This is a genomic window from Streptomyces javensis, assembly GCF_039525925.1.
Lineage (GTDB): Bacteria > Actinomycetota > Actinomycetes > Streptomycetales > Streptomycetaceae > Streptomyces > Streptomyces asiaticus.
In genome coordinates this window covers 55474-113144 of the sequence record NZ_BAAAIF010000014.1, presented here as the reverse complement: position 1 = coordinate 113144, position 57671 = coordinate 55474, and the positions used below count along the sequence as shown (strand labels likewise).

The window sequence follows — 57671 nt, the reverse complement described above, 5'->3', positions numbered from 1 at the left end:
CTCCGGCGAGGAACTGGGCGCGTCGCTGGTCCTCGACATCGACGGCGACGTCGCCATCGATCTGTGGGGCGGCTTCCGCGACCCGGCTCGCACCGTGGCGTGGGACGAACACACCATCACCAATGTGTGGTCGACGACGAAGACCGTCACCAGCCTGGCGGCGCTCATGCTCGTCGACCGCGGCCAACTCGACGTCCACGCACCGGTGGCCGAGTACTGGCCCGAATTCGCCGCCAACGGCAAACAGAACGTCGAAATCCGCCACCTTCTTTCGCATACCTCCGGGGTCGCCGGTCTCGACCAGCCTGCCGTGCTCGAGGACCTCTACGACTGGGAGGGGTCCACCGCGCGGATGGCCGCGCAGGCCCTGTGGTGGGAGCCGGGAACGGCCTCGGGCTATCACTTGACGAACTTCGGCCATCTGCTCGGCGAGGTCATCCGCCGCGTGTCCGGAAAGCCCCTGAAGCGGTTCGTCGCCGAGGAGATCGCCGGCCCGCTGGGCGCCGACTTCCAGATCGGTGCCGCCGAGGAGGACTGGGGCCGGATCGCGAACGTGATTCCGCCACCCCCCATCCGGATCGACACCGACGCCCTGGGGCCGGACCACCCGGGCGTCAGGGCCGCGACCGGACCCTACCTGGAGGCGACCGACGCCAACACACCGGACTGGCGCCGCGCGGACATGGGCGCGATCAACGGGCACGGCAACGCCCGCTCCGTCGCACGTATGCTGTCCGCGATCGCCCGCGGTGGTGAGGTCGACGGCGTCCGGCTGCTCGGCCCGGACACGATCGATCTCATCTTCAATGAACAGGCCAACGGTGTGGACCTGGTCCTCGGCATCCCGGTGCGGTGGGGTGTCGGCTATGCGTTGCCCAAGAAGGAGACCATCGCCTGGATCCCCGAGGGAAGGATCTGCTTCTGGGGAGGCTGGGGCGGGTCAATGATCATCATGGACCTCGACCGGCGCATGACGATCTCCTACATGATGAACAGGATGGCTCCCGGCATCATCGGTTCCGACCGAAGTGGCGCCTACGTCACGGCCATCTACGAGGCGCTTCGGAGCAACGCCTAGGTGTGTTGCCCCGGCATGTTGGTGACGGGACAACACACCCAGGGCGGTGTCAACCAACGATCGGCAGTTGCACGTAGCCCAGGCGGGACGGTCCTGTGTGCACTCTGTTGACGGCCCCGTCGTGGTAGGCGGGGTCGTAGGCGTGGTGCATGCCGTGCGCGACGCCGTCGTAGGGCTGCACGTCGACGCGGATGCGCTGGCCCTTTCTGAGCAGCCCGGTGCTGGGGACCAACTCGATTTCGACCTCGACCTCCTCGTCCGGGACGAGCTCCGCGTAGTCGGCTTTGCGATGGGTGTGTTTGACGGTGTAGTTCGTGCTGCGTTCTTCGTCGATTTTCCGGTGCGAGGCTTTCAGCCAGCCCTTCATGAGAGGAATGGGACGATCGCCGAAGCCGCTCGTGGCGAACCCGGTGAAATCGACTTCGTGGCCGGTCTCGTCGATGACCCGTACTGACACGTAGATGTCCATGTCGTGGCTGGTGGACGAGACCGTCAAGCCGACTTTTCCGTATCCGGCGAGAATCGCGTCGGCGGTCAGCGGGGCGCTGAGGAACGAGCAGCCGGTGGCGTGCGGATCGGACTGGGCCGATGCGGCATCGACACGCAAGGCCGCTCCGCGGGCAGGAGGAACCAGCGCGATCTCGGCCGGATATGCCGTCTGCGCCGAGGCGGTCGGCTCGGTCGTCTCCAGCCGGAGGAACTGTCGCTCTCCGGCCGGCTGGGCCGTCTGTGCGCGAGTGGCGTCGAGGTACCAGCGGCGGTACTCGGTGCGTGCGATGGGCCACTCGTTCTCGTGGAGGATGTGCGCGGCACCGTTGCCAGTCCGGATCTCCAGGCGCACGGGCGGGACGTCCATGATCCCGTTGTCGACTCCCTTGAGCCAGTGGTCGAAGAAGGCTTTGTGCGCGGCGACGGTCTCCTCGGCGTAGGACTTCTGGAACCAGTCGTCCCAGAGGTCGAGCTTCTTGTTCGCGGTCGGCGTGGCCAGATAGGCGTTGCTGCCGCCGAGCTGGTGGAAGTGAGCGGAGTGCGTCGTCGCGGCAACTGCCCAGAGGGGGACGGTGACGTCGGTCAGGTCGGGGCTCATGAAGACCTCAGCCCGTGGTCCGAATACGGCGTCGGGGTCGGTGTCGCGGAAGGGGCTGTCCTTCAGGGTTGGGATGAAGTCCGCGATGTCGGGCGTTCCCACGACTGCGGGGTCGATCCCGTTCGCCTTCCAGACGGGCCAGAACTGCTCGTTGAAGATTCCGCCGTTGTAGGCGACCTCCTCGTAGAGGTCCACGTCGGTGCCGATGGCGATCATCGCTTTGAGGTGCTTGGGCTGGAGGCTGGCGGCCTGGTGCTGGCTCATCGCGAGGTATGACATGCCCCAGGTGCCGACGTTGCCGTTCGACCATGGTTGAACCCCGGCCCAGTCAATGCAGTCGCGAAGGGCCTCGGCTCCGGCGATCCCCCAGGGGGCGAGCCGTCCGGGGTTGTTGCCGGCGCCGGGCATGTCCGTTCGTACGACCGCGTATCCGTCGGGAACCCAGGATGCGGTGTTGACCGTTTCGTGGTTCTCGAATGGCTGCCCGCCGGGATTGCCGCAGAAGTAGTCGTCCTCCATGAGCTCGTGCTCTTCGAGGTCGGCGACGGTCGCGATGGAGTGGTGGTGGAACGCCTTGCCGTAGGGCCCCGAGCTGATGACGACCGGGTAGGTGCCTGGCTGGGCGGGCCGGAACACGTCTGCGAGGACGTGCTCGCCGTTTCGCAGCGGGATCTTGACGTCGCGGAACCGCAGGATGCCCATCGCGTTGCGGCGCACTTCATTCCGGGCGTTCGCCGGCGTGCACAGAGTTCGCGGGCCGGTGTCCTCGAAGACTCCGGCTTCGTTCAGATGCCGCAGGATCTCGGCGATGACCGGGTCGTCGGTGAACGCCTGGACCTTGTCCGCGGCAGCGGTGCCCGTGAAGTCGGCGTCGTGCCGGAAATCGATGTGCCGGCGGCCGATGATGTCGTGGACCTCTGGGGCGATCTGTGTCCCGTGGTCCCGGACGTTCTTCCGGCCGAGGGTGAACACGAATCGGGCGATGTTCGTCAGTCCGGGGTCGCGCAGCTTGGCGACATCACCGTCCACACGGGCGACGATCTGCGCCAGGTTCACCCGGGGGCGGGCGGAGACGTTGCCGATGGGTGTCGCCCCGACGAGGAAAGCGACCCGTTCTCCCTCCTCGTACAGGAATTCCCCCTCTGGTCCCGTGAGCCCCTGGTGAGTGGGGGTTTCGTAGCTGAGACCGGTGATCGGGCCGGCCAGTAAACCTGTCTGCGTCATGGGCTCTTCCTTGGGCGTGCTGAACGGGCGCTGGAGGTAGGAGGCGTGGTCGCCGCGGGTGCACCGCGGCGGTCGCCGTCGGTGCACCGCGGCAACATATCAACAGGCGTTGATATCGCGTGCTCACCGTACACTGCCGGCATGGCTGAGCGACTCGACACACGGGAGCCGCCTGCGCGGCGCGGCCGAAGGCCCGGACGGAACGCGACCCGCCAGGCGGTGCTCGATGCCGCGCGTCGGCAGTTCGCCGCGGCCGGGTTCAAGGGCGCGACGATCCGCGCGATCGCCGCGGACGCCGGCGTCGACGCCGCACTCGTCATGCAGTTCTTCCGGTCGAAGGACGAGCTCTTCGGAGCGGTGATGTCGATCTCGCCCGAGGCGCTCTCCCGTATCGCGGGCGCGTTCAGCGGTCCTCCGGAATCGGTCGGTGAGCAGGCTGTCCGGGCGTATCTCGCCGTCTGGGAGGGCGATCAGCCCGACGCCGACGCGCTGCGGGCGATGCTGCGTGGAGCGGTCTCCAACGAACAGGCGGGCGCACAGCTGCGGGAGTTCATCGAATCGCGACTGTCCGAAGGCGTCCGGCGCTTCGGGTCGGACCCTCATGACGCCGAGCTCCGCGCCGCTCTCGCGTCCGCCATGCTGATCGGCATCACCGTCGGCCGGCAGATCGTGCGAGTCTCCGTGCTCGCCGAGGAAGACCGCGAGGCGATCGTCCGGCGCGTCGGTCCGGCTCTACAGGCGCTGCTCGTGCCTCCGCGGTCGCCGACGTGACGTGCGACGTACGGCCCGAGTTGCCGCGTCGGACCATCCGGAGTCCCGCGCCCCTGAACGGCCATGGTCCGGAGGCGGGCGCGCGGCCGAGGTGTGCCAAGCCCTCGACGCGCTGCCGGTGGCATTCTGACGCCTGTGGGTACGCGCGGCCGGTGACGATGTATGGGGTGGACACCTTCGTCGGCTGTCCGAACGGCTGACGTCACACCCGTTGACGCGCATACCGGAGTGGCCGAAGAATGTGCGACACGCTCTGACAACGTTGTCTAGCCCCCGAGGTGTCGTTCCCGTGTCGCACCCGCCCCTGCTCCTCGACCGCCGCCGCTTCCTGCACCTCGCCGGTCTCACGGGCGCGCTTGCCGCCCTGCCCCCGCTCGCCGGAGCCGCGGCGAGTGCCCATGCGGCACGGGGAGGCACCGACACGCCGCCCGACGCCGTCGCGGCCACCTATCTGCGGGTGCTCCTGGACCACACCCGGTGGTCCGAGACGCAGTGGAACGAGGCCCAGGGGCACTACACCGCCAAGGACTTCGGGTTCGCCGTGGTCCTCGGCAACGCGGTCCTGCTCACCCACGGCACCTACGACGCGGCGCGCGCGGGCACCGACCGGGAGACCCTCGAGCGGCGCACGCTCGCCACCATCCGTCACTTCGCCGCGTCGAACCGGCTCACCGGCGGCGACGAGTGGGGCCGCACGCTCTTCTTCGACACCACCTTCCAGTCGTACTTCGTCCTCGCCGCCCGGCTGCTGTGGCAGGACCTCGACACCGCGACGCGGCACAACGTCGAGACCATCGTCCGCGAACAGGCCGCCTATACCGTGTCGTTGGGCAGCGGCGACGACCCCGCCTCGGGCGACTGGACGCCGAACGGCCTGGACGGCGGACACGTCGGCGACACCAAGCTGGAGGAGATGGGCCTGTACGCGCAGACCCTCGCACCGGCGCTCGCATGGGCCCACGACGACCGCCGGGCCGCCGACTGGGCCAGGTGGTACGGCATCTGGTCGCGCAATGAGGCGGGGTTGCCGCCCGCCGACCTCGCCAACCCCGCCCGCGTGGACGGCGTCGCCGTCTCCGAGAACACCGCCCGCAATCTGTACGACACCTTCATCGTCGAGAACCACGGCTCCTTCGGCCCGCACTACCAGGAGGAGCTGTGGCGCACCTCCGGCCGCAACGCCGCGCACTTCCTGGCCGCCGGACGCCCCCTCCCGCAGGTCCTCGCGCGGCAGCCGAACGCCCAGCCGCTGTGGCGCACCCTGCTGGGCGTCATGAGCGACGCGGGCGAACCGCTGATGCCGATGGTGGGCGACCGCGAGCACCTCTACGGCAGGGACGTCGTCCCGCTCGCCTTCCTCTCCCAGGTGATGCGCGACCGGGCCGCGGCGCGCGCGGAGCGGGAGCTGGCGTCGCGGCTTGAGGCGTACCAGCAGTACCCGCCCGAGCACCGGATGGCGAAGTTCTCGGGGGAGCCGAAGTACGAGCCGGAGGCGCGCGCCGAGATCGCGATCAGCTATCTGCTGCACGTGTGGGCGGCGGCGTCCGGGCGGCCCGTGGAGGCGCTGTCGCGCGCGGAACTGTTCGAGCACGCCTCCGGTGTCACGGACTTCGGGACCGGCCCCGGCCTGGTGTCGCACCAGTCGCCGACCGCGTGGGCCGGCGCCGTGACGAAGCCCGGGTTCGTGAAGTTCGCCTGGCAGCCGGACCACGACGACTGGCTGTTCCGGCTCAGCGGAGCGACCCCCATGTTCCTGCCCGCCACCGCCGCGAAGGTCCAGAGCCGTACCGTGCGCGTGTACGAGTCCCCGCGCGACGGCTTCGACGGCAGCGCGACGCTGCTGCGCCTCGACGGCGGCTGGGCCGGGTTCGCGACGCTTCCTACGGGCTCGATCGTCTACGCGAGCGGCGGCATCGCCGACGCCGAGGGCCACCTCGAGGTGCACAACCTGACGATGCCCGGCATGCCGGGGCTCGACGGCGCGCGCACCTACCGCTTCGAGGAGGGCGAGGCGACCGTCCGCGCCCGCGACACCGCCACCGACCCACCCGCCGCCGGACGGGTCGACGACCTCGGCTTCGCCCCCGCGACGGTGCGCCACGTCCGCATGCTCGGCGTGCGGCCCGACCCGGCCTACGGGTACTCCCTGTACGCCTTCGAGGTGCGCGACGGCGCCCAGGGCACGGACCTCGCGCGCGGCGGGTCCGCCACCGCCTCGTCGGCCGACGCCGGGAAGGGCGCGCCGCTCGCGGTCGACGGCGACGCGGCCACCCGCTGGGCGGTGTCGAGGGCCGACCGTCCGCGCGCCGACAGCTGGCTGGCCGTCGACCTCGGCGCCGAGCGCAGGATCGACCGGGTCACCCTGGCCTGGGAATCGGCGGCCGGCCGCGCGTACCGCGTCCAGGGTTCCTCGGACGGCCGGGTCTGGCGGGACCTGGCGACCGGGCCGCGGCCGGCGGTGAACAGCCGCGGCGGCTGGCTCGATGTCGACGGCCGCGCCGGGCTCGTGGTGCGTGAGGGCCGGAACCCGATCGGCGTCTACGACGACAAGATCGTCCTTGCTGACGGCCCGGCGGCACCGCTCCTCGTCGAGGGCTTTCCCGGCACGTCGGCCGGGAAGCTGCGCGCGATCGCCCGGGGGGCCGCGCCCACGGCGGAGGCCACCGAGGTGCGCACGACGCTGACGGACGGACACCTGACCCTGTTCAACCTCTCCGGCGAGTCCGTCAGGACGCGGATCACGATCCCGCGCACCGGCACGGACACGGTGGTCTTCGAGGGCACGCAGACGCTGACCGCCGACGGCACGTCCTTCGAGGCCGCCCTGCCCGCCGCCACGGCGGTCGTGCTGCCGCCGCGCTTCACGCTCACCTCTCTCACCGGCCGGGGTCTGCCGTCGGGCCTGCGGGTCCAGGTCGTCGACGGCGCGACGGTGCGTCTGTCCGGAGCCTCCTGCACCCTGCGCGTCCGGGCCCAGGGGCACAGCGAGGTCGCCGTCGTCAGGGCGGACCGGACGATCACCGTCGTCCTTGCCGGCGCGGCCGCCCACCCGCACGACGACCTGGCCCTCGGCAGGACCGTCTTCCCCACGAGCCCGCTGCCCGAGGGCATGTCCGACCCCGCCGCGGCGGTGGACGGCGACGCCCACACGGCCTGGAAGCCGGGCCCGCGCGGCCGCATGGTCGTGGACCTCGGCGCGGCCCGCCCGGTCCGCCTGGTGGAGACCGAGTGGACGGCGGGCGCGGTGCCGGGCGCGAAGGTCGGCTTCAGCACGGACGGCATCACCTACCGGGACGCCGGGACCCTCACCGGCCGGGGCCGCGTACGCCGACTGACCGCCGCCGGGACGGCCCGTTACGTCAGCCTCGAGATCGACGGGCCGGCGCAAGCGGCGGCGCCCCGCCTGCGGCGCCTGACGGTGCGCTGACCGCCCCGCGCCCACCAGCTGGGGTAGCCGGGGACGGCGTTGTCCAACGGCCGGCGCCTCGTCGGTCGGGGTGCCGGGTGAGCACACGCCCTAGGTGACCGCGCCCGGCCGGTGTGGCGGCCAGTCGGGCGCGGGGTCCTCGGCGAACAGCGGGCGGAGGGCGCCGATGGCCGCGCCGATGCAGACGTCGCGCAGTTGGGTGCGGGTGCAGGTCTCGTGGGTGAGCCAGTCGACGCAGAGGGTCTGGACGAAGACCAGCCAGCTCTTCAGGGCGCCGGACACGGCCTCGCGTGCGCTCTCGTCCGCGAGTGGGAGTACGGTCAGCAGCCGCGCGCGGAGCGCGTCCAGTTCGTTCGTCATGATCGTCTGGATCACCGGGTCGCCCGCGAGCACCCGGTTCGCGGTGAGGACGGCGTTGCGGTTCGCCACGAAGTAGTCGAGATGGACGTCCATGCCCTGGGTGAGCTGCTCCACCAGGGAGTCGGTGGGGTCGAATCGCGTCTCGGCCAGCAGCCGGTCCGCCGCCTGCTGGTAGACGGCCGCGAAAAGGGCCTCCTTGCCGGCGAAGTGACGGTAGAGCAGGGCCCGGGAGACACCGGCCCGTTCGGCGACCTCCTCCATGCGCACATCGGCGTAGGGGTGGGCGGCGAAGAGCCGTGCGCCGACGGCGAGGAGCTGGGCGCGGCGGTCGGCGGGGGCGAGTCGCTGGCGAGGAGGCACGAACGGAGCTTAGTTGACATGCGTCTACCGGTGCGCCCACTCTAGTAGACGCGTGTCAACTAGGCTTCGCCAAGGCGGCTCGGAGGGACCATGGCCAGGGCTCTGCGCGTACTCACTCAGCTGATGGGCTGGTCCTGCGTGCTGATCGGGCTGTACCACGTGGCACTCGGCAACGCGGCGATCCCGGGCGCCGGTTCCGCCGGTACGACGGTCGACAGCTGGGGCCGGTTCATGGGCGCCGGCTTCACCGGCTACGGGCTGGCCTGGATCTGGGCCGCGCGGCAGCGTCCGATCCCGGCCCGGGTGGTGCGGTGGCTGGCCGGGGTCTTCCTGCTGGGCGGCGTGGGGCGGCTGATCTCGCTCGCCGTGCACGGCTGGCCGCAGTGGTTCCAGATCGCACTGGCGGTGATCGAGCTCGGCCTGCCGCCGGTCTTCCTCTGGCTGGCCGACGCGGAGGAGCGGACCCCGCGCGGCGACGCGGCGGCCGTGCCCGCCGGTCGGTGAGGGGCCGGAGGGCACGGCGGCCGGGTCAGCCGAGGTCGGGGTGGCGGTCCCGGACCGGGCTGACCTCCTCCAGGGCCGCACCGAGCCGCAGGATCGTCGCCTCGTCGTACCAGCGGGAGACGAGCTGGATGCCGATCGGCAGTTTCCCGCCGCTGGCTCCGAAGGGGAGGGAGAGCGCGGGCAGGCCGGTGAGGTTGAACGGGACCGTCGCGCGCATGATGCCGCGCGCCGGGACGGTGACGTCGCCGACCTCGAATGTCCGTTGGGCGTGCGGCGGCGCGGGGACGGGGCACACGGGGCACAGCAGGACGTCGTAGTGCTCGAAGTAACCGGAGAACATGGAACTCAGCGCCTCGACCCGTTGCTGGGCGGCGACATAGTCGGTCAGCGTCACGTCCGGCGCGGTCAGCGCGCGCCGGATGACGCCGTGCAGCTCGGACTCGCGTCCGGCGACGACCTGCCGGAAGTACGGCACGACCTCGGCGGTGAACAGCACCGCGCTCAGCGCGGTCGCGTCGAGGGCCTCCAACTCGGGGAGTGGGGCCGGTTCGACCACGCAGCCCAGGGTGCGCAGGGCGTCGGCCGCCGCGCTGACGGTGGTCGCCACCTCGCGGTCCACCGGGCCGAAGGCGGGCTCGGTCGCCCAGCCCACCCGCAGCCCGGCCACGTCCCCCGGCCCGGCCATGTCCCCCGGCCCGGGCAGCTCGGCAGGGTGCGGGTGGTGCTGCCGCACGTAACCGTCGACACCGTCGGGCCCCGCGAGGACCCTCAGCGCGGCCGCGATGTCCCGCACACTGCGGGCCATCGGACCGATGTGCCAGTAGCGCCGGGGGACCTCGGGCCAGTGGCCGGTGGTCGGGATGCGGCCCCGGGTGGCCTTCAGCGCGACGATGCCGGTGTCGTGGGCCGGCCCCCGTACCGAGATGGCGACATCGCTGCCCAGCCCGAGCGGGGACATCCCGGCGGCGATCGCGGCCGATTCCCCACCACTCGATCCGCCCGGAGTCCGCTCGTGGTCCCAGGGGTTGAGCGTCCTGCCGGTGATGGTGTTGTCGGTCTCGGTCCAGTAGGAGAACTCGGGCAGGTTCGTCTTGGCCAGCGGAATCCCGCCCGCCGCCCGGAGCCTGGCCACCGCGGTCGCGTCCGTGGCCGGGACACGGCCCCGGAACAGGGCCGAACCGCGTGCGGCGACCACCCCCGCCACGTCCAGCGAGTCCTTGACCGTGAACGGAACGCCGTGCAACGCGCCCAGAGCCGTGCCCGCCCGCACGGCCCGGTCGGCGGCGCGCGCCGCGTCGAGCGCCCGCTCGGCGGTCACCGTCACGGCGTTGATCTCCGGGTCGACCGCCGCGATACGGTCCAGGTGCGCCCGCACCACTTCCACGGCGGATATCTGACGTCCCGCGATGAGCGCCGCCAGTTCGGTCGCGTCCCGGTAGTACAGCTCACTCTCGCCCACGGGCAGGCCCTTCCGCCGTCAAGAAGATGCAGAACGCAGCTACGTCGGCAGCGTACGCCGAGGGCCCGTCGGGACGTCTCGGGCCCGTACGGACCGGGTGCCGGCGGCGGTCAGCGCCTCGGCGCGCCCGCGTTCGGTGTCCAGGATCCGTCGAGCGCCACGCCTGCCGCCTCGGCGACCCGGGCGCGGGACTCCAGCAGCCGGGTGCGCAGCGCCGGCAGGTCGACGCCGAGCAGCCGGCCGTTTCGCTTGACCGGCTTTCCGGCGATGAAGACGCTGTCCACCAGCCCGGGGTGACCGGCGGAGACGACCGTGCCGATGGGGTCCGTGACCGGGAAGACCGTGAGGTCCTCGGCGTCGAGGAGGATGAAGTCGGCGTCCTTGCCGACGCCGAGGCTGCCCGTCCGGACGTCGAGTCCACAGGTGCGGGCGCCGTCCACCGTGGCGAATTCGACGAAGTCCCGTGCCGTGAGGCCGCCGTTCAGACCGCGCTGGACGGAGAACGCCGTGCGCATGGTGGCGAACATGTCGCCACCGGCGGACGGGCAGTCGTCGACGGACAGCGACGGGCGGATTCCGGCGGCCAGCATGCGGCCGGTCTCGGGCCAGCCGAAGCCCATCTTCAGCTCGACGTCCGGGCTGATCGTCACCGAGCAGCCCGCGTCGGCCATCATCGCCACCTGGTCGTCCGAGACGCCGTTCGCGTGCACGAAGGTCGTGCGGTCATCCAGCAGTCCGCGGTCACGCATCTCCGCGATGGGGCGGTCCCCGCTGGGCCAGCCCGTGGCGGCGTGTACGTGGACGCTCACCCGCAGCCCGAGTTCCCGCGCCAGCGCGACATCGGCCGCGGTGGTGTCCATCGAGGTCAGCTGCGGACCGCGCAGCCCCAACGCCATTCCCTCGTCGGTCAGTTGGGATCGCACGCGCTTGACCTCGGCGGCGATCGAGTCGTCGGCGAAGCCCGCGCCGTAGCAGAACACCGAGTGGCCCGGCGCGTCCCGCAGCGCCTGGATCGCGGCGTCGGCGTTCTCCGGGCGGTCGGAGCAGTGGAACCAGTCGAGCATGGTCGTGACGCCCGAGCTCAGCGCCTCGATCCGGCCCAGCAGATTGCCCAGGTACACGTCCTCCGGCCGGTAGTGCGGCCGGAGCGTGCCGTGCATGGCGGCGCCGTACTCGCGGAACGTCCAGTTGGCGCCGATGCCACGGAAGGCGGTCTGCCAGGTGTGCCGGTGGGTGTCGATGAAACCGGGCATCACGATCTTGCCGCGGGCGTCGACGACCTCGGCGTCGGCCGTGTCCACGTCGGCGGCGATCGCCGCTATCCGGCCGTCCTCGATGAGCAGGTCGCCCTGCGGGAGATCGCCGACGGCCGGGTCCATGCTGACCACCATGCCGCCGCGCACCAATGTCCTCATCGGGTGAGCTCCTCTCACACAGGTGACGCAGGTTGACTCAGTTGACGCATCAACTCTAGGCGTCACTGAGTTGATGCGTCAACTGGGTGATCCCGGCGGGTAGGATTTCCGCCATGACGGAGACCCGCGATCTGGACCCCGAGGAGTGGGAGTTCTGGGGCGCCTGGACGCGTGCGCAGCGGCTGCTCGCCCAGGAGCTCGACCGTGCGCTCCAACGTGACTTCGGCATCTCGAAGGCCGAGTTCAGCGTGCTGATGACCTTGTGGCGCGCGGCCGGGCGCGAGCTGCGCGTCGGCGAGCTCTCCGAGTCGCTCGGCTGGGAGAAGAGCCGCGTCTCGCACCAGCTGACCCGCATGGAGAAGCGCGGTTTCGTGGCACGGACCGAGAGCGGCGCCCACGGCCGCCGTACCGGGACCCGGCTGACCGCCGAGGGGCGCGGCGCCGTGGAGAGTGCCATCACCGGGCACGCGGGCAACATCCGCCGCCACTTCTTCGACCCGCTCACTCCACAGCAGGCCGATGCCATCCGGGCGTGGAGCGAGCAGACGATCGAGCGCCTCGAAGCGCACGGCGACGTCTCCGCCTGACGACCGATGCCGCGTCGGCCCCGCAGGGCCTCATGCCTTCTTTCCGCGGCGTCTCGTCACGGCCAGGAGTTCCGCCGCGGGGCCGACGGGGACGCGTCCCGAGGCCCAGACGGCTCGCAAGGCGCGGCGTAGTTCGATGCCCTCGACCTCCACCGACACCAGGCGGCCATCGGCGAGATCGGCGGCCACCGCGAGCTCGCTGATCACCGCCGGGCCGGTTCCGGCGATCACGGCATTGCGGACGGCGGTCGCCGACCCCAGCTCCAGGAGGGGCAGCGGTTCGCCCAGTCCGGCCTTGCGCAGAGCCTGGTCCAGGGTCTCCCGGGTGCCCGATCCGCGTTCCCGCAGCACCAGTGGCGCGGCCACGAGCTCGGCGACGCTCAGCGGGCGACGGCGGCGCGTCCAGGGGTGCCCCGGGGCGACCACCACGAGCAGCCGGTCGCGGGCGACCTGCCGGGCGGACAGCCCCGCCGGGGCCCGCGGCGACTCGACGAACCCCAGGTCCACCGCCCCGCTGCGGAGCAGCTCCGGAACCTGTTCGCTGTTGGTCACCTGGAGGCCGACGTACAACTCCGGCCGGGTGCGGCGCAGCTCGCCGATCCAGCCCGGTGCCAGACACTCGGCCACCGTCATGCTGGCCGCCACCCTCAGCTCGGCGTCCCGCTTCGTACGCAGCGCCTCCGTGCCGGTCAGCAGCGCGTCCATCTCCTGAAGGACCCGCTGCGCCCAGCCCGCCACGGCCCGGCCCGCGTCGGTGAGCCGCGATCCCCGCCGCGTCCGCTCCACCAGCACCAGGCCCAGCCTGCGCTCCAGCGCGGACAGCCGCTTGCTCGCCGACGGCTGCGCAAGACCGAGCCGCGCCGCCGCACCGCTCAGGCTTCCCACGTCGCCGACCAGGACGAGCAGCCGCAGCGATTCCGGATCCGGCAACTGGCTCATAGCTCCAGGGTATGGGCCGGGCCCGGGCGGCAGTCATGCCTCTTGGCTATGACCTCCTCACGATCTCGGGGCTACAGCCACGGCCCGGGCCGCAGCAGAGTCGAGGCCATGAGCGAAGACCTGGACCGCACGGCCCCCGCACGGCCGGAGGCTGCTGCACGGCCGGAGGGCGAACCGGCACGGCCGGAGGGCGAACCGGCACGGCCGGAGGCCGAACCGGCGCGGGCGCCCCGGTCCGCCGTGGCCCCTCTCGTACCCGGCCTGGCCCTGGTCCTGGCTCTCGCGGTGGCGGGCACGGCGGTGGGGGAGCTGCTCCCGCTCGTCGGCGGCCCGGTGGCCGGGATCGTCCTCGGGGTGCTGCTGGCCGCCACGAAGAGGCCAGGAGCACGGTGGCGTCCCGGCATCGGTTTCGCGAGCAACCGGGTCCTCCAGACCTCGGTCGTCGTCCTGGGCGCGCAACTGTCGCCGGCCCAGATCGTCCAGGTGGGCGTCGGCTCGATTCCGGTGCTGATCGGCTCGTTGGTGGTCTGTCTGACCGCCGCGTACGGCATCGGCCGGTGGCTCGGCATCGTCGGGGACCTGCGCACGCTGATCGGCGTGGGCACGGGCGTCTGCGGCGCGTCGGCGATCGCGGCGACCGCCCCGGTCATCGGGGCGGCCGGGGTGGAGGTGGCCTACGCGGTCTCCACCATCTTCCTGTTCAACGTCGCCGCCGTGCTCACCTTCCCGCTGCTCGGCCACCTCCTGGGGATGAGCGGGCACAGCTTCGGCCTCTTCGCGGGGACGGCGGTCAACGACACGTCCTCGGTGGTCGCCGCGGCCACCAGCTACGGCGGGACCGCGGCGGACCACGCGGTCGTCGTCAAGCTCACCCGCAGCCTCATGATCATCCCCATCTGCGTGGGACTGGCCTGGCTGGTGCGACGCCGCGACCGCGCCGTGGCCGCGGCGGAGGCCACGGCCCGCCCCCGGCTTCGGGTGGTCAAGCTGGTGCCCGGGTTCCTGATCGGCTTCCTGCTGATGACCGCGGCGAACGGCATCGGTCTCATCCCGGCCGCCGCCCACCACGGACTCGGTGAGCTCTCGGTCTTCCTCATCACCGTCGCGCTCTCCGCGACGGGCCTGTCCACCGACCTCGCCGCACTGCGCCGCACCGGCGCCCGGCCGCTCGTTCTCGGTGCCTGTCTGTGGGTGGTGGTCTCGGTCACCAGCCTCGTTCTCCAACTCCTGACCGGTTCCCTGTGAGCGGGAGCCCGGCCGCGAAGTCGCCCGCATGGAGAAGGACCACGGATCGGGCTACTGGCCGGGGATGCCCAGTTGGCCGGCCACGGCGGAGAGGGCCGTTCCCAGTGGGAGCGCGACCCGGGTGACGGCGTGCCGGTCGCCCCGGGTCGGGTCGAGGTTGACGATCAGCACCGGCTTTCCGGCCTGGGCCGCCTGGCGGACGAACCGGAGCCCGGACATCACCGTCAGTGAGGAGCCCAGGACCAGCAACGAGGCCGCCCCACGGACCAGCTCGCGGCAGTGCTCGACCCGCTTCGGCGGTACGGCTTCACCGAAGAACACCACGTCCGGTTTGAGGATGCCGCCGCAGACCGTACAGGGCACCACGCGGAAGTCCCCGACCTGTTCGTCGGTGAGATCGGCGTCGCCGTCCGGGTTGATTCCGGCGGCCACCGGCGCGAAGCCCGCATTGGCCTCCTCCAGCCGCCGGGCGAGTTCGCGGCGTGGGCTGAAGGTGCCGCAGGAGAGGCAGACGACCCGGTCCAGGCTTCCGTGGAGTTCGACGACGCCCTCGCTGCCGGCCGCCTGGTGCAGGCCGTCGACGTTCTGGGTGATCACGCCCGAGAGCAGGCCGTGCCGCGCGAACGCGGCCACGGCCCGGTGTCCGGCGTTGGGGCGGGCGCGGCCGAAGGTGCGCCACCCGAGGTGGCTGCGGGCCCAGTACCGGCGCCGGGCCGGGGCGCCGGCGGTGAAGTCCTGGTAGGTCATCGGGGTGTGCCGGCTCAGGCTTCCGTCCGCGCCCCGGTAGTCGGGGATGCCCGACTCCGTGGAGATGCCCGCCCCGCTGAGCACCAGTACGCCGCCGGTGCTCAGCGCGTCGGCGACCGGCGCCAGATCGGTACTGCCCGGCGGCAGGTCCTCGGCTGGGGTCCAGCTCAAAGTTGGGCGCATGCGCATGCCGCCAGAGTACGGAACGCGGCGCGGATGACACCTGGCGTATACGATTCGGGCATATGGTCCATTATGTCCGCAATTGGGGAGTGGTGTCGTGGAGGGGATTGCCGATATGGGCGGTACCCCGGGATGGGGTCCCGTTCATCCGCCGAGGCGTGCTGAGCCGGTCTTCGAGGAGACCTGGCAGGGCCGGGCGTTCGCGCTGGCGACTCTCTCCGGCCGCATCGCGTACGGCGGGGTCAACCTGGACGCCTTCCGGCACGCGCTCGAGCGTCTGGACCGGGCCGCCTATCTGGACGACGGCTACTTCGGGCGGTGGCTCAACGGCGCGGAGCTGATGCTCACCGACAGCGCCATCCTGGCGCCGGGTGCCCTCGACGCCCGCGCCCGCAACCTGCGGGGCGAACACGTGGCGGAGCCGCCGGTCCCCGAGCCCGCGGTACCCGACTACGCGCCGACCGCCGAGGGCTCGCTGCGTTCCGTGGCCACCGCCCCCGCCTTCGCCGTCGGCGAGCGGGTACGGGCCAAGGCCCTGCCGGTGCCCGGGCACACCCGGCTGCCGGGCTATGTACGGGGACACACCGGGACGGTCGAGATCGTCCAGCCCGCCTTCGTGCTGCCGGACACCAACGCCCACTTCCAGGGCGAGCATCCGTGCCACGTCTACTCGGTGCGATTCGCCTCCCGCGAGCTGTGGGGCGCCGACGCCGAACCCTTCGCGCTCACCGTCGACCTGTTCGAGAGCTATCTGGAGAACACCTCATGACCGCCACCGACGACGGGCCGGGCGAGCCCCTTCCCGCGGCCCTGCGCACCGAGGCGCTCGAGCAACTGCTCACCGAGCGGGGCCTGATCGACCCGAAGGTGATGGACGGGTTGATCACCACCTATGAGACCAACGTGGGCCCGCTCAACGGCGCCAAGGTCGTCGCCAGGGCCTGGACCGACCCGGAGTACCGGCGGCGGCTGCTCGACGATGGCACGGCGGCCATCGCCGAGCTCGGCTTCTCGGGGGCGCAGGGCGAGCACATCGTCGTCGTGGAGAACACCGCGACCACCCACAACGTGGTGGTGTGCACCCTGTGCTCGTGCTACCCGTGGCCGGTGCTCGGTCTGCCGCCGAGCTGGTACAAGGACCCCGCCTACCGCGCACGCGTGGTGAAGGAGCCCCGCACGGTGCTGTCCGAGATGGGACTCGAACTCGACGACGACGTGCGGATCACCGTCCACGACTCCACCAGTGAGGTGCGCTGGTTCGTACTGCCCGAGCGTCCGCCCGGCACCGAGCACCTCTCCGAGGAGGAACTCGTGCCGCTGGTGACCCGGGACGCGATGGTCGGCGTGGCCAAGGTGGCGGCGCCATGACCGCGCCGCTGGACATCGAGGGTCCGGCCGCGCCACCGCGCTCCAACGGCGAGTTGGTGTTCGCCGAACCCTGGGAGGGCCGCGCCTTCGCCATGGCCGTCGGCCTGTACGAGGCGGGCGCGTTCAGCTGGCCGCGGTTCCAGGCCGCGCTGATCGCCCGGATCGCGGCCTGGGAGAGCGCTCCGGCACAGGACGAGCCATATCGCTACTACCGGCTCTGGCTGGCCGCCCTGGAGGACGTGCTCGTCGGCCTGCGCGTCGTCTCCACGGACGACGTGGACGCACGCGCCCACGCCCTGGCGCGACGTTCCCCGGGCCACGACCACCGGGACGGCCACTCGCACGGTCAAGGAGCGTGAGCCTCGCCCCGCGCCGCGCGGTCACCCCCGGCAGGCGCAGGGCCGCTCGTCGAAACCGGCGAACCGGTAGGCGATCTCCATCATCCGGTTGCGGTCGGTGGGGCGGAAGTCGGCCAGCAGATGGACACCGGCCCGCCCGGCCTGGTCGTCCAGCCAGTTCGGGATCATCGTCCCGGCGCCGAACGCCACCACCCGGCACGAGGTGGCGAGCAGCATGAGATGCCGTGCCTCCCGGTGCAGGCCGGTGATCACATCCCGGATCGCCTCGGACAGGACGACGTCAGGTCACCCTCGGCCCAGCGCGTGGTCGGCCAGAATCAGCTGGCACACCTCGTTGCTGCCCTCGATGATTTCCATGAGCTTGGCGTCGCGGTACGCCCGCGCGACGACATGACCGTCCTGCGCCCCGGCCGACGCGAGCACTTGGACCGCGGCGGCCGCCCCCTTGGCCGCGTGCCCGGCACTGACGTACTTCGCCAGCACGATGGCGGGGACCAGACCGGCGTCGTTGTCGTCCCAGCAGCGGCTGGCGTGCTCGCAGGCCCGGGTGGCGACCTGCTCGGCGGTCCACAGGTCGGCCAGGTGCCGGGCGACGAGCTGGTGCCGCCCCAGCGGCCGGCCGAACTGGTGCCGGGATCCGGCGTGTTCGACGGCCGCCGCCACACTGGCCCGCAGGATTCCGACACAGCCCCAGGCGACGGACATCCGGCCGTACGCCAGGGCCGTCGTCACCAGCAGGGACAGCGGCTGCCGACCGCCGCCCAGCAGCCTGCCGAGCGGCAACCGCACATCGTCCAGCCGGACTTCCGCGTGCCCGGCCGCCCGGCAGCCCAGCGGATCGGCCACCCGCCGCACCCGCACCCCGGGGGCGGTCCGGTCCACGACCACCACGGCACCTCCCTCGTCCATCCGGGCGACGACCAGGATGAGATCGGCGTAGTCGGCGGCGGTCACCCACTTCTTGTGGCCGTTGAGCAGCAGGGTGTCCCCGTCGACCGTGACGGTGGTCTCGATGGCCGACAGGTCGCTGCCCGCCTGGGGTTCGCTGAAGGCCACGGCCGCCGTCCCGCCCGAGGCGAGCCGCGGCAGCAGCTCCGCCGCCTGCGCCGGGTCACCGAGCCGTTCCACGGTCCACGCGGCCATGCCCTGCGAGGTCATGACGCTCCGCAGCGAGCCGCACAGACTGCCGACATGGGCGGTGAACTCGCCGTTGTCCGCGCTGCTCCAGCCCGGTCCGCCGTACTCCGCCGGGATCTGGGCGGCGAGCTGCCCGGCGGCGGCCAGCTTCCGCACCAGGTCCTCGGGCAGCCGGCCCGCCCGGTCCCAGCCGGACGCCCGGTCGCCGACCAGTTCGGTGACCGCCGAGGCCGCCGAGGCGACGGGCTCACGCACCGGGGCCGCCGGGGGCGGGCTGCCGGAGCCGTTCGACCAGCGCGGCCATCCGCCGCACCGTGCGGAAGTTCTCCATCCGCAGATCGGCGCCGCGGATGGCGATGCCGTACGACGTCTCCAGGTGCACCACCAGCTCCATGGCGAAGAGCGAGGACAGTCCGCCGGAGCCGAAGACGTCCTTGTCGGTTGCCCAGGTGGTCCCCGTACGCTTCGTCAGGTACCCCAGCATTTCCGTCTGGACGGCGCTGGAGTCCGGCACCGGTCGATCGGATGACGTGGTCATGCCTGTTCTCCCTCGTACTCGTAGAAGCCGCGCCCGCTCTTGCGGCCGAGGTGGCCGGCCCGCACCATCTCCAGCAGCACATCGCAGGGGCGGCACCCTTCGTCACCGGTCCGGCTGTGCAGCACCCACAGCGAGTCGACCAGGTTGTCAAGACCGATGAGGTCGGCGGTGCGCAGCGGGCCCGTCGGATGACCCAGGCACCCCCGCATGAGCCGGTCGACCGACTCGGCGCTCGCGGTACCGGCCGCCACCACCCGCACCGCATCGTTGATCATGGGGTGCGGAATGCGGCTGGTGACGAAGCCCGGCGCGTCGTCGACCACGATCGGCTCCCGGCGCAGCGCGGCGAGCAGCGCCCGCAGCGCGTCCAGGGTGGCCTCCCCGGTGCGGGTGCCCCGGATGACCTCGACCGTGCCCGGGAGCGGATCGCGTGCTCCCGGGCCGCCGTCGCCGGTGGTCACTCCTCCGAGCGGCTGGCGCCGGCCCGGGGAGGTCGCGGTGGCATGAGATCGTCCGTGGGGTCGGTGTAGAACTGCTGCGCCCACTGCCGGTACCGGCCGATCGGACCGTCGCCCTTGGCGAGCTTCGGGTGCTCGACATGCTCCTGGTAGTGCCACATCAGCAGGTCCGCGCCGGTGTCCACGCTCGCCACCCGCTGGAGGACGGCGCTGAGCAGCCGGGCGACGGGCATCGCCGCCGCGCGCCCCACCGCCCCGGGCACACCGGGGATGCCGTTCAGCTCCAGCTTCGTACCGAACCGGAGCTGGATGCGCCCCGGGCTGGTGGGGGTCGCGTGGAGCATCACATAGAGGGTGCCCGCGTCCCCTGGCAGGACCGTGCGCGCCGCGATGGTGCCCAGTCCGATCACCGTGAGCGTGTAGGACTGGCGGAACCCGCGCATCATGGTGCCGCGGGCGGTCGCCGTGACGGTGCTGGTCGGTTCCCCGGCCACCGGAGTGCCCTCGATGTCGAGACCTTTGAGGCCGTGCAACGCCGGCAGATGACCCCAGTCGAAGGCGTTCTCGATGACGTCCTGCGGGTGACCGGCGATGTCGAAGGTGTCGTGGCTGTACGGTTGCCGGTCGTCCATGGGGAAGACCGGGACCTCCCACCGCGGAGGCATGCCGAGGGCATGCCACCACACGTAGATCGAGCCGTTGGCCTCGCACACCGGGTACTGCGCCAGCGACGCCTTCGGCGGTGGTCTGTCGTAACCCGTGCGCACACAGGTACCGGCCGGGTCGAACGCGAACCGGTGGAAGGGGCAGACGATGTCCTCGCCCTCGACCGAACCGCCGACCCCGAGATGCGCCCCCAGATGCGGGCACCGGGGCGGGACGGCCCGCAGCACGCCCTTGGCCGTGCGGTAGAGGACGACCTCCGTGCCCGCGAGCGGACGGGTGGTGACGGAGCCGGGTCGCACCTCGTCGGTGAAGGCCAGGCAGAACCACCCGTTCGGACAGGGGAGGGAAGGAGTGCGCAGACTGTCGGCCGGGGCCGCGCTGGGCAGGCGGACCCTCCGGGCGTTGAGAAGCTGCTTCACCAGGGGCTTCAGGTGAGGCTTCACGGCATCACTCCTAGTGCTTCACCGGGCAGCCGCCGGCGCCCGGTGGCGTGGACGGGTGGGCGGGTGTGGACCGCGGCGTGGCCGAGTGCGGTTCGGCGTCGCCGGTGCCGCTCGTCCGCCGCTCACTGATCCGCAGGCGCAGCCCGCGCGAACTCAGGCTGGTCTCCACCTTGGGCTGGAACGGCTGGTCGCCGACGGGGGTCAGCTCCCAGCGGGCGACGATGGCGGTGAGGGCCAGGATGGCCTCGGTGAGGGCGAACTGGTCCCCGATGCACTTGCGCGCCCCGGCGCCGAACGGGATGTAGGCGGCCCGGTCGGGCTGGCCGCCGAGCCAGCGGTCCGGGTCGAACCGGTCGGGCTCGGGGTAGAGGTCCGGCCTGCGGTGCAGCAGGTACGGGCTGAGCACGATGGTGCTGCCGCCCTTGAGCTGTACCCCGCCGAGCTCGGTGTCCTGCCGGACCGCGCGGGTCATCATCCAGGCGGGCGGATACAGCCGCAGTGTCTCGGTCACCACCCGGGCGGCCAGGTCGAGCGAGGGCAGCCGCGCGGGATCGACCTTCCCACCGGCCAGGACCTGATGGGTCTCGGCCTGGAGCCGGCGCTGGACGTCCGGGCTCGTGGCGAGCAGATGCATCGCCCAGGCCAGGGTGATGGCCGTGGTCTCCATCCCGCCGAGGAAGAACGTGAGGGCCTCGTCCGCCAGTTCGGTGTCGCTCAGTTGCTTCTGGCCGTCCCGGCTCTCCTCGTCGACCGCCGCGACCAGCGTGGAGAGCAGGTCGGCATGGTCGGTCGGATCGGCACGCCGCTCGGCGATGATCTCCGCGATGGTGGCCGACAGCCGGTCGCGGGCCTGGTCGTACCGCCGCTTCCGCGGAGTCGGCACCCGGCGCAGCAGGGCCGGTGTCATCATCCGGCGGAAGAACGCGGTCACGATGGTGGAGGTGTCGGCGAGGGCCCGCCGCATGGTCTCCGCCGGGAGCGAGCCGCTGAACATCGTCTCCATGGTGGCGCGCGTCGTCAGCGTCATCATTTCCTGGGTGATGTCGAGGACGTCGCCATCGCGCCAGGATCCCGCCTTCGCCTCGGCCGCCCGGGCGAACACCGCCCCGTACCCGGCGAGCCGGGTGGGGTGGAACGACGGCTGGCACAGCCGCCGCTGCCGACGGTGCAGGGGGTACGGGCAGGTGGACAGGCCGTCGCCGATGACCTCGCGGATCCGGTCGTAGATCGGGCCGCCCTTGTCGAAGACCCGGTCGTTCAGGAACACCTGCCGGGTCAGGTCCGGATCGCAGATCATCATGGCGGTGCTCGGGCCCAGCCGGACGCGGACCATCTCGCGGTAGCCGGACAGGGACATGATGAACGCCAGCGGATCGCGGAGCAGCGGCAGCGCATGGCCCAGCAGCGGCAGGGCCCGCGGAGCCAGCGGCACCGACGCGGCGGTCGCCGTACTCGTGTCCGTCATGACCAACCTCCTTCTGTGTGTGAGCGACCGGCCGGTGCCATGGCGACGGGATCGCGGGTGATCTCGAGCAGCGCGGTGGTCCAGCGGAAGCCGACCCCGAAACTCACGACCAGGACGCGCTCCCCGGCCCGCAGCGTGCCGGAGCGGAACGCCCGGTCGAGGGCGAGCAGGACGTCGGACGGGCCGGCGTGGCCGAGGTGCCGGCCGTAGGTCCAGCTGGTGTCGTCGGCACGGAGGCCGAGCGGTGAGCCGGAGAGCAGCATGTCGAGCACGACCGACCCGATCGCGATGGGCACCACGTGCGCGATGTCCGCCGGTTTCACGGCGGCCTCGTCGAGGACGGTCTGGACGCAGCGGTGGGTGGCCCGTCGCAGCACGTCGATATGGGGCATGAACCCGGTCTCCTCGACGGGGGACCGCCGGGCGACACCGGTGTGGCCCGCCCTGGTCCGGGTCTGCCCCTCCAGCCGCGACTCCGTGACATGGGCGGTCGCCACCAGGCGGGCGAAGCCCGTGCCCCGGGTGAGGACGGCGGCGGCGCCGGCGTCACCGGCCACATAACCCAACTCCCGGGAATAGCCCCACCGTTCGTCCGGGAACCGGGCACCGGTCGTGACCAGCGCGGCCTTCGCGTCCGGCCGGGCGGCGAGGTGGTCGGCCGCGGCGACGAGCGCGGCGGCCCCGCCGTCACTGGCGGCGCCGACCTCGATCCCGGCGGTGTCCTTTCCGCCCAGCACCCGCATCAGATAGGCCGAGGGCGTGTAGTGGTCCGGGTCCTGGAAACCGGCGTGCACGAGCAGGCTCAAGGAGGCACTGGCGACGTCCGCGTGGCGCAGTGCCTTGAGCGCGGCCCGGGCCGCCATCTGGGTGGCCGTGTCGTCCTTCGAGACGGCGGCCGAGGTGAATCCGTTGAGCGCCATGATGGAGGGCTGCCCGGCGCCCGGCCCGCCCGTCGGCTGGTGCTCGGGCCTGATGGGGGGTATCCACGCCCCGGTCCCGGCGATCGTGATGTCCTGCCACAACACTGCTGTCTCCTCCGCTGTCACGAAAGGGGCGACTGGGGAACGCGGGCGCGGGGCCGGACCAGCTCTCCGCTGTGGTCGAGGGCGTGTGCGGTGACCCCGGTGATACGGGCCAGCACCTTGCCGTGACCGGTCACGGCGGTCAGGTCCCCGGTGGCGAAGTCGCAGTGCAGCCGGATGGCCGGGTGCTCCGCGCTGAGTTGGCAGTCGTTGCCCGGCCCGCCGAGCTCGACCTCGTCGAGGCCGGCCATCGGACCGACCAGCGGCGGGTGGTCACCGCGCGGTGGGAGCAGCAACAGGTGCACCATCGCGTCCAGCAGGATCGCCGGTACGGTCATCCCCGCCAGGGCCGGGGCCCAGGCGGCGTGGTCCAGACCGAACCTGGCGCTGTTCCCGTCCGGCCCGCGGGCGTAATCGCTGGTCCCGGCGAACGGGCCGGTGAGCGAGATCGGCGGGTCGGGGGAGTAGACCGGCATCGCGAAATCGGGTTCGGGGTCGTGGGACGAGAAGTCGGGCGGTCCGTCGAGCACGGGATGGCGATCCGCCAGCACGACCGTCGTCTCGCACAGCAGGTCGTTGAAGCGCAGCACCTTGCCGTTCTTGCCGATCCGGTGTGCCGTCATGCGAACGGCCACCTCGACGCCGTCGCGCCTCCGGCTGGTGACCCGGGCCTCCACCGCGACGGTGCGCGGCGGCCCGGCGAGCCTGATCGTGATCGACGTCCGGCAGACGAGACCGCGGAACCCGGTGACCACGAGGTCGGGGCAGAGGGTCGCGGCCGCGGCGGCCGCGGCTTCGAGGGTGAACGTACCGGCCAGTGTGTACTCACCGTTGACGCGGTGGTGGCGCATCCACCGCCCGTCCCGCTCCGCCAGGGTGTGCGGATCCCAGGTCTTGGTGAAGACGGCCCAGCTCTTGCCGCGGTGCAGGACACCGTCGAGCAGCGGACTGGTCAGCGACGGATCCGGCGGGGCGGGCGGCGGCGCGTCCGGGGCGGGGATCCGCGGCTCGCCGGAGGGGCCGTAGGCGCTGGTCCCACCCGAGCCGTAGGTGCCGATCCCGCGCCGGGCCAGCAGGACGCGTTCGTCGTCCCGGATGAAGAACGCCACCCCGGTGGCCGGTGGCCGGGTCACGGCGGAGAGGAACTGGGCGCAGCCCTGCTCGGTGCTGATGTAGGCGTCCATCTGGTTGCGCTTGAGGGTCTCCCGCATGGTGACGCTGCTGGCGACGCCGACCTCCCGCCAGCCGCTCCAGAGGATCGCCAACTCCTGGTGGCCGTCGGGCCCGTGCCGCTGGGCCCAGGCGCTCGCGTACGCGAGGTACTCGTTGACGGCGCAGTAGTCGATGTCACCGGGCGCGGGAGCGAGCGTCGCCAGGGTGCTGAAGTTGCACCAGATCCGGGGCGGACGCCCGGCCAGGGCCCGTTTCAGGTTGCGGTAACCGGTCGCCTTGGTGGCCCGTACCGCCCGGAAATCGGACAGGGTCTTGGCGTGCAGCGCACGCGACCGCAGGTCGAGGACGGTGTTGATGAGCAGGTCGATCCGTCCGTGCCGGTCGACGACCTCGTCGAGGACGGCGCTGGTGGCCTCGGCGTCGAGGATGTCGCACACACGGTGGTGGACCCGGTCCTGGCCGCACAGTTCGGTCAGCCGCCGCACGGTGCGGCGTACCTCCAGGCGCGCCTGGGCCTTCTCGTACGCGGCGCGCAGCTCACCCACCGACGCGCCGGGGCGGCCGCGGTGTTCGGCGGCGATGAACTCGGCCTGCGGCGGCAGCGCGTCGTCGCCTTCCGGCAGCGGGGTGCGGCCGATGACGTACACCTGCGGCCGGTCGCTGGTGCGGGCGATCGCGTGGAGGAGCTCGGGGGTGATGCCCCGGGCGCCGCCGAAGGCGACCACGACCGCGCCGGGCGGCAGCGAGGCGGCTCCCGCCGGGGGCGGTGGAGCGTGGTCGTCGGCGACGGCCAGGGTGAACCAGTCGCCCCCGCGGCAGGCCAGTGTGTGGGTCGGCACCCGGGCGGTGCCCGCCCGCGCCAGCTGGTCCAGGGCGGTCACGGCGTCCGGCGCGTCGCTGAGCAGGGTCACTCCTCCGCACTGCGGGACCTCGGCCCGGACGGAGCGGATGAGGCCGGTGAACAGCCCGCTCAGTGGGGGTGGCAGCTCGTCCGGCACCGCGCCGAGCAGGAGCGCGCCGAGCGAACCGCCGGTGCGCAGCGCGGGCAGCGCCGCCTGGAGGGTGGTGAACGTGAGGTCCTGGAGGTCCTCCAGCCGGGTGGCCTCGGTGTCGTCGCTCCCTTCGCCGCTCCCGTCGTGCTGGACCGGCAGCCGGGACAGGACCCGGATATGGCGTGGGATGAACGGCAGCTCGGCCAGGGCGCCGGGCGCCCCCTCGGGCGGGACGTGGGTGGCGGCTGCGAGGCCCGGTCGCGGTGACCAGACGGCGGTGTCCGGGCCGGTGGCGGCCGCGGCGAGATCCGGGGCGTCGGTGATGACGATGGTGCCCGGCGGGATCGACCGGGTGGCCGAGCCGTTCAGCGGCGGGGTCATCGGGACGAACCGGAGGGTCTGGCGGCGGCCGGTGAAGTCCTCGGCGTGGTCCGGGCCGGCCGGGTCTGGCGCGGTGGGTTCCGGCTCGGTGTGTGCCGTACGGTCCGGCTCGGTGTGTGCGGCCCGGTCCGGTTCGGGTCGTGCCGTACCCCCCGGCGGGGTGAACCGGATCAGTGGTGATCCGGGGGCGGCGGGCGTCACGACGGTGTCCGCACCGGTGGAGACCGCCTTGAGGACCGCCAGCAGCGCGTCCAGCGACAGATAGGTGTGTCCGGCGTCGGCCAGTACGGGAAGGGCGTGCCCGGGCGTGTCCGGGCGCCGCGGATCGGTGGCCTCGACCGCGGTGGAGAGCGAACCCAGGACGGGCAGGTCGTGCTCCAGCGCGGTGGACAGCCGGGTGACCGCGAGGACGGCGGCACCTTCCGCGATGGACCGGCCCTCCGGTACCAGCTCGTCGAGGTGGCGGTCCCAGCCGCTGATGGGCCGCTGGCACACCGCGCCGACGAGGGCGAGGTCGCAGGCGCGGTGCCGGAGTTGGCGCAGCGCCAGGTCGAGAGCGGTGTGCGCGGAGTCCCGGTGGGCGTAGACGCTGGTGCCCATACCCCGGAAGTCGTAGTAGTTGGCGGCCCGGCCCGACAGGATGCAGGAGACCGCCCCGGTGAAGTCGTCCTCGTTCAGATCGCCGGGGATCACCCCCTTGGCCTCCGCCATCCCCTTCGCCAGGTACTCCTTGAGCGTCTGCGCCCGCACCGGGTCGGGCAGGATGTCGAAGGTGGTGGCGCACTCGCCGGCGTGCACCCGCAGCGCGGCCCGGGTGTTGTGCGTGGTCGGCAGCGTCGCTCCCACGACCACCGCCGTGGTGGGCCGCAGGCTGACGCCCGGCTCGCCGAGCCGGTCCAGCAGCGGGCCGAGGGCCTGGAGCATCATCAGGTGCGCGGGGTCCATATGCCGCATCGTCAGCGGCGGGATGCGCACCTCACGCGGGGACGGCAGGGGGTACGGCATACCGAAACCGGCCTCCGGCAGCGGGCCGTCACCACTCAGCCAGGCGGGCACCTGGGCGGTGTCCAGGCCGGGCAGATGGGTGTTCCAGCCCACGACGACCAGTCGCTCCGTGTCCGCGGGAGCCGCACCGCCCCGCCGCCGCGCGGGCGCGGCCCGCGGCACGCGGTCGGACAGGACCACATGCGCGTCCGCCCCTCCGAGGCCGAACGACGAGACCCCGACCACGCGCGGCCGTGCGTCCTCCGACGGCCAGGGCGCGTCCCTGACCGGTACGGTCAGCCGTGTGCCGTCCTCCAGCAGCGGGTGCGGATCGGTGACCACGGGCTGACCGGGGACCGCCCCGCGTTCGAGGGCCACCAGCGCGTGCGCGACCGAGACCAGCCCCGCCAGCACGCCGGTGTGCCCGAAGACCTGCTTGTTCGAGGTCAGCAGGCACGCCCGCTTCCGCGGCCCCAACCGGGAGAGCAGCGAGCGCAGTTCGATCTCGTCGCCCACCGGTGTGCCGGTGCCGTGCGCCACCACCCAGTCCACGTCGTCGGCCTCGATGCCCGCGTCGGCCCAGGCCCGGGCGATCGCCAGCTCCTGCCCGCGGGTGGCCGGAGCGTGAATGCCCTTGCCCCGGCCGTCGGCGGCGAGACCGGTGCCCCGGATGACACCGAGCACCCGGTCCCCGTCCGCCACGGCCCGCGCGTACGACTTCAGGGTGAGCATGATGGAGCCCTCACCGATGAGGGTTCCGTCGGCCGCCTTGTCGAAGGGGCGTATCCTGCCGCTCATCGAGATGCCCTGGGCCCGGCAGAAGAGGGTGAACCCGATCGGCTCGATCACCGAGGTGCCACCGGCCAGCGCCACATCGCAGGACCCCTCGCGCAGCGCCTTGACCGCCGCGTCCAGCGCGAACAGTCCGCTGGCACAGGCCGCGTCGAGGGTCAGGTGCTGGGAGTCGTCGGGGATCAGTCCGCGCAGCGCGTCGCGGGAGACGGACGCGGGCAGGTAGGCCTTCGGGTCCCCGCCGTCGCCGCCGTAGTACGCGCTGATCGCGTGGTCGGCCAGCTCGGCCAGCCAGTCGCCGTCCTGGTCGGCGGGGATCGCCTCGCGCACCATGCGCCGGTACTCGTCCCCCAGCACGACGCCCTGGGGGCCGAGCCCCGTCTGGTCGTGGATGCCGGTGGTCGTGGCGAGCCACCGGTCGGTCGGGCGCCGGTGCACCCCTGCCAGGGCCTGAACGGCGCAGTGCCGCAGCCAGCGAGTGGTACGCGGCCATCCGGGGCGGCCGACGTTCCCGTCCGGTTCGGCGATCGAGGCGGGGTCGGGGACGAAGCCCTGGACGTACGCGGCCTCCCGAACGTAGAAGGCGTCGGTCTCCTCCCGGGTGGGCGCCCAGAAGTGCTCCAGGTCGAAGGCGGACGGCTCGCTGGAGATCAGGGCGCCCTCCCGTAACCGGTCCCAGAACTCCGCCGCGTTGTTCGCGCCGGGCAGGACCAGACCGAGGCCGACCACGGCGACGGCTTCGGGGTCTGTCTGGGGTGGTTGGTCGGGTGCCGGTGCTTGCACCGGAGCCGGGGTGGCCACCGGTGCGGGGGTCGGAGCCGGTGCGGGTGCCGGGTGGGCGGCCGCCGGTTGTTCGGGGGCGGGTGCGGGTCGGCTCGTCTCGGCCGGCGCCCTCGTCACCGCCGCCGTCGTCACTGCCGCCGCCGACACCGGTTGGCGCCTGGCGGGCCTGCTCACCTGGTCCGCCAGCCTGCTGTGCAGCCGCAGGCCCTGCATCCCGCCGATGCTGATGCCGCCGTCCGCGACGATGGTCTGCCCGGTGATGAAGCCGGCGTCCTCGTGCAGGAGGTGGACGATCAACTTGGCCGCCTCCGGCGTCGAGACGGTACGGCTCATCAGCTCGCTGGCCTCGGCCGGACCACCGGGCGTCGCCGCCGGGCCGTCCAGGTTGACGACGATCTCGCTGGCGACGGAGCCCAGCAGCACCGTGTTGACCCGGATGCCCTGGCCGACCAGCTCGAGCGCCAGATAGCGGACCAGCGACTCCAGGGCCGCCTTGGTGACACCGCCGGGGCCGTAACCCTGAACCGGCTGGTGCGCCCCGACGCTGGAGAGACAGAGGATGCTCGCCCCGTCTCGTCCCGCCATCAGCTCGGCCGCCCGGCGCGAACAGTGGTAGGCCGCCATCACGTTGGTGGACCACGCCCGCTGCCAGTACGTGTCATCGATGTCGAACAGCGGCAGGAAGGCCCCGCCCGCGGCGTTGTTGATCAGAATGTCCAGGCCGCCGTGCCGCTCCTGGATCAGGTCGAACATCCGGTCGATCTCGCTGGTCTTGGCCACTGAGGCGCGGATGAACTCGCAGCTGTGCCCGGCCTGCTCCAGCTCCGCCCGCAGCCGCTCCGCCTGTTCGACCGAGTGGAAGTAGTTGACGATCACGTGGGCACCGCTCCCCGCCAAGCGGCGAACGATGTCCGCGCCGAGGCTCTTCGCGGCCCCCGTCACCAGGGCGATCCGACCCCGCAGATTCTCTGTGGAGGTCATCGTGCGGCAGCCCCCGATCGAGCCTGTACGACGGCCTCCGCGATCCGGCGCAGCGTGCCGACGGTCAGCAGCGAGGAATTCGCCCGCAGATCGGGCAGGTCGTACCGGTCGGACACCATCCCGAGCAGGGCGACCTGCTTGAGCGACTCCACACCCAGCTCGGCCTCCAGACCGTCGTCCTCACCGAGCAGATCGGGCGGGTAGCCCAGGAAGTCGCCGTAGAGAGTCCGCAACTCCGCCAGCACCGTTTCGTAGTCCAATCCGGCAGAGGACGGCGAGGTGACAGGGGCGACGACGGCCGGGGCGACCGCGGCCGGTGCGACCGCGACCGGGGCGACCGGGGGAGCCGGAGCCGCCGGAGCCGGAGCCGGGGCCGGGACCGGAGCCGGGGCCGGGGCCGGGGCCGCAGGAGCAGACACGGCCACGGGGGCCGGGGCCGGAACGGGGGCCACATAGGACACAGGGGCGGGGAGCGTCGCAACCGATCCGGCCGGAGTGGGTTCACTCACCCGTACGACGGGACCATGTCCGTTGCCCGACGGTGCCGACAGGCGCGAGCGGAACGGGCCACCGCCGGTGGAGTCGGCGACCAGCGCCCGGACGGCCTCGACCGGGTCGCTCTCGCTCAGCGGAACGAGACACCGCACCCCAGGGATCGACGCCTCCACGAACTTGGTGACGACGGGCCACTCCCCGCACTCGACGAAGGCGTCGGCGCCGGCCGCGTGCAGCTCACGGATGGTGTGCAGCATCCGGACCCGGGAGGTGAGCGCGCCGGCGACCAGTTCGACCGGGTCGTCGTCGCCGACGTCCCGCCCCAGCCACGGGGAACACACCCGCCAGCGCCCGGCACCGTACGGAACCCGTGGCGCGGACTCCCGCAGGTCTCGCGCGGCCTGTGCCATCGCCGGAGTGTGGGTCGGATGCGGGACGTCGAGTTGGAGACTTGGCCAGCCGAGCGCGTCGGCCACCCGCTCCACATGCTCGATCAACGCTTCGGGGCCGCTGATGACGCTCTGCCGAGGGGCGTTCTCGCAGGCCAGGACCAGGTGCGGATGGTTGATCAGCTCGGCGAGCGACTCCGCCCGGCGGCCGTCCACTCCGACCGCGAGCATCTTGCCGCCCCAGCTCTGCCGGGTCAGTACCTGGGACCGGGCCACGGCCAGCCGCGCGGCGTCCTCCACGGACAGATGCCCCGCCGCGGCCAGAGCCCACAGCTCTCCGATGCTCTGCCCGACGATCGCGATGGGCTTGGCGCCCTCGGCGATCAGCATATGGTGCGTCGCGATGCTGACCGCGAAGATCTCCAGATATTGCACTTCGGGGCCGCGCCGGTCGCTCATCTCGTTCGGTTCGACAAGCCGGGCACTGATGTTGGGCAGCCCCATTTCCTGGGCGGCCTTGTCGATTCGGGACAGCGTTTCACGTACGGCCTCGTAACGGTTGTGCAAGTCGCGCAGAATCCCTCCGCGCGGAGCGGCAACCGTTCCCGGCATGACAAAGACAGAATCCACCACGTGCATCACCCTCATCTCCCGTCCCGACTGCCGGCGATGTTGCATTGGCTCAGCCGGGGCCCTGAAACGCCACGACGGCGCGATGAAATCGACGACATACGTCCGCTTGCTGCGGTATATCGGAGCGGCGAGTCCAGCGAAATTCGACCCTGGCCACCCATTGTTGATGGCCATTCCCGCAAATGCGCGACCCTGAGGAGGGTTTTCCTTGCTGATCGGGTTCGCTAATTAAGGTAACTGCGCTCCTTTCCGGGGGTCAACGATCTTAGGGTTTCAGTTTCGGCCTAAACCGATTGTGTTCATGACTAGTGAATTACGTGATGCCAGGGGGCGATTGCGGTCTTGTCGCTCGACAAGGCCTCGTGTTAGCCACGCCTGGCCAGCTATGGCACTGATGTCCGCAATGTCGGTTCTGATTTAACATGATGGAGGTGTTTGAACGTGATACGTACGGGATTTCGACCATCTTTCGGAGAATCAATGTGGCCGAGACCGAGTGCTTGCGTACGCCAATCAGTTCTTTAGCTGTTAGTGCTCCAGCTGGATTTCTTCATTTGCGCTGGTCAGCGGCTCGGGTGCGGTAGGAGCGGCTCGTGAGGAGCCCCAGGGCCGACTGCGGGCGAAAATGATGTCGCCGGAGGACCCTGGCCGGTCGAGGATGGGCTGGTCCGCTGCCTCAGGCTGGCCCGACACCAGGATGGAGAACTCCCTGTGACCCTCACCGATCTCTACCCCGCCGACCGCCTGGAGCGCGCCCGGGCGGCCGCCGCCGACGCGGGGCTGGGCGCGCTGCTGCTCAGTCCCGGTGCCGATCTGCGCTATCTGACGGGTTATCACGCGCTTCCCCTGGAGCGGCTCACCTGTCTTGTGCTCCCCGTGGACGGCGAGCCCTTTCTTCTGGTGCCCGAGTTGGAGCGGCCCGCCGCGCTCGCGTCCCCGGCCGGGAACCTCGGCATCGAGATCACCGGATGGGCCGAGACCGAGGATCCGTATGCCCTCGTCGCGGCCAGGCTGCCCGCCGGTGTGGCGCGGGTCGGGGTCGACAACCACATGTGGGCCGAGAAGGTCGTCGCCTTCCGCGCCGCGCTGCCCGACACCGACCAGGCACTCGCCGGAGAGGTGCTCGGCGGGCTGCGGATCCGCAAGAGTGAGGCCGAGGCCGAGGCGCTGCGCCGGGCGGGGGCGGCCATTGACCGGGTGCACGCCCGCATGGGCGAGTGGCTGCGCGTGGGGCGCACCGAACGGGAGGTCGGCCGGGACATCGCGGAGGCCATCGTGACCGAGGGCCATGTGCGGGTGGACTTCGTCATCGTCGGCTCCGGACCCCACAGCGCCAGTCCCCACCATGAGCTGTCGGACCGGGTGATCCAGCCCGGTGACCCCGTGGTGGTCGACATCGGGGGGACCACCGAAGACGGCTACTGCTCCGACTCCACCCGCGATTACGTCGTCGGCGAGCCGCCGGCGGAGTACCGACGGCTGTACGAGGTGCTGTTGACCGCCCAGCGTGCCCAGACCGATGCGGTGCGGCCCGGTATCACCGCCGAGCAGCTGGACGCGATCGGCCGTGATGTCATCGCGGACGCGGGCTTCGGGCCGCACTTCATCCACCGCACCGGTCATGGCATCGGGCTGGAGACGCATGAGGAGCCCTACATCGTGGCGGGCTCGGCCCTGCCGCTGGAGCCCGGCATGGCCTTCTCCGTCGAGCCGGGCATCTACCTTCCCGACCGGTTCGGAGCCCGCATCGAGGACATCGTCATCTGCACCGACGACGGCGGTGAGCGGCTCAACCGCACCAGCCGTGAACTGGTCGTACTGCCCTGACCGTGTGCCAGGTCGTTGACAAAGTCGATGAGCGGTAGAAATCTGTCAAAGCAACGCTGCAAAAGATAGACGAAATCACTCAACTCTTGCACTGCGGCTGGCTCGGCACCACCGCGGCATCGTCTGGGCCCGCTGAACACCGTCATCGTCCACCAGGCGATCGAGAGGGCCTCATGAGAAGAAGACACCGCGGTCGACGGTTATGCACCGGGCTTGTGACGGCAGGTCTGCTCACGGTCGGGCTGCTGCCGGTGACAGCCCATGCCGCGGAGGGAGCCCATGCCGCGGAGGGAGCCCGGGCCGCGCAGGGAGCGAACCTGGCGCTGGGCAGGCCGGTGACGGCCAGTGGGGCGCACGGCTCCTACCCGGCGAGCAATGTCACCGACGGCAGCCAGGCCTCCTACTGGGAGGGCCCCGCCGGCTCGTTCCCCCAGTGGGTGCAGGTCGACCTCGGGACCACGGCGGACATCGACGCGGTGGCACTGAAGCTCCCCGCGTCGTGGGAGCCCCGCACCGAGGCGGTGAAGGTCCTGGCCAGCACTGACGGCCAGGACTTCACCACCGTGGTTCCGGATGTGCGCAAGGACTTCTCGCCGTCGTCCGGCAACACCGTGGCGCTCGACGTCACGGCCGAGGCGCGGTATGTGCGCGTACAGGTGACCGGCAACACCGGCTGGAACGCCGCCCAGCTCTCCGAGGTGGAGGTGCGCGGGGAGGCCGGCGGGGAGGACCCGGGGGACCCGCCCGCGGGCACCAACCTGGCCCTGCGCAAGCCGATCGAGGCGTCCTCGACCACCCAGGACTACATCGCGAGCAACGCCAACGACGGCAGCACCTCCACCTACTGGGAGGCGAGCGGCCAGTCCTCGACGCTGACCGCGAAGCTCGGCGCCGACGCCGATCTGACCGGCGTCGTCGTCAAGCTGAACCCCGATCCCGTCTGGTCCACCCGGTCGCAGAGCATCCAGGTGCTGGGGCGGGCGGCCGGAGAGTCCGGTTTCACCTCGCTGAAGGCCCGGGCCGACTACGCCTTCAGCCCGTCGCAGAACAAGAACACGGTGACCATCCCGGTCACGGGACGGTACGCGGACGTACGCCTGGCCTTCTCCGGCAACACCGGCGCCGGTGGAGGGCAGGTCGCCGAGTTCGAGGTCGTCGGCACGGCCGCGCCCGCCCCCGACCTGACCGTCACCGAACTCGCCTGGTCGCCCGAGTCGCCCTCCGAGGCGGACGCGGTCACCGTCGAGGCGACGGTCCGCAACGCCGGGACGGCCGCCGCGCCCGCGACCACGGTGAACGTCAGCCTCGAGGGCACGGTCGCCGGCAGCGGAGCCGTCGGGGCGCTCGCGCCGGGCGCGTCGCTGAAGGTGCCGGTCAAGGTCGGTAAGCGGCCCATGGGCAGCTACACCGTCTCCGCCGTCGTCGACCCGGCCGACACGGTCCCTGAGCTCGACAACACCAACAACAGCCGCAACGCCGCCTCGAAGCTGGTCATCGGCCAGGCCCCCGGACCGGACCTGGAGGTCACCGGCATCACCACCAACCCCGCCAGCCCGGCCGCCGGTGCCAAGGTCACCTTCACCGTCGCGGTGCACAACAGGGGCACGAGCGCGGTGCCCGCCGGATCGGTCACCCGGCTCACCGTCGGCGGGACCACACTGAACGGCACGGCGGGCGCCATCCCGGCCGGTGGCGCGGCCACCGTGGCCATCGGCGGCGACTGGACCGCCACCAGCGGGGGAGCGACGCTCACCGCGACGGCCGACGCCACCGACACCGTCGCCGAGACCAACGAGGACAACAACACCTTCGCCCGCTCCCTCGTCGTCGGACGCGGCGCCGCCGTGCCGTACACCGAGTACGAGGCGGAGGACGGGCGGTACGACGGCACCCTGCTGAAGACGGACGCCAAGCGCACCTTCGGGCACACCAACTTCGCCACCGAGTCCTCCGGGCGCGCATCGGTCCGGCTCGACACCAGCGGTCAGTACGTGGAGTTCACCTCCACCACGCCGTCCAACTCGATCGTCGTCCGCAACTCGATCCCGGACGCGGCGGGCGGCGGCGGCAGGGAGGCGACCATCAGCCTCTACGCGGACGGCACGTTCGTCCGCAAACTCACCCTGTCCTCCAAGCACAGCTGGCTCTACGGCACGACCGACGACCCGGAGGGCCTGACCAACCGGCCCGGCGGCGACGCCCGGCGGCTGTTCGACGAGTCCCACGCCCTGCTCACCGACACCTACCCGCCGGGTACGACGTTCCGGCTCCAGCGGGATTCCGGTGATGACGCCGCCTTCTACATCATCGACCTGGTCGATCTGGAGCAGGTCGCGGCACCGGCCGCCAAGCCCGCCGAGTGCGTCTCCATCACCGACTACGGGGCCGTGCCCAACGACGGCATCGACGACGCGGACGCCATCCAGCGCGCCGTCACCGCGGACCAGGAGGGCGCGATCCCCTGCGTGTGGATCCCCGCGGGCCAGTGGCGCCAGGAGAAGAAGATCCTGACCGACGACCCGCAGAACCAGGGCCAGTACAACCAGATGGGTATCCGGGACGTCACCATCCGCGGTGCCGGGATGTGGCACTCCCAGCTCTACTCGCTGATCCCGCCCCAGGAAGCGGGCGGGATCAACCACCCCCACGAGGGCAACTTCGGCTTCGACATCGACGACAACACCAAGATCTCCGACATCGCCATCTTCGGCTCCGGCACCATCCGCGGCGGCGACGGCGGTGCCGAGGGCGGGGTCGGGCTCAATGGCCGCTTCGGCAAGAACACCAAAATCACCAATGTGTGGATCGAGCACGCCAACGTCGGCGCCTGGGTCGGCCGCGACTACTCCAACATCCCCGCGCTGTGGGGGCCCGGTGACGGCCTCGAATTCAGCGGCGTACGGATCCGCGACACGTATGCCGACGGCGTCAACTTCACCAACGGCACCCGCAATTCGACCGTGTACAACTCCTCCTTCCGCAACACCGGTGACGACTCACTCGCCGTCTGGGCCAACAAGTATGTGAAGGACACCTCGACGGACATCGGCCACGACAACCACTTCCGCAACAACACCGTCCAACTGCCCTGGCGGGCCAACGGCATCGCGGTCTACGGCGGCTACGGCAACACGATCGAGAACAACCTGATCTCCGACACCATGAACTACCCGGGGATCATGCTGGCCACGGATCACGACCCGCTGCCCTTCTCGGGCGGGACGCTCATCGCCGACAACGGCCTGTACCGCACGGGTGGCGCGTTCTGGGGCGAGGCGCAGGAGTTCGGCGCGATCACCCTGTTCGCCCAGGGGCAGGACATCCCGGGGGTCACGATCCGCGACACCGATATCCATGACTCCACCTACGACGGCATCCAGTTCAAGACGGGCGGCGGCGCGATGCCCGGCGTCCGGATCGATAACGTCACCATCGACAAGTCCAACAACGGATCGGGGATCCTCGCGATGGGCGGGGCGCGCGGCGACGCCACGCTGACGAATGTGCGGATCACCAATTCGGCCCAGGGCGATGTGGTGAAGGAGCCCGGCTCGCAGTTCGTGATCAACGGCGCCGCGAACCGGTCCTCCGCGTCGCGCGACTGAGCGCGGCGCCCGGCACGTCCGGCCGCTGCCCCGGAAGGCGCGACGCCTTCCGGGGCAGCCTGGGGCAGCGGGTGGCTCTACACCGCGCCGTCGACGAACGCGGCGCGGATGCCGTCGACGTCGGAGCCGAGCAGGCCCAGCGTCCGGGCCGTGCGGCCGCCGGCCACGAAGTCCTGTCCGCACAGGGCCGTGCCCAGGGCGACGAACGAGTCGGTCAGCGGCAGCGGGAGTCCGATCTGCGCGGCCAGCGAACTCCAGGTGACCAGCCCGAAGGGGATGTCCTCGGTGAAGTACCGGTGCTTGACCGAGTCGGGTTCGGGGAATCCCTGCCGCCCGTAGCCCTGCACGATGCGTTCGACGAAGCTGCCCTCGGTCACCTCGTACGCGGTGCTGAGGAAGTCCCAGAAGCTGGCCGCCTTCACTCCGAGGGCGTCCGCCAGGGCGAGCCGTTCGCGGTCCAGGGCGTCGATGACCTCGGCGATGCGCGGTGTCACCAGGCTGTGCAGCGGATGGCAGTCGGCGTCTTCGACCGTCTTGAAGTTCAGGACCGCCGGCGGAACGTGGTAGATGGGGTTGCAGTTGTTGAGCCCGACGGTCAGCGTGTCCTCGCCCGGCACATACCGGTCGCCGAAGTACGTCCGCAGGATGTCAAGAGCCCGGGGCGTGTCCGCACTCGGTACGGCGGCCAGCGGGACCGCGTGCTTGATCGCCCCGATGTAGACGTGCGCGGGGCGGCGCAGCCGGCAGGTGTACAGGCTGGTCGGCGTCTCCGCGATGAGGCAGGGCCGCCGGCCGGCGAGCGCGAACATGCGCGCCAGCTCGACGCCGCTGCCGAGCACGCCCGGCTGGAACAGGACGAGCTGGTCCGGCTCGAGGACGGGGGCGAGTTCCTGGGACAGATAGGCGTGCGCGAACGCGGGCGCGGCGACGATGACCACCTCGGCGCCGCCGACGGCTTGTCCGAGGTCGGAGGTCAGCACCGAGGGTGTGCCGTGGCCCTCGACGTCTCCGGTCATGTCGATGCCGTCGTTGGCCCGGATCGGTTCGAGGTCGCGGCCCCACCTGTCGAAGATCCGTACGTCGTGTCCCTTGAAGGACATGTGGCCGGCGATGGCCTGGCCGACGTTGCCCGCGCCGATGATGGCGATGCTGCCCATGGTGAGTGACTCTTCCGTGTCGATGTGGTGGGGAGTGGCCTCGGCTTCGCCGAGCCGTGTGAGGTGGTGAAGTGGCGGTGGTGGCGTCATCTGACGGGCACCCCCGGTCCGAGCGGGATTCCCAGGGCGTACCAGAGGGCGAAGAAGGACGACCACGAGACGAGTACGGCGAGGGCCACGGGAACCGTGAAGGACAGCATGGTCCCGATGCCCGCGCCCTTCCGGAACTGCTGGAGGAATCCCAGGGCCAGCACGAAGTAGGCGTTCATGGGCGTGGTGTTGGTGACCGAGTCCCCGATCATGAAGGAGACCATCGCCGCCTGCGGGGAGAGCCCGATGTACATCGCCAGGGGGACCACGACGGGGGCGAGGATGGACCACATCGCCGAACCGCTGCTGATGATGATGTTCAGTCCGCTGATGGCCAGGATGATCACGAGCAGGATGATGAGGTGGGGCGCGTCCAGGGACTTCAGAAGCCGGGCGCCCTCGACGGTGATCACATTGCTGATGCCGGTCCAGGTGAAGTATGCGAGGAACTGCGCGACCACGAAGAACAGCACGATCACCGGGACGAAGGACCTCACCCCGTCGGCCATGGCGGACGGGACGGCCGACAGCGAGGGGATCGTGCCCACCTGCCTGCCGTAGACGATGCCGAGGATCGCGAACAGCAGCGAGATGAACACGGCGATGTTCACCACGACCACGGACTGGACGACACTGCCGCCCTCGCCGCGGAACGGGGATCCCGGCAGCAGCAGCGCGGACACCGCCAGGACGTAGAGCAGGAGCACCGCGCCGGTCAGCCTCATGGCGCGCTTCTCGACGGCGCTCAATGTGAATGAGGAGGGGCCCTCGGCGGCCGGCCCGCCGTGCTGCGGTACCTCGCCGTGGGCGGTGGTGTTGAAGAGCCTGTCGGCCGCCTCGTCGTCCTCGGGCGTCGGTTCGAACTCGGGCCGTCGGGCCAGGACACGGTCGACCGTGAGGGCGATGACGGCGGCGAGGAACACCGATGAGACCGCGGTGAAGAAGTAGGTGGCCACCGGAGTGATGACATAGCCCGGGTCGACGGTGTGCGCGGCCTCGGCCGCCAGGGACGATCTGACCGCGTCGGCCGGTGTCACCAGCGGGCTGGCGTTGAAGCCGATGGCCGTCGACGCGTAGGCGACCATCAGACCGAGCACCGGGCTGCGGCCCACGGTTCGGAAGGCCAGCGCTCCCAGCGGGATCATCACGATGTAGGCCGAGTCGCTCATGACGTGCGCGATCATGGAGCCGAACGCGATGGAGAAGGTCAGCCACCGAACGGGCAGCCGGCCGATGGTGACGCGAAGAAGCGCGGTGAGCAGGCCGCTCTTCTCGGTGACGCTGACGCCGAGAAGCACGACGACCACGACCGACAGCGGCGCGAACCCGGCGAAGTTGTCCAGTGCGGACTCCGCCGCGAACTTGGCTCCCTGAAGCGAGAGCAGGCTCTTGACCGCGACGGAGTCACCCGTCGACGGCAGTGTGACGGACACGCCCACCCCGGCCAGCACGGCGCTGAGCACACCGAGCAGCGCCACGAAGATCCAGAAGAGCCAGAACGGATGGGGGAGCCTGTTTCCCGCCCGTTCCAAGGCGCTGAGCGCCCGGAACAACCGGTTCATGGAGCCATCCACGGTCGGACTGCTGCTTCGAAGTTGCGTCATCTGGGGCCTTATCGGGTCGGCGGTGAACGCGGCTCTGGGGGCTCGCGGGGAGGGTTCCGCTTCCGTTCAGCACGAGTCGGTCCTGCCGAGCGTCGTGCAATCCCTGTGATATTTCACAGGGATGATACGCTGCGAAAGGCGGATGTCAACAGGTCTTCGCGCAGGTGGTCGCCGATTGGCGAGGGCCGCCACACAGTGCTTGAAGAGGAGCCGTGCCGTGAGTTCGGGATCGTCGATGGCGCAGCAGGCGTACGCGTCCCTCAAACGCGACATCATCCGATGCCGCCTCCGCCCCGGCGACGTCATCATCGAGGCGTGGCTCGCCGAGCGCTACGGCATGAGCAAGACCCCGGTGCGCGAGGCCATCAACGCGCTGCGCAGGGAAGGTCTCGTCGTCGTCGTCCCGCGGCGCGGCACCTTCGTCAAGCCGACGGACCTCGGCGACCTCCAGGACACCTACCGCCTGCGACGGCTCCTCGAACCGGAAGCGGCCGTGCTCGCCTCACAGCGAGCCGGCGACGAGGACCTGGACCGCCTGGACGCGCTGAGCGCGGCGACCGTGGCGCCGAACGCCTCACGCCCCGACTTGAACGAGGCGAACCGGCTGCTGCATGTGGCGATCGCCGAAGTCGCGCGCGTGGCGCTGATGATCCCGATGATCAACACCCTGCACGAGGAGATCGAACGCTTCCTCAACCTCCGGGGCGAACTCGGCCGCCCCCCTTACACAAGCGTCAACCACGGACGTCTGGTCGAGACGATCAGGAGGGGTTCGGAGGACGAGATCAGGAAGGTCGTCCTCGAGGGCATCGAACGCTCGCGCCAGTACATGCTGGACACCCTGCTGTCCGGAGGGAACGAGGCGAACGGCGCGGGGAAGCCGGTGTAGTCGGGCGTTCCGGGCGGGGGCGTCTTCGGGCGCCCGGCCTCGGAACGGCCGCTCAGGGGGAGGGCGGTCAGCCGATGGGGTTGACGAAGGTGGCCGGGTGGGTGGCGCCGCTCTGGTCGACGAGCGGGCCCCAGGGCCACTTCAGGGTCAGTGAGCGGGTCTCGTTCGGCGGGGTGACGGTCACGGAGGCGGGCATCCAGGTACCCTCCTCGTTCTCGTTGGCCATGGCGAGGTTGATCGTGAAGTCGGTGCTGTCGCCGGGGCCCAGGGTGATCGAGCCGTACTTGGCCGCCGAGCGGGCCGGCGACCAGACCTGACCGCCGTTCCCGGGCCTGAGGCCCACGCCCGGGAAGCCGCCGATCTCGCAGGTGCGGCCGCCGGTGTTGGTCAGCACGACGCTGGTGGTGGTCGAACCGCTCGCGTACGGGTCCGGGGCCGCGTCGTCGCCGGTGGCGAACGCCGCCTTCAGGCCGGAGGTGTGACAGCGCTCGACACCAGAGCCCGCTCGGTCGCCCCGGGCGGGCCGCGAGCCGTCGGCCCGCTTGCCCGCGGCTCCCGCCTGGGCGCCGGAGTCGGCCTGCGGCTCGGAGCCCCGCACCTCGGTGGACGGGCCCGTGCCCTCGGGGTCCGTGGCCTCGGGGCTCTCGGCGGTCACAACCGAATCCGCTCTGCCCGAGACCTTCGTACCGGAGGCGTCCGAGCCGGAGCAGGCGGTCAGGGTCAGACCGGCGGCCGCGGTGAGAGCCGCGGCGGCGATGCGCAGGGTGCGGCGACGGACGGTGTGGCGACGGACGGTGCGGATGGTGCGGATGGTGTGCGAGCTCATTTCGGGTTCCCCCGGGGCGATCGGCGTCGTTGTCTCCTCGGTACGTCGCTCACCCTGCCGAGGGGCTCTGGCGGGAGGCTGCCGCTCCGCTAACGCCCGATAACACCCGGCTAACGCCCTCGGCGACCGGCAGGGGACATCGCGACACCGCACCACCGCGACACCGTGAAGTCGCGCACTATCGCATTCAATCGGAAACGCGTACTATCGCGTTCTGGTCGGTCGTGGCCGCCCAACTCCCCCCGCACGCCCCCGATTTCTCCGAGGAGCACCCTCCCATGCCTGCGCTGCTGGACCCGGTCCTGGATCTGCTGATGCTCCGCGGCACCGTCACCGAGGCCGAACCGATCGCCGCCCGTATGCGCCGGCTGCGCGTCGAGGGCGACGCCCTCGCCGGGCTCGACGTCCGCCCCGGACAGCAGGTGCGCGTCCTGGTCGGCTCCGGGCTGACCCGCCGTACCTACTCCGTGTGGCGCTACGACCCATCCGGGGCCGTCGAGTTGTGCGTGCTGGACCACGCCGGAGCGGGGCCGGGGGCGCGCTGGGGCAGTGGCGTCGAGGTCGGTGAGCGGGTGCGGCTGGGCAAACCCGAGGGGTCGTTCACGCTCCGGCCCGAGGCCGCCCATCATGTCTTCGTCGGGGAGGAGACGGCGTCCGTCGCCTTCGGCGCGATGCTGGCCGCACTGCCGCCCGGGGCGCGCGTCTCCGGCTGCGTGGAGACGGAGACGGCCGCGGACCGGCTGCCGCTGGCCCACTCGGACCGCCTCGACTGGCTGCTCAGGGGCGGCACTTCACTCCCGGACGCGGTGCGGCGCCTCGCCCCCGAGCCGGGCGGGATCGCCTACGTCGCCGGGGAGGCCCGGACCGTGCAGCGGGTGCGGCAGGTGCTCGTCCGGGAGGCGGGCTGGGACCGGCGCGCGGTGCTCACCAAGCCGTTCTGGGCGCCGGGGAAGCGGGGGCTGGAGTAGGGGTCGACTCTGGGTGGTTCGCCATGGCCGCGCCTCTCGTCTCCTAGCTTGCTAGGATGCTAGCATCGCACTCGTGGGTGACAGGGAAGTCAAGCAGTTCAACGTGTACCTGCCGATCGAGCTGATCAAGCAGGTCAAGTACCACGCCATCGAGTCGGGCATGTCCTTGTCGGCGCTGGTCGCCGACGCGCTGCGCGCCTACCTCGACGACGCCCATGGGGACGAACAGCGATCGATCGAGAAGGAGAGCTGACATGGCGACCGAAGGAATCGAGGCCGTGTTCCTGACGACCCACAACTGGGGCACGTCGGCGAGGTTCTTCCAGGCGCTCGGGTACGAGCTGGAGTTCGCGACCGACCACAACTCCGGTCAGCTCCGCAACGGTGACGGGCCGTACGTCTTCATCTCCGAGGTCCCCGAGGACCAAGAGCCCCAGACACGGATCGTGCTGAAGGTGGCGGACGCGGACGGGTTCCGCCCCGACCCCGCCGTCGAGGTGGTCACGCCGTTCGCGGACACCCATTACGGGACCAGGGAGATGACCGTCCGCGACCCGGACGGACGCCTGTGGAGCCTCCAGGCTCCCGCCAAGAGCTGACCGCGGCGAAAGACGAAAGGGGAAACACCGTCATGGACGAGCGGACCGGGGCGCCGGACAGTACCGCGGTGCGGACCGCCCTCTGGCGGGCGATGCATGTCCAGGTCGACCCACCACCGCATGTGTTCGAGGACGAGATCGGCCTGCGGCTGGCGGCCCCCGGGCCCGACTGGCGCCGCCGCCCCGACATGGACCCGGACATCACCAGGGGGTTCCGGGCGGCCGTGGTGGCCCGCGCTCGTTTCATCGAGGACCTGATCGACGATCGGGCCGACCAAGGCGTCACCCAGTACGTCATCCTGGGAGCCGGTCTGGACACCTTCGCCCAGCGCAGGCCGGAGGCCGCCTCCCGGATACGGGTCTTCGAGGTGGACCAGCCCGGCCCACAGGCATGGAAACGCCATCGCCTGAACGAACTCGGCTATGGCGTCCCCGACTGGCCGCACCTGGTGCCGGTCGACTTCGAGGCGAGCGAGGACTGGCTGAAGCAGCTGGCCGCCGCCGGTTTCGACACCGGCAGTCCCGCGGTCATCGTCTCCACCGGCGTCAGCATGTACCTCACCCAAGACGCCATCGCGGCCACCCTGCGCCAGATCACCGGGCTCGCACCCGGCTCGACGCTCGCCATGACCTTCCTGCTGCCGGTCGAACTCCTCGACGCCGCCGACCGCCCCGGCTTCCGGGCGAGCATGGAAGGCGCGCGGGCGTCCGGAACGCCGTTCATCAGCCTCTACGAACCGTCCGAGATGCTGGAACTGGCCCGCGAAGCCGGTTTCACGGACGTCCGGCACGTGTCGGGGGCTTCGCTCGCCGAGCGCTACTTCGCCGATCGCACCGACGGCCTCCGCCCCTCGAGCGGAGAAGACCTGCTGCTGGCCACCATCTGACGCGCACGACCGGATAGCGTCCCCCCACGGCGATCGCAACGGCTGGCGCGACGGCGAGGACTCCGAGGCCACGGCCGAGGGCCTCACGGCCCGGTACGAGCGGGTGGCCGGGATGCTCCGCGCACGCCTCGGCGATCCACTGCCCGAGGGCGCGTACCGGCACCCCGAGAACGAGGGAACCGGTGTACCGGTGCCTGGCCTGGGAGCGGGGGCACTCCTGGGTGCTGCTGATCGTCACCGACGACCCGATGACCTACGGCGCCTACGACCGGGCAGGCATCCAGGTGCGCCCGAGGGCCTGACCGTGTGGTGTCGCGAGCGGTTCCGGAGTGATCCGGGCTTCAGGGGGCACGCCTTCAGGGGACGCGCCTTGAGGGGACGCGCCTTCAGGGGACGCGCAAGGCCCGGCGCCAGTGGTCGGTGACGGTGTGGCGCAGCCGCGCGGTGTCGACGGCGCGGGGGTCGAGGAGGTGTTGCAGTCCGATCCCGCGCAGCTGTCCGAGGACCGCGATGGCGACGTCGTCGGGGTCGGTGTCGGTGCGCACGTCGCCGTCGGCGATCCCGGCGGCGACATCGGTGCGCAGATCGGAGCGGAATGCCTCGTCGCGCTCGCGGAAGATCGGGGCCAGTTCGGACGCGGTGGCCGCTTCGGCCCACAGCAGCAGGAAGGCCCGGTTCATCGTTCCGGCGCTTCCGGAGGCGCCGATGTAGCCGTCGACGAGTCGCAGGAACCGGTCCAGCCCGGGTGGGAGGTCCGCGAGCCCGGGGACGAAGCCGGCCTGGGTCGCGCGGGCCAGCCGCTCGATCAGGACCTGCTTGGACCCGAAGTGATGGGTGACGATCCCGCGGCTGTAGCCCGCCCGTTCGCCGACCCGCGCCAGCGTCAGCGAGCGCACACCGTGCTCGACGACCAGTTCGGCGGCTGCGTTGAGCAGCGCGGCCTCGGCCTGGGCGCGGCGCTCCTGCTGGGTACGGCGAGTGGTGACCATGGGGATACTCTAACAACTAACTTGTGTGTCGGCCGACAAGTATGCGAGGATCGCGGGCCGCTCCATGGGCGGCGTGAGCGATGAGTTCGGGCGGCGGATCGGGTCTGCCCTGACATGACGCGAATCATCGCTGACATCTCGGTCTCCCTCGACGGCTTCGTCACCGGCCCCGACCCCGGCCCGGACAGCGGTCTGGGCGCGGGTGGCGAGGCCCTGCACACCTGGGCGTTCTCCGACGACCCCGACGACCGCCGGGTCCTGCGCGAGGGGACCGTCCGCTCGGGGGCGGTCGTCCTCGGCCGCCGGCTCTTCGACGTGGTCGACGGGCCGGGCGGCTGGGACGACATGATCGGCTACGGCGCCGGCGAGGTCGGCAAGCCCGCGTTCGTCGTGGTGACGAGCTCGCCGCCGGAGTCGGTGCGGCTCACCGACCTCGACTGGACGTTCGTCACCACCGGCCTGCCCGACGCCGTGGCCGCCGCGCGCGAGCGCGCCGAGGCGGCGTCGGCGGGCAGCGGCAAGGACCTCGACGTCGTCCTCATGGGCGGCGGCGCCACGGTCGGTTCGGCGATCGGGGCCGGGCTGGTCGACGTCCTGTCACTGCACCTCGCGCCCGTCCTGCTGGGCGCCGGAACGCCACTGTTCACCGGCGGAGCGCCGCGCACCCTGGTCCAGCGGGGCGTGCTCCCGACAACGACCGCGACCCATCTGACCTACGACATCCTCTGACGACGTCATTGACATGTTCACGAGCTCTCCTTATGGTCCAGGCCATCCTGTCCGTATTTGGGAACTGCGTTCTCATCCATGAACAGTGGAGGTCATCGGATGGCACGAACCAGAACCGCGTTATTCAGTGTTCTCGCCCTGCTGGCCGGCCTGCTGAGCCTTCAGCTCGGCGGACCGGCCCCACGGGCCACGGCCGCGCCGGCCGCCTTCACCCACCCCGGGGTGCTGGTGAGCCGGGCCCAACTCGACTACGCCCGCTCGAAGGCGCAGGCCGGTCAGCAGCCCTGGAAGGCCGCCTACGACGACATGATGGACAGCTCCTACGCCTCGCTGTCGCGCACCCCCAAACCGCGCGCCGTCGTGGAGTGCGGCTCGTCGTCCAACCCCAACCACGGGTGCACCGAGGAGCGCCAGGACGCCATCGCGGCCTACACCGACGCGCTCGCCTGGTACTTCACCCGGGACAGCAGGTACGCCAAGAAGTCGATCGAGATCATGGACGCCTGGTCCGCCACGATCACCGATCACACCAACAGCAACGCCCCGCTCCAGTCCGGCTGGTCCGGCGCCACCTGGCCGCGCGCCGCCGAGATCATCAAGTACACCTACGACGGCGGCTGGCCGGGCGCCGGACGGTTCGCCACCATGCTGCGGAACGTGTACCTCCCCGAGGTGATCAACGGAGCCGCCACCAAGAACGGCAACTGGGAACTGGTGATGACCGAGGCGGCCATCGGCATCGCGGTCTTCCTCGACGACCGCTCCACCTATGACAAGGCGGTCAGCACCTACCACGACCGCGTCCCGGCGTACATATACCTGACCAGCGACGGCGATCTGCCCAAGCCGCCCGCGGACAGCAGCATCAACACTGAGGCCGAGATCATCAAGTACTGGCAGGGCCAGCGCACCTTCGCCGACGGCCTCGCCCAGGAGACCTGCCGCGACTTCGGGCACACCGGCTGGGGCATCGCCTCCATCGCCGACATCGCGGAGACCAGCCGCATCCAGGGCCAGGACCTCTACCCGAAGATCCAGGACCGGCTGCGCTACGCGCTGGGCTTCCACACCGCCTACGAGAACGGCACCGCCGTGCCGTCCTGGCTGTGCGGCGGGTCCGTCAAGAAGGGCCTGGACCAGGTCACCGAGGTCGGCTTCAACGCCCTCCACAACCGCCTCGGCATCAGCATGTCCAACACCCAGAAGTACACCGAGGCCCACCGCCCGTCCGGCACGGACAACTACTTCAACGCCTGGACGACCCTCACCCACGCGGACAACCCGTCCTGACCGAACGACGGTGCCCCGGCCCCCCGCTACCGCCTGGGGGCCGGGGTGCGGGAGCGGTAGACGACGTAGGGCCTGGTGAGGTAGCCGACGGGGGCGGTGAAGGCGTGGACGAGGCGGCTGTACGGCCAGAGGGCGAACAGGGCCATCGCCAGCAGGGCGTGGATCCGGTAGACCAGGGGCGCGTGCGACATGGCGGGCACGTCGGGGTCGAGGGTGAACAGGCTGCGGAACCAGATCGAGACGCCCCGCCGGTAGTCGTAGGAGTGGTGGCCGGCGCCGGTGGCGGTGGCGGTGAGCCCGGCGAGCAGGACGGTGGCGAGCAGCGGGTACACGACGCGGTCACCGCGGCTGGTGGCGGCGCGTACGGCGGGCACGCGCAGCCGCCGGTACAGCAGGATGCCGAGTCCGGTGGCGGTGGCCAGACCCGCGGTGCCGCCGACGAGCAGGGCGTTGGCGTGGTACAGCGATTCGCTGACGCGCAGCCGTTCGGTGAGCGTTTCGGGGATGAGCAGGCCCACGACATGGCCGGCGATCACGAACAGCAGCCCGTAGTGGAAGAGCGGCCCGCCGATGGCGAGCAGGCGGTGTTCGTGGAGCTGGCTGGAGCGGGTGGTGAAGCCGAACCTGTCGTAGTGGTAGCGCCAGGCGGCGCCGGCGGTGAAGAGGGTGAGGACGAGATAGGGGAGGACGCCCCACAGGGCGATGTGCAGGTGGTTCATCGGCCGGGTCCTTCGGCGTGGGGGGTGGCGGCGGGGGCGGTCGCGGCGAAGGGGGCCAGGCCCACGGTCTCGGTGGGCGGTCCGCCGCGGGCGAGCGCGAGGGCCGCGGCGCGGTCGGCGGGTGAGGGGCCGGGCAGGGTGTCGCAGACGGCGCGCAGGACATCGGCGTACGGACTGCCGTGGTCGGTGAGGGACATCCGCAGCAGTTCCAGGGCGGCGCGGTGGTCGCGCAGCAGCCGGGTGCCCGGGTCCGGGCAGCGGGCGGCGAACTCCAGCATCAGTGGCAGGTGGTCGGGGAGTTCGTCCTCGGGCGGCGCCCAGCCGTGGGCGCGGTAGCGGGCCTTGAGGGCGGCGAGGGTGGAGCCGCGGCGGCGGGTGTCGCCGTCGGTGTAGTAGGTGAGGTGCAGGGTGCGGCGGCGGCTGCGGTCGAAGGTCCGTACGTAGGCGGCGGCCAGGTCGAGCAGCGGGACGCCGTCGACGGTGGCGCAGAAGCGCAGCAGGGGCGCGGCGGCGGGGATGCTGAGTTCGGTCAGGCAGTCCCGTACCAGGGCGTGGCGGGCGGGCCAGTCCGGCCCGGGATAGCCGAGGAGGAGGGCGGCGGCCTGGCGCACCGCGGGGGTGGCGGGGTTCACCGGGTGCCCTCGTCCCGCTTGGGGAACAGCCCGGCGGGTCGGCCGCGGCCGTTCCAGTTCAGCAGGTTGACCCGGCCGGCGAGGCCGGATCCGGCACCGGTGGGTTCGGGTCCCGGGGGCGCGTGGAAGGTGTCGGCGTACGGCATCATGCCGGGCAGCCCGTCGCCGTCGAGGCTGCACGAGTCCGTGGGGGCGTGGCCACCGGGTGCGGCGGTGTAGCTGGTGGGGATGACATATCGCTCCTCGTACTTGGCCAGGGCGAGCAGCCGGTACATCGCCTCGATGCCGTCCTGGTCCAGGCCGACGGCCGCCGCGATGGCGGGGTCGCGTTCCTCACCGAGGTTGATCCGGCGCATATGGCCGCGCATCGCGGCCAGCCGGCACAGGGCGGCCTCGACCGGTCCTGGATCGCCCGCGGTGAAGAGTTCGGCCAGATAGCCCAGGGGGATCCGGAGGCTGTCGATGGCGCCGAAGAGGTTGACGGGGTCCTCGCCGTCGTGGCCGGTGGCGGTGAGCGCGTCGACGACCGGGGAGAGCGGGGGCACGTACCAGACCATGGGCATGGTGCGGTATTCGGGATGCAGCGGCAGGGCGATCCGGTACCGGCTGATGAGCGCGTGCACCGGGGAGCGCCGGGCGGCCTCGATCCAGTCGTGCGGAATCCCGGAGTCGGCGGCGGCGCGGGCGACCTCGGGGTCCTCGGGGTCGAGGAAGCAGCCGAGCTGGGCCTCGTAGAGGTCCTTCTCGTCCGTGGTGGCGGCGGCCTCGCCGACCTTGTCGGGGTCGTAGAGCATGACGCCGAGGTAGCGCAGCCGTCCCACGCAGGTCTCCGAGCACACGGTGGGCTCCCCGGCCTCGATGCGCGGGTAGCACAGGGTGCACTTCTCGGCCTTGCCGCTGCGGTGGTTGAAGTAGACCTTCTTGTACGGGCAGCCGCTGACGCACATGCGCCAGCCGCGGCAGCGGTCCTGGTCGACCAGGACGATGCCGTCCTCGATCCGCTTGTACATCGCGCCGGAGGGGCAGACGGCGACGCAGGAGGGGTTGAGGCAGTGTTCGCAGATGCGCGGCAGGTAGAACATGAACGCCTGCTCGTACTCCAGCCGCACCTTTTCGCTCATCTTCGCGAGTACCGGGTCGCCCGCGAGGTGCTCGGGGCCGCCGCCGAGGTCGTCGTCCCAGTTGGGGCCCCAGGTGACGGCGGTGGGGCGGCCGTCGATCAGGGAGCGCGGCGGGGCGGTGGGCACGTCGTCGCCGAGCGGGGCGGTGGTGAGGGTGTCGTAGTCGTACGTCCAGGGCTGGTAGTAGTCGTCCAGCCGGGGCAGTTCGGGGTTGGCGAACAGCCGGGCGAGGCGGCGGGCGCGGCCGCCGGTGCGGGGCACCAGCCGGCCGCCCTTGAGGTGCCAGCCGCCCTTCCAGGTGTCCTGGTCCTCGTAGCCGCGGGGATAGCCCTGGCCGGGGCGGGTTTCCACGTTGTTGAACCAGACGTATTCGGTGCCGGAGCGGTTGGTCCAGGTCTGTTTGCAGGTGACCGAGCAGGTGTGGCAGCCGATGCACTTGTCGAGGTTCATGACCATGGCGACCTGGGCCATCACCCGGGGACCGCGCGGCCGGTGGCGGGGCATGTCAGTACTCCACGTTCTGGGAGCGGCGCCGGATGACGGTGACCGCGTCCCGCTGGTTGCCGGTGGGTCCGTAGTAGTTGGGGGCGAAGCAGAGCTGGGCGTAGCCGCCGATGAGGTGGGTGGGTTTGATGAGGAGCTTGGTGAGCGCGTTGTGGACGCCGCCGCGGCGGCCGGTGGCCTCGGACTTGGGCACGTTCACCAGCCGTTCCTGCACGTGGTACATGAACACGGTGCCGGTGGGCATGCGGTGGGAGACCACGGCGCGGGCGACCACGACCCCGTTGGCGTTGACCGCCTCGATCCAGTCGTTGTCGGACACCCCGATGGCCTCGGCGTCGGGGACGCTGAGCCAGATGACCGGGCCGCCGCGGGCCAGGGTCTGCATGATGAGGTTTTCCTGGTACTCGGAGTGGATGGACCACTTGGAGTGCGGGGTGACATAGCGGACGGTGACCGAGCGGCCGGTGTCGCCGCGGCCGGTGTCACCGTCGGCCCCGGGCGGGGCCTCGCCGAGGGCGGCGAGGTCCAACGGCGGCCGGTAGACGGGCAGTTGTTCGCCCAGCTCGGCCATCCACGAGTGGTCGAGGTAGAAGTGCTGGCGGCCGGTGAGGGTGTGCCAGGGTTTGCCGTGCTCGGTGTTGATGGTGAACGGCGCGTAGCGGCGGTCGGGGGCCTCCTTGCCGGACCATTCGAAGCTGGCGCCGACCTGGACGGGGCGGGCCTGGGTGTCGGAGAACACCACGCGGCGTTCGGCCACCGAGGTGCCCAGTTCGGTGAGGCCGGAGCCGGGGCCGCACTGCTCGGCGAGCCGGGCGAAACCCTCGGCGGCGAGGCGCCCGTTGGTGGTGCCGGACAGCGCCAGGATGGCCTCGCACATCTTGGCGTCGGTGTCCAGGAGCGGCCGGCCGGCCGCGGCCCCGCGGGTGGCGGTGGAACAGCGATCGGCCAGCCAGGCGACCTCCTGGTCCGGGGTGACGGTGACGCCCTTGACCCGCATGCCCGCCTGCTGGGCGAGCGGGCCGAAGGCGGCGAGGCGGTCGGCGACGGCGGTGTAGTCGCGGGTCACCAGGGCGACGTTCGGCAGGTTCACGCCCGGTACGGCGGGGGTGTGGCCGTCGCGCCAGTCCGGTACGGCCCCGCCGGGCTGGGCGGTTTCGTCCGGGGTGTCGTGCGTCAGGGCGGTGGCGACCAGGTCGTGGGCGGTGTCCAGCCGTCCGGCGGCGAGCTCGCTGAGCTTGCGGGCGAGGCCGTGGAAGATGTCGAAGTCGGTGCGGGCCTGCCAGGGCGGGTTGATGGCCGGGGTGAAGGCATGCACATAGGGGTGCATATCGGTGCTGGACAGGTCGTGTTTCTCGTACCAGGTGGCGGCGGGGAGCACGAGGTCGGCGAAGAGGGTGGTGGAGGTCATCCGGAAGTCCAGCGCGAGCAGCAGGTCGAGCTTGCCGCGGGGCGCCCGGTCCGGCCAGGCGAGGTCCGTCGGCCGGCGGTCCGGTGGGGCCTCCTCCGCGGTGGCGTTGTCCTGGGCGCCCAGCAGATGGCGCAGGAAGTACTCATTGCCCTTGGCGGAGGAGCCGATGAGGTTGGCCCGCCACACGGTGAGCACACGCGGCCAGTTCTCCGGCGCGTCGGGGTTCTCGCAGGCGAACTCCAGCTCGCCCGCGGCGAGTTGTTCGGCGACCCACTCCCGGGCCGGTCGTCCGCTCTGCCGCGCCCGGCGGCCGAGCTCCAGCGGGTTGGCGGAGAAGGTGGGGTAGGAGGGCATCCAGCCCAGCCGCATCGACTGGGCGACCAGATCGGCGGTGTGACGGCCGGTGAACAGCCCCTGGCCGGTGGGCGAGGCGAGCGCGTCGGCGCCGTACCGTTCGTAGCGCCACTGGTCGGTGTGGAGGTACCAGTACGGGGTGCCCGCCATCTGCCGGGACGGCCGCGTCCAGTCGGCGGCGGTGGCCAGCTGCTGCCAGCCGGTGTACGGACGGACCTTCTCCTGGCCGACGTAGTGGGCCCAGCCGCCGCCGTTGACGCCCTGGCAGCCGGTGAGCAGCAGCAGGGTGAGGAAGGACCGGTAGATGGTGTCGGAGTGGAACCAGTGGTTGGTGCCCGCGCCCATCACGATCATGCAGCGGCCGCGGGTCCGCTCGGCCGTGCCCGCGAACTCGCGCGCCGCCCGGATCACCGCCGCGGCCGGGACCGAGGTGATGGCCTCCTGCCAGGCCGGGGTGGCGGGTGCCGAGGCGTCGTCATAACCGGTGGGCCACTGCCCGGTGAGGCCGGGACGGCCCACCGCGTACTGGGCCAGGAGCAGATCGAAGACGGTGGTGACCAGCCGTCCGCCGAGCCGCCGTACGGGTACGGCGTACCGGACGGTGGCGCCGGGCGTGTCGAAGCGGGGCAGTTCGACCTCGGCGGTCTCGGCGCCGGGGGTGCGGTGGAGGGTGAGCCGGGGGGTGATGCCCTCCAGGTCGAGGTTCCAGCGGCCTCCGCCGCCCTTGCTCCAGCGGTCGCCCAGGGTGCCGTGGGGGACCACGGGCCGGTCGGTCTCCGCGTCGTAGAGCACCGGCATCCAGTGCCGGGCCGCCTCGTCGGCGTGGGCGCCCAGGCGCGGTTCGGCGTCCGCCAGGGCGGCGGCGGTGAGGAAGGCGCCCGGGGTGTGGCGGCCGTTGCGTTCGGCCAGTTCCACCAGGAAGGGCAGGTCGGTGAAGCGCCGGACGTAGTCGGTGAAGTAGGGGACCTGGCGCTCGACGAAGCACTCCTTGAGGATGACGTGGCCCATCGCCATCGCGACCGCCCCGTCGGTGCCGGGGTGGGGGTGCAGCCATTCGTCGGCGAACTTGGTGGCGTCCGCGTAGTCCGGGGAGACCACGACCACCTTCTGGCCCCGGTAGCGGGCCTCGGCCATCCAGTGGGCGTCGGGGGTGCGGGTGACCGGCACATTCGAACCCCACAGCATCAGGTACGCCGCGTCCCACCAGTCGCCCGACTCGGGGACGTCGGTCTGGTCGCCGAAGACCTGCGGGGAGGCGATCGGCAGATCCGCGTACCAGTCGTAGAACGAGATCATGGGCGCGCCGATCAGTGCCATGAAACGGGCGCCGACCGCGTGGGAGGCCATCGACATGGCGGGGATCGGGGAGAAGCCGGCGATCCGGTCCGGGCCGTGGGCGCGCAGGGTGTGGACATGGGCGGCGGCCGCGATCTCCAGGGCCTCCTCCCAGTCGATCCGCACCAGTCCGCCCTTGCCGCGGGCCGACTGGTAGCGGCGCCGCTTGTCCGGGTCGCCGGTGATCTCGGCCCATGCGGCCACCGGGTCGCCGAGCCGGTCCCGGGCCTCCCGGTAGAGCTCGACCAGCACACCGCGGGCGAGGGGGTGGCGCACCCGGGTGGGGGAGTAGGTGTACCAGGAGAAGGAGGCGCCGCGCGGGCAGCCCCGCGGTTCGTACTCGGGGCGGTCCGGGCCGACCGAGGGGTAGTCGGTCTGCTGGGTCTCCCAGGTGATCAGCCCGTCCTTGACATAGACCTTCCAGGAGCAGGATCCGGTGCAGTTGACGCCGTGGGTGGAGCGCACCACCCGGTCGTGCGCCCAGCGTTCGCGGTAGGGGGAGTCCTCCACGGTCTGGTCGGTCCGGTAGACGGCTCGCAGGTCGGGGGTGGTCGGGAGGCGGCGGAGCGCGGTCCCGGCCGCGAGCAGTCTCTCCGTCACCGCCGAGGCGGCGGTTCCGGCTCCTTCTCGTGCTGTGCGGCGCACCACGGTCCAGCTCCTTCGGCTGTGGCTCCGCGCCGAACGGCCGGCCGGAGCCCTGATTGCGTGTCGCGCGACAGCATCACTCGCGTATCAGCCGTGCCGTATGACCACTTTGAGCCGTTTAGTATCACCTGGATCGCTTTTTCCTTGTGGTTTGCCTTTCCCGTGGTGGTTGTGTGTGTCGATGAAGGCGGTGCGGTGAACAGAGTTCGACAAGGCGCCATCATTGCCTGATAGGCAAGCGGGGAGCGTTCACCAGTTCGGTGAAGTGCGCCCGTTAGCTGGACTTTCACATCTCTTGACTCGGTTTCTGGCGTGAATTCGCCGTCGGCGGGCGGTGCCATCGCGTCCGTACGAGACCGGCCGCGACCAGCGACCACACCCCCAGCGCCACCCAGACCGCGAGATGCCCGAGGAGCACCAGGCGGTGGATCCCCTCGGTCTCGCCGAGCGCGGTGGTGGACACCGCGTACATGCCCGTGGGGAAGACGATGGTCCACCAGGCCGGCTCGTACCTCAGGGGCACCCGGTGCAGCAGGTGCCGCCAGATCCCGGCGGCCAGCAGCGGTGGCAGCAGGCAGGTGGCCCAGCCCCACAGGGTGAGCAGGACGACGCGGATCACCGCCTGGAGCTGCGGGGTGCCGAGTCCCTGGTGCACCAGCCGGGCACCGGCGAGCAGGCTGATCGCGCAGGCTCCCATCGTGATCCAGTACGGCGGTGACAGCTCCCGGGGCCGTACCCCGAACCGCGCCAGCCGGCCCGCGACCACCGTGGCCACCGCCGCGTACAGCAGGACCCCGGCCACCCAGCCGAGCGCTTCGGCCGACCGGGCGCGGCCGGGGGCCAGCGCGGCCACCGCCAGGACGGCGGACTGGATCCCCACCACGCACAGGAACCAGACCCCGTCCGCGCGCCGCACCATCCCGCCCGCGCCGAGCCGGTGTGCCGTGGACGCCACACACCCCAGCAGGAGGACGGCCACGGGGACAGCCAGCACGGGCAGGGTCGCCGCGGCCGCTCGCGCGGGGCCCGGGGCCAGCCGGACGGCGAGCACATCGGAGCCCGCGACGAAGGTGAAGAAGCCGAAGAGCCGGGCGGGATCCCGCAGGTCGGCGGCCACCTCGCGCGGATATCGCGCCACCCGCCACACCAACCCCGCCAGCAACCCGCCGTAGAGCACCACGGCCACGGCCAGCAGGGCGTCCGACAGCAGTGGGGCGCCCACCGCCGCCAGTCCCTGGGACACGATTCCGGTCGCCATCACGGGGGCGAAGGCACTGGGCGGCAGATTGCGCGCCGTCACCCCGTTCATCGTTCGCAGCACCTCAGCAGGCTGCCACCGCATCGGAGTCCGGGCGTAGGTGGCGCAGGGGGCGGAACGCGGCAGGGAGTTCACCGGCCACCCGTTCCCCAAGGAACTCCCGGGTCCCACTTGGTACGTGCTTGAACCAGCGCAGACCGTTCCGATAGCCGAGGGGCCCGGGCCGGACCGGGCCGACCGTGGGGAAGCCGCCACCGTGGCGTGAAGTCGCACCTCACCGGCGGCCAGGGCGCGGGTCAGGTCGTCGAGCCGCTGCTGGAGCGTGCGGGCGGGACCCCGACGGAGCACGCCACCCGGCGGTGCGGGTGCGCGACGCCGCGGGCGGGGTGGACATCCTCATCGACAACGCGGGAGCCGGCGGCGCCCCGGCGGACACGCTGACCCGGACGCGGGAAACCTGGCGGTCGGACCTCGAGTTCGCTGTCCGCGGTCCGGCTGGATCAGGAGCCGGCCCCGGGCATGGTGGAGCGCGGCTCGGGGGTCGTGGTGCATGTCTCGTCCATCGCCGGCCACCTGCCACAGCCGGGCCAGGCCGGCTACGCGGCGGCCAGGGCCGCGCCGAACGGCTACAGCCGCTCGCTCGCGGCCGAGGTCGGCCCGGCCGGGTGGTGTCGGAGCGGGCGCGCCGGCTCATCGGTCCCCAGCTCCGCGTCGACGGACCGTCGTCGCCGCGGCGGCGTTCCTGCCGCTGGGGGTGTCGGCGACTCCCGCCCATGCCGACGACGAGGCGTGTGCCGAATACCTCGCGGGGCAGGGGCGGGACGACGACGCCATTCAGGAAGCGTGCGAGGCCGGTGCCGCGGGGAATGGCCCGGAGTGCCTGAGCATTCTGGTCGCACAGGGAATCACGCCCTCGCGCGCGACCCGGGCCTGCGCGCTCGCCGGCCGGCCGTCCGACGATGCCGCGCCACGGTCGCTCGACCGCCTTCAGGGCTGAACCGCTGAGGCGTGTTCATGAACACCGGTATGGACCTGACCCCGCCAGTGACAGTGGGTCAGGCCCATGCCGGTCCCGTCCGCGGTAACAACGGGTCCGGGGCCAGGAGCGGGTCGATTTCCCTGAGTAGGTTGGATCACCTTTCCGTGATCGAGGCCGGGGTCTTGAGCGCGTGGCGCAGCAGTGGCGGCGCGAGCAGCCCGCACGGCTCGGGCTCCGCACGGAGCCCGGTCCCGGCGTAGTAGCGGTTGGCCGCCGACGGCGCGACCCGGACGCGGAGTTCGTTCCCTCCGGGCCGCAGGGCGTCGGCGGGGATCGTGACGCGGTACGGCGCCCAGGCGCGCTCCGCCACCCGCACGCCGTTCACCGACACGGTCACGGCTCCGGCGACGGCCGGGAGCGTCAGCTCCAGGGGGACCGGCGTGTCGAGCTCGATCCGCCGCACATAGTCGGCGGTCCCCGCGAACGCCGGAAGGCCCTGTGGAGGCCGACGATCAGACCCGGTCGGCCGCGATCAGCAGGTACTGGAAGGAACCGTCCTTGTAGGAGTTGATGAACGCCTCTTCAATGCCGGTGACCAGTGCGGACGTGGCCCGCAACTCCCAGTACGGCAGGGTCGCGGCGGTGAGGTCGATGACGGCCTGCGGTACGAGGCGGTTGTCGGCCATGGCGCGCAGGTACTCCCGGCGGGAGTGGATGTTGCACTCGAAGTGCGCGTTGATCTGGGAGACATACTTCGAGGGCTGGCCGTAACGCGGGTTCCAGCAGCCGGTGATGGTCACATAGCGGCCGCCGATCGCGAGGATGCGGGAGTGCTCGGCGAAGAGGTCTTCCAGGTCGACGTACATGGTCGACTCGTTGTTCCACGAGGCCGCGGCCCGCCCGGTCTCGAAGGGTGTACCGAGCATATTGCAGACGCGGGCGCGGACATGGTCCTCGATGCCGAGTTCGCGGGCGCGCTGGTTGGCGAAGTCGGCCTGCTTGGCCGACAGGGTGACGCCCTCGACCCGGCATCCGAAGCGCTGGTGGGCCATGACCATCGAACCGCCGCGGCCGCAGCCGGCGTCGACGAGCGTGTCATCACGCTCAATGGGGCCGAGGTGGTCCAGGAGGAGTTCGGCCTGTGCCGACTCCAGGCGGTGGAGCTCGGCGATCAACTTCTTCTCGTATGTGCTGTCGCCGGGGTCGCCGAGGGCGCCGCGGTCGATGTCTCCGATGCCGTAGTGGTGGTGGTAAAGGCCGTCGACATCGCCGAGACGCAGGTTCACGGGCCTGGCCTCGCGGTCCCAGTAGCGGGCGATGTCGCCCTGGTAGGGGGTCGCCGGGGCGGGGATGAACATGGCGGCGCCGGCGGAGGCGGCGACGTCGGCGCCGAGGTCGGTGCTGGTCACAGATGGTTCCATTCTTCTTACCAGAAATCGGGCAGGCTGTAGCGGAAGGTGTTGGTCTGGTGCCAGTAGTGGTTGCCGTCGACCCACGCGGCCACGCCCCGGAGAAAGCGCTGCGCGGTCGGTACGGGGAGGGCGACGGCCACGGCCGCGGCCTCGGCCTCGAAGTCGTGCATGAGGTCGTTGTGGACCTCGACCGCCTTCAGATAGGCGTCGCGCTCGGAGAGGCCCTCGCGTTCGGCGATCACCACGGGCAGGTTCAGATGCCGGCCTGGGGCGGCGAGTTCCTTGGTGTACGAGTACAGGTCGTTCACGATGGTGGTGGCGTTTCCGGCGAGCGCGATGACCCGCTGCATGGCGGGCTGGGCGTGCAGGTCGGCCGGTAGCTCGTAGCCGCCGACGCTGTCGGTGATGGTGGGGCACGGGCGGAAGTTGTTGAACTGGCGCATCGCCAGGTACTCCCACACCTCGGGTACGTGGTCCGTCTGCGCCCAGGCGGCCTCGGCGAGGTACCCCATGTGCAGACGGGCCATGTCGTGCCGGTACCGGTCGGCCTGGGAGGGGCTGGACGCCTGGACGAAGTACTCCATGGCGGAGCGGTAGGCGCGCCGGGGCGCGTCCGAGTGGAGCGACTCCGCCCACCGCGGCTGGTACTCCGGCGTCGTGTGCAGGGCGTCCAGGGCGGTGTGCGCCAGCAGGAGGCGTCCGCCGAGACCGATGGGCGAGCCGCCGTGGTCCTCGCAGTAGCAGTCGTCCACCGCGTTCTCCGCCACCATCAGCCGTGTGGCGAGCATCAGATGGTCGACGGTGGGGGCGTCCGGATGGCAGGCGACCATGTAGCGCCCCACGGAGAAGCCGTCGAACTGCTCCTCCCACTCCTCGGGGTACAGGTCGACCTCGTCCAGTGCCCAGGACTTGATCCTGCGGCCGACCTCCGCCACCCGCTCGGGGTCGGGCTCCGGCACCGGGTGGTGATAGAGGCCCGGGATCGGGTTGCCCTCCGCTGGGACCGCCGGTGGCGTCGGCGGCGGGGGCGGCGGCTCCTCGCGCCGGGCCAGGTGCAGAGCTGCCGTGCCGAGTCCGCTCGGACCACGCAGAATCCGCTCGATGTCGGCGCCGGGTGTCCGCACCTCGGCCGCAGCCGGGCTCGATCGCGGAGGGGAAGGTTCAGGGGCGGGCATGCATGGCTCCTCGGTGGGGTGGGGTGGCCGGCGTGCGTGTCACCGGGAAGGAGGAAGCGCGCAAACTTCCAGGAATCCGTCCAGATCCTCGGGAACACTAGCGGCTGGTACGCCCAGTCGGCCCTGAGAAGCCATTGACATTAACTCGATAAGATGATCTAGCCCTGCGCGATGTTTGCCCGGATGGCCGACGGCCTGAGGAGTGTCGGCCGGTCCGCGAGATT

The 57671-nt window shown here is 71.4% G+C and carries 43 protein-coding genes and 3 pseudogenes (1 of these 46 running past the window's edge); 19 read left to right on the top strand and 27 right to left on the bottom strand.

The genetic code is table 11. The features are described from left to right. A protein-coding gene (locus ABD329_RS15645; RefSeq protein ID WP_198277954.1) for a serine hydrolase domain-containing protein crosses the window boundary here: on the top strand, positions 1 to 1078 show its 3' portion. 71 nt of this gene lie to the left of the window's left edge; only the last 1078 of its 1149 coding nucleotides appear in the window; its start codon lies off the left edge, out of view; the stop codon is at positions 1076 to 1078. A gap of 49 nt (positions 1079 to 1127) precedes the next feature. On the opposite strand, the gene ABD329_RS15640 is transcribed toward ABD329_RS15645, so the two are convergent. Continuing rightward, complete coding sequence (locus ABD329_RS15640) at positions 1128 to 3137, bottom strand: CocE/NonD family hydrolase (protein ID WP_344316508.1); 2010 nt, start codon at positions 3135 to 3137, stop codon at positions 1128 to 1130. A 393-nt stretch (positions 3138 to 3530) separates the two neighbouring features. Between ABD329_RS15640 and ABD329_RS15635 the strand changes: the two genes are divergently transcribed. Next, the gene (locus ABD329_RS15635) at positions 3531 to 4160 is read left to right on the top strand and encodes a TetR/AcrR family transcriptional regulator (RefSeq protein WP_198277956.1); all 630 of its coding nucleotides are present in this window, start codon (positions 3531 to 3533) and stop codon (positions 4158 to 4160) included. A 289-nt stretch (positions 4161 to 4449) separates the two neighbouring features. Further along, positions 4450 to 7587 carry a discoidin domain-containing protein gene (locus ABD329_RS15630; protein ID WP_198277957.1) on the top strand — a complete coding sequence of 1046 codons (3138 nt, stop codon included), beginning with the start codon at positions 4450 to 4452 and terminating at the stop codon, positions 7585 to 7587. Positions 7588 to 7677: 90 nt separating this feature from the next. Here ABD329_RS15630 and ABD329_RS15625 read toward each other — a convergent pair whose 3' ends face one another. Beyond that, complete coding sequence (locus ABD329_RS15625) at positions 7678 to 8307, bottom strand: TetR/AcrR family transcriptional regulator (RefSeq protein ID WP_198277958.1); 630 nt, start codon at positions 8305 to 8307, stop codon at positions 7678 to 7680. Between the two features lie 90 nt (positions 8308 to 8397). Between ABD329_RS15625 and ABD329_RS15620 the strand changes: the two genes are divergently transcribed. Continuing rightward, complete coding sequence (locus ABD329_RS15620) at positions 8398 to 8811, top strand: DUF4345 domain-containing protein (RefSeq protein WP_198277959.1); 414 nt, start codon at positions 8398 to 8400, stop codon at positions 8809 to 8811. Positions 8812 to 8836: 25 nt separating this feature from the next. On the opposite strand, the gene ABD329_RS15615 is transcribed toward ABD329_RS15620, so the two are convergent. Next, the gene (locus ABD329_RS15615; RefSeq protein ID WP_344316507.1) at positions 8837 to 10270 is read right to left on the bottom strand and encodes an amidase; all 1434 of its coding nucleotides are present in this window, start codon (positions 10268 to 10270) and stop codon (positions 8837 to 8839) included. 110 nt (positions 10271 to 10380) lie between these two features. Continuing rightward, complete coding sequence (locus ABD329_RS15610; RefSeq protein ID WP_198278521.1) at positions 10381 to 11685, bottom strand: amidohydrolase family protein; 1305 nt, start codon at positions 11683 to 11685, stop codon at positions 10381 to 10383. A gap of 113 nt (positions 11686 to 11798) precedes the next feature. Here ABD329_RS15610 and ABD329_RS15605 point away from each other — a divergent pair, with 113 nt between their 5' ends. Beyond that, positions 11799 to 12272 carry a MarR family winged helix-turn-helix transcriptional regulator gene (locus ABD329_RS15605; protein ID WP_198278522.1) on the top strand — a complete coding sequence of 158 codons (474 nt, stop codon included), beginning with the start codon at positions 11799 to 11801 and terminating at the stop codon, positions 12270 to 12272. Positions 12273 to 12302: 30 nt separating this feature from the next. Here the strand turns inward: ABD329_RS15605 and ABD329_RS15600 are convergent, their stop codons facing one another. Beyond that, positions 12303 to 13211 (bottom strand): LysR family transcriptional regulator, encoded by a 909-nt coding sequence (locus tag ABD329_RS15600; RefSeq protein WP_198278523.1) that lies wholly within the window; start codon positions 13209 to 13211, stop codon positions 12303 to 12305. Positions 13212 to 13319: 108 nt separating this feature from the next. Here ABD329_RS15600 and ABD329_RS15595 point away from each other — a divergent pair, with 108 nt between their 5' ends. Then, the gene (locus tag ABD329_RS15595) at positions 13320 to 14456 is read left to right on the top strand and encodes a YeiH family protein (RefSeq protein ID WP_198278524.1); all 1137 of its coding nucleotides are present in this window, start codon (positions 13320 to 13322) and stop codon (positions 14454 to 14456) included. 51 nt (positions 14457 to 14507) lie between these two features. Here ABD329_RS15595 and ABD329_RS15590 read toward each other — a convergent pair whose 3' ends face one another. Then, positions 14508 to 15392 carry an NAD-dependent protein deacetylase gene (locus ABD329_RS15590; protein WP_198278525.1) on the bottom strand — a complete coding sequence of 295 codons (885 nt, stop codon included), beginning with the start codon at positions 15390 to 15392 and terminating at the stop codon, positions 14508 to 14510. Positions 15393 to 15483: 91 nt separating this feature from the next. Here ABD329_RS15590 and nthB point away from each other — a divergent pair, with 91 nt between their 5' ends. The 3 genes from nthB to ABD329_RS15575 are packed head-to-tail and all read left to right on the top strand — an operon-like array spanning position 15484 to position 17113. After that, positions 15484 to 16155 (top strand): nitrile hydratase subunit beta, encoded by a 672-nt coding sequence (gene nthB / locus ABD329_RS15585; RefSeq protein ID WP_198278526.1) that lies wholly within the window; start codon positions 15484 to 15486, stop codon positions 16153 to 16155. Beyond that, positions 16152 to 16754 (top strand): nitrile hydratase subunit alpha, encoded by a 603-nt coding sequence (gene nthA / locus ABD329_RS15580; protein WP_198278527.1) that lies wholly within the window; start codon positions 16152 to 16154, stop codon positions 16752 to 16754. Before nthB ends, nthA begins: the two co-directional genes overlap by 4 nt. After that, positions 16751 to 17113: a nitrile hydratase accessory protein gene (locus ABD329_RS15575; protein WP_198278528.1), complete on the top strand. Its 363-nt coding sequence runs from the start codon at positions 16751 to 16753 to the stop codon at positions 17111 to 17113. The genes nthA and ABD329_RS15575 overlap by 4 nt, the downstream gene beginning before the upstream one ends. Before the next feature lie 30 nt (positions 17114 to 17143). Here ABD329_RS15575 and ABD329_RS15570 read toward each other — a convergent pair. From ABD329_RS15570 to ABD329_RS15530, 9 genes and pseudogenes are all read right to left on the bottom strand, one after another. Beyond that, positions 17144 to 17335: pseudogene (locus tag ABD329_RS15570) on the bottom strand (HAD-IIIC family phosphatase); the annotation flags it as partial. A 63-nt stretch (positions 17336 to 17398) separates the two neighbouring features. After that, entirely contained in the window at positions 17399 to 18505 is a 1107-nt protein-coding gene (locus ABD329_RS15565; RefSeq protein ID WP_198278529.1) for an acyl-CoA dehydrogenase family protein, read from the bottom strand. Next, positions 18498 to 18788: an acyl carrier protein gene (locus ABD329_RS15560; protein WP_198278530.1), complete on the bottom strand. Its 291-nt coding sequence runs from the start codon at positions 18786 to 18788 to the stop codon at positions 18498 to 18500. The genes ABD329_RS15565 and ABD329_RS15560 overlap by 8 nt, the downstream gene beginning before the upstream one ends. Further along, positions 18785 to 19201: pseudogene (locus tag ABD329_RS15555) on the bottom strand (3-hydroxyacyl-CoA dehydrogenase family protein); the annotation flags it as partial. The gene ABD329_RS15560 and the pseudogene ABD329_RS15555, both read right to left, overlap by 4 nt. A 44-nt stretch (positions 19202 to 19245) precedes the next feature. Continuing rightward, the gene (locus tag ABD329_RS15550) at positions 19246 to 20355 is read right to left on the bottom strand and encodes a Rieske 2Fe-2S domain-containing protein (protein ID WP_214665119.1); all 1110 of its coding nucleotides are present in this window, start codon (positions 20353 to 20355) and stop codon (positions 19246 to 19248) included. A gap of 10 nt (positions 20356 to 20365) precedes the next feature. Next, entirely contained in the window at positions 20366 to 21820 is a 1455-nt protein-coding gene (locus ABD329_RS15545) for a cytochrome P450 (protein WP_198278532.1), read from the bottom strand. Then, complete coding sequence (locus tag ABD329_RS15540; RefSeq protein WP_198278533.1) at positions 21817 to 22845, bottom strand: 3-oxoacyl-[acyl-carrier-protein] synthase III C-terminal domain-containing protein; 1029 nt, start codon at positions 22843 to 22845, stop codon at positions 21817 to 21819. Before ABD329_RS15540 ends, ABD329_RS15545 begins: the two co-directional genes overlap by 4 nt. Positions 22846 to 22862: 17 nt before the next feature. Continuing rightward, a complete protein-coding gene (locus tag ABD329_RS15535; RefSeq protein WP_344316506.1) occupies positions 22863 to 28928 on the bottom strand; it encodes an SDR family oxidoreductase in 6066 nt (2021 codons plus the stop codon). Next, a complete protein-coding gene (locus ABD329_RS15530; protein WP_344316505.1) occupies positions 28925 to 30379 on the bottom strand; it encodes an acyltransferase domain-containing protein in 1455 nt (484 codons plus the stop codon). The genes ABD329_RS15535 and ABD329_RS15530 overlap by 4 nt, the downstream gene beginning before the upstream one ends. A gap of 777 nt (positions 30380 to 31156) precedes the next feature. On the opposite strand from ABD329_RS15530, the gene ABD329_RS15525 reads away from it, so the two are divergent. Together ABD329_RS15525 and ABD329_RS15520 are read left to right on the top strand one after the other, a co-directional pair. Beyond that, positions 31157 to 32272, top strand: coding sequence for a M24 family metallopeptidase (locus ABD329_RS15525; RefSeq protein WP_198277831.1), 1116 nt, complete (start codon positions 31157 to 31159; stop codon positions 32270 to 32272). 173 nt (positions 32273 to 32445) lie between these two features. Next, positions 32446 to 35877 (top strand): CARDB domain-containing protein, encoded by a 3432-nt coding sequence (locus ABD329_RS15520; protein WP_198277830.1) that lies wholly within the window; start codon positions 32446 to 32448, stop codon positions 35875 to 35877. A 77-nt stretch (positions 35878 to 35954) separates the two neighbouring features. Here ABD329_RS15520 and ABD329_RS15515 read toward each other — a convergent pair whose 3' ends face one another. Further along, a complete protein-coding gene (locus ABD329_RS15515; protein ID WP_198277829.1) occupies positions 35955 to 37034 on the bottom strand; it encodes an NAD/NADP octopine/nopaline dehydrogenase family protein in 1080 nt (359 codons plus the stop codon). Between the two features lie 86 nt (positions 37035 to 37120). After that, on the bottom strand, positions 37121 to 38686 hold the full coding sequence (locus tag ABD329_RS15510; RefSeq protein ID WP_198277828.1) for an AbgT family transporter: 1566 nt from the start codon (positions 38684 to 38686) through the stop codon (positions 37121 to 37123). A gap of 259 nt (positions 38687 to 38945) precedes the next feature. Here ABD329_RS15510 and ABD329_RS15505 point away from each other — a divergent pair, with 259 nt between their 5' ends. Further along, entirely contained in the window at positions 38946 to 39617 is a 672-nt protein-coding gene (locus ABD329_RS15505) for a GntR family transcriptional regulator (protein WP_198277827.1), read from the top strand. Positions 39618 to 39684: 67 nt separating this feature from the next. Here the strand turns inward: ABD329_RS15505 and ABD329_RS15500 are convergent, their stop codons facing one another. Then, complete coding sequence (locus ABD329_RS15500; RefSeq protein WP_198277826.1) at positions 39685 to 40443, bottom strand: DUF4232 domain-containing protein; 759 nt, start codon at positions 40441 to 40443, stop codon at positions 39685 to 39687. A gap of 278 nt (positions 40444 to 40721) precedes the next feature. Between ABD329_RS15500 and ABD329_RS15495 the strand changes: the two genes are divergently transcribed. The 4 genes from ABD329_RS15495 to ABD329_RS15480 all read left to right on the top strand — a co-directional run bounded on the left by ABD329_RS15495 (position 40722) and on the right by ABD329_RS15480 (position 42897). Further along, on the top strand, positions 40722 to 41411 hold the full coding sequence (locus tag ABD329_RS15495; RefSeq protein ID WP_198277825.1) for a siderophore-interacting protein: 690 nt from the start codon (positions 40722 to 40724) through the stop codon (positions 41409 to 41411). A gap of 73 nt (positions 41412 to 41484) precedes the next feature. Further along, entirely contained in the window at positions 41485 to 41664 is a 180-nt protein-coding gene (locus ABD329_RS15490; protein WP_198277824.1) for a ribbon-helix-helix protein, CopG family, read from the top strand. Between the two features lies 1 nt (position 41665). Further along, positions 41666 to 42010, top strand: a complete 345-nt coding sequence (locus ABD329_RS15485) for a VOC family protein (protein WP_198277823.1) — start codon at positions 41666 to 41668, stop codon at positions 42008 to 42010. 32 nt (positions 42011 to 42042) lie between these two features. Next, on the top strand, positions 42043 to 42897 hold the full coding sequence (locus ABD329_RS15480) for a class I SAM-dependent methyltransferase (protein ID WP_198277822.1): 855 nt from the start codon (positions 42043 to 42045) through the stop codon (positions 42895 to 42897). Positions 42898 to 43283: 386 nt separating this feature from the next. Here ABD329_RS15480 and ABD329_RS15475 read toward each other — a convergent pair whose 3' ends face one another. After that, positions 43284 to 43886, bottom strand: coding sequence for a TetR/AcrR family transcriptional regulator (locus tag ABD329_RS15475; RefSeq protein WP_198277821.1), 603 nt, complete (start codon positions 43884 to 43886; stop codon positions 43284 to 43286). Positions 43887 to 44000: 114 nt separating this feature from the next. Here ABD329_RS15475 and ABD329_RS15470 point away from each other — a divergent pair, with 114 nt between their 5' ends. After that, on the top strand, positions 44001 to 44615 hold the full coding sequence (locus ABD329_RS15470; protein WP_198277820.1) for a dihydrofolate reductase family protein: 615 nt from the start codon (positions 44001 to 44003) through the stop codon (positions 44613 to 44615). A gap of 99 nt (positions 44616 to 44714) precedes the next feature. Beyond that, positions 44715 to 45905 (top strand): alginate lyase family protein, encoded by a 1191-nt coding sequence (locus ABD329_RS15465; protein ID WP_198277819.1) that lies wholly within the window; start codon positions 44715 to 44717, stop codon positions 45903 to 45905. Positions 45906 to 45931: 26 nt separating this feature from the next. Here the strand turns inward: ABD329_RS15465 and narI are convergent, their stop codons facing one another. The 5 genes from narI to ABD329_RS15440 form a co-directional block, all read right to left on the bottom strand. After that, on the bottom strand, positions 45932 to 46624 hold the full coding sequence (gene narI / locus ABD329_RS15460) for a respiratory nitrate reductase subunit gamma (protein ID WP_198277818.1): 693 nt from the start codon (positions 46622 to 46624) through the stop codon (positions 45932 to 45934). Continuing rightward, positions 46621 to 47256, bottom strand: a complete 636-nt coding sequence (gene narJ, locus ABD329_RS15455; protein WP_344316502.1) for a nitrate reductase molybdenum cofactor assembly chaperone — start codon at positions 47254 to 47256, stop codon at positions 46621 to 46623. Before narJ ends, narI begins: the two co-directional genes overlap by 4 nt. After that, complete coding sequence (narH, locus tag ABD329_RS15450; protein WP_344316501.1) at positions 47253 to 48881, bottom strand: nitrate reductase subunit beta; 1629 nt, start codon at positions 48879 to 48881, stop codon at positions 47253 to 47255. Before narH ends, narJ begins: the two co-directional genes overlap by 4 nt. Position 48882: 1 nt before the next feature. After that, positions 48883 to 52626, bottom strand: coding sequence for a nitrate reductase subunit alpha (locus tag ABD329_RS15445; RefSeq protein WP_309142667.1), 3744 nt, complete (start codon positions 52624 to 52626; stop codon positions 48883 to 48885). 283 nt (positions 52627 to 52909) lie between these two features. Beyond that, positions 52910 to 53944, bottom strand: a complete 1035-nt coding sequence (locus ABD329_RS15440) for a tellurite resistance/C4-dicarboxylate transporter family protein (protein ID WP_309142668.1) — start codon at positions 53942 to 53944, stop codon at positions 52910 to 52912. 456 nt (positions 53945 to 54400) lie between these two features. Between ABD329_RS15440 and ABD329_RS48225 the strand changes: the two genes are divergently transcribed. Further along, on the top strand, positions 54401 to 54886 hold the full coding sequence (locus ABD329_RS48225; protein WP_425574340.1) for an SDR family NAD(P)-dependent oxidoreductase: 486 nt from the start codon (positions 54401 to 54403) through the stop codon (positions 54884 to 54886). Between the two features lie 128 nt (positions 54887 to 55014). On the opposite strand, the gene ABD329_RS15430 is transcribed toward ABD329_RS48225, so the two are convergent. From ABD329_RS15430 to ABD329_RS15420, 3 genes and pseudogenes are all read right to left on the bottom strand, one after another. Then, entirely contained in the window at positions 55015 to 55323 is a 309-nt protein-coding gene (locus ABD329_RS15430; RefSeq protein WP_246618329.1) for a hypothetical protein, read from the bottom strand. A gap of 49 nt (positions 55324 to 55372) precedes the next feature. After that, positions 55373 to 56269, bottom strand: coding sequence for a geranyl diphosphate 2-C-methyltransferase (locus ABD329_RS15425; RefSeq protein ID WP_425574339.1), 897 nt, complete (start codon positions 56267 to 56269; stop codon positions 55373 to 55375). Between the two features lie 17 nt (positions 56270 to 56286). Beyond that, positions 56287 to 57453, bottom strand: a pseudogene (locus tag ABD329_RS15420) (family 2 encapsulin nanocompartment cargo protein terpene cyclase); the annotation flags it as partial. Positions 57454 to 57671 lie beyond the last annotated feature (218 nt).

Coding starts and splice junctions, on each gene's coding strand:
- ABD329_RS15535 (WP_344316506.1), bottom strand. CDS start 28,928: ATGACCTCCACAGAGAATCTGCGGGGTCGGATCGCCCTGGTGACGGGG.
- narI (WP_198277818.1), bottom strand. CDS start 46,624: ATGAACCACCTGCACATCGCCCTGTGGGGCGTCCTCCCCTATCTCGTC.
- ABD329_RS15560 (WP_198278530.1), bottom strand. CDS start 18,788: ATGACCACGTCATCCGATCGACCGGTGCCGGACTCCAGCGCCGTCCAG.
- ABD329_RS15635 (WP_198277956.1), top strand. CDS start 3,531: ATGGCTGAGCGACTCGACACACGGGAGCCGCCTGCGCGGCGCGGCCGA.
- ABD329_RS15510 (WP_198277828.1), bottom strand. CDS start 38,686: ATGAACCGGTTGTTCCGGGCGCTCAGCGCCTTGGAACGGGCGGGAAAC.
- ABD329_RS15620 (WP_198277959.1), top strand. CDS start 8,398: ATGGCCAGGGCTCTGCGCGTACTCACTCAGCTGATGGGCTGGTCCTGC.
- ABD329_RS15515 (WP_198277829.1), bottom strand. CDS start 37,034: ATGGGCAGCATCGCCATCATCGGCGCGGGCAACGTCGGCCAGGCCATC.
- nthA (WP_198278527.1), top strand. CDS start 16,152: ATGACCGCCACCGACGACGGGCCGGGCGAGCCCCTTCCCGCGGCCCTG.
- ABD329_RS15575 (WP_198278528.1), top strand. CDS start 16,751: ATGACCGCGCCGCTGGACATCGAGGGTCCGGCCGCGCCACCGCGCTCC.
- ABD329_RS15470 (WP_198277820.1), top strand. CDS start 44,001: ATGACGCGAATCATCGCTGACATCTCGGTCTCCCTCGACGGCTTCGTC.
- ABD329_RS15495 (WP_198277825.1), top strand. CDS start 40,722: ATGCCTGCGCTGCTGGACCCGGTCCTGGATCTGCTGATGCTCCGCGGC.
- ABD329_RS15475 (WP_198277821.1), bottom strand. CDS start 43,886: ATGGTCACCACTCGCCGTACCCAGCAGGAGCGCCGCGCCCAGGCCGAG.
- ABD329_RS15465 (WP_198277819.1), top strand. CDS start 44,715: ATGGCACGAACCAGAACCGCGTTATTCAGTGTTCTCGCCCTGCTGGCC.
- ABD329_RS15605 (WP_198278522.1), top strand. CDS start 11,799: ATGACGGAGACCCGCGATCTGGACCCCGAGGAGTGGGAGTTCTGGGGC.
- ABD329_RS15485 (WP_198277823.1), top strand. CDS start 41,666: ATGGCGACCGAAGGAATCGAGGCCGTGTTCCTGACGACCCACAACTGG.
- ABD329_RS15520 (WP_198277830.1), top strand. CDS start 32,446: ATGAGAAGAAGACACCGCGGTCGACGGTTATGCACCGGGCTTGTGACG.
- ABD329_RS48225 (WP_425574340.1), top strand. CDS start 54,401: ATGGTGGAGCGCGGCTCGGGGGTCGTGGTGCATGTCTCGTCCATCGCC.
- ABD329_RS15610 (WP_198278521.1), bottom strand. CDS start 11,685: ATGAGGACATTGGTGCGCGGCGGCATGGTGGTCAGCATGGACCCGGCC.
- ABD329_RS15590 (WP_198278525.1), bottom strand. CDS start 15,392: ATGCGCATGCGCCCAACTTTGAGCTGGACCCCAGCCGAGGACCTGCCG.
- ABD329_RS15595 (WP_198278524.1), top strand. CDS start 13,320: ATGAGCGAAGACCTGGACCGCACGGCCCCCGCACGGCCGGAGGCTGCT.
- ABD329_RS15545 (WP_198278532.1), bottom strand. CDS start 21,820: ATGACGGACACGAGTACGGCGACCGCCGCGTCGGTGCCGCTGGCTCCG.
- ABD329_RS15600 (WP_198278523.1), bottom strand. CDS start 13,211: ATGAGCCAGTTGCCGGATCCGGAATCGCTGCGGCTGCTCGTCCTGGTC.
- ABD329_RS15500 (WP_198277826.1), bottom strand. CDS start 40,443: ATGAGCTCGCACACCATCCGCACCATCCGCACCGTCCGTCGCCACACC.
- ABD329_RS15480 (WP_198277822.1), top strand. CDS start 42,043: ATGGACGAGCGGACCGGGGCGCCGGACAGTACCGCGGTGCGGACCGCC.
- narH (WP_344316501.1), bottom strand. CDS start 48,881: ATGCCCCGCCACCGGCCGCGCGGTCCCCGGGTGATGGCCCAGGTCGCC.